At 74.1% G+C, this 44,279-nt stretch carries 49 protein-coding genes and 1 tRNA gene (1 of these 50 only partly in view); 29 read left to right on the top strand and 21 right to left on the bottom strand.

What is annotated here, in order from left to right; all coding sequences use genetic code 11:
* The coding region (locus ACI79A_RS11015) for an alpha/beta fold hydrolase (RefSeq protein ID WP_457082967.1) at window positions 1-182 on the bottom strand (182 nt) is incomplete at its 3' end.
* A 296-nt stretch (window positions 183-478) separates the two neighbouring features.
* Between ACI79A_RS11015 and ACI79A_RS11010 the strand changes: the two genes are divergently transcribed.
* On the top strand, window positions 479-667 hold the full coding sequence (locus ACI79A_RS11010) for a hypothetical protein (RefSeq protein ID WP_457082965.1): 189 nt from the start codon (window positions 479-481) through the stop codon (window positions 665-667).
* Window positions 668-915: 248 nt separating this feature from the next.
* Window positions 916-3,663, top strand: coding sequence for an AAA family ATPase (locus tag ACI79A_RS11005; RefSeq protein ID WP_457082963.1), 2,748 nt, complete (start codon window positions 916-918; stop codon window positions 3,661-3,663).
* A 48-nt stretch (window positions 3,664-3,711) separates the two neighbouring features.
* On the opposite strand, the gene ACI79A_RS11000 is transcribed toward ACI79A_RS11005, so the two are convergent.
* The 4 genes from ACI79A_RS11000 to ACI79A_RS10985 form a co-directional block, all read right to left on the bottom strand.
* On the bottom strand, window positions 3,712-4,824 hold the full coding sequence (locus ACI79A_RS11000) for an ABC transporter permease (RefSeq protein WP_457082961.1): 1,113 nt from the start codon (window positions 4,822-4,824) through the stop codon (window positions 3,712-3,714).
* A 107-nt stretch (window positions 4,825-4,931) separates the two neighbouring features.
* Window positions 4,932-5,645, bottom strand: coding sequence for an ABC transporter ATP-binding protein (locus ACI79A_RS10995; protein WP_457082959.1), 714 nt, complete (start codon window positions 5,643-5,645; stop codon window positions 4,932-4,934).
* Entirely contained in the window at window positions 5,642-6,694 is a 1,053-nt protein-coding gene (locus tag ACI79A_RS10990) for a peptidoglycan-binding protein (protein WP_457082957.1), read from the bottom strand. Before ACI79A_RS10990 ends, ACI79A_RS10995 begins: the two co-directional genes overlap by 4 nt.
* Before the next feature lie 146 nt (window positions 6,695-6,840).
* Window positions 6,841-7,347, bottom strand: coding sequence for a hypothetical protein (locus tag ACI79A_RS10985; RefSeq protein ID WP_457082955.1), 507 nt, complete (start codon window positions 7,345-7,347; stop codon window positions 6,841-6,843).
* A gap of 237 nt (window positions 7,348-7,584) precedes the next feature.
* Here ACI79A_RS10985 and ACI79A_RS10980 point away from each other — a divergent pair, with 237 nt between their 5' ends.
* From ACI79A_RS10980 to ACI79A_RS10970, 3 genes are all read left to right on the top strand, one after another.
* The gene (locus ACI79A_RS10980; RefSeq protein ID WP_457082953.1) at window positions 7,585-8,646 is read left to right on the top strand and encodes a VanZ family protein; all 1,062 of its coding nucleotides are present in this window, start codon (window positions 7,585-7,587) and stop codon (window positions 8,644-8,646) included.
* Window positions 8,647-8,806: 160 nt separating this feature from the next.
* Window positions 8,807-9,517 (top strand): response regulator transcription factor, encoded by a 711-nt coding sequence (locus ACI79A_RS10975; protein ID WP_457082951.1) that lies wholly within the window; start codon window positions 8,807-8,809, stop codon window positions 9,515-9,517.
* Entirely contained in the window at window positions 9,514-10,599 is a 1,086-nt protein-coding gene (locus tag ACI79A_RS10970; protein WP_457082949.1) for a sensor histidine kinase, read from the top strand. The genes ACI79A_RS10975 and ACI79A_RS10970 overlap by 4 nt, the downstream gene beginning before the upstream one ends.
* Before the next feature lie 149 nt (window positions 10,600-10,748).
* Here ACI79A_RS10970 and ACI79A_RS10965 read toward each other — a convergent pair whose 3' ends face one another.
* Window positions 10,749-11,375 (bottom strand): GntR family transcriptional regulator, encoded by a 627-nt coding sequence (locus ACI79A_RS10965; RefSeq protein ID WP_457082947.1) that lies wholly within the window; start codon window positions 11,373-11,375, stop codon window positions 10,749-10,751.
* A 269-nt stretch (window positions 11,376-11,644) separates the two neighbouring features.
* On the opposite strand from ACI79A_RS10965, the gene ACI79A_RS10960 reads away from it, so the two are divergent.
* The 5 genes from ACI79A_RS10960 to ACI79A_RS10940 all read left to right on the top strand — a co-directional run bounded on the left by ACI79A_RS10960 (window position 11,645) and on the right by ACI79A_RS10940 (window position 15,558).
* Window positions 11,645-12,394 (top strand): alpha/beta fold hydrolase, encoded by a 750-nt coding sequence (locus ACI79A_RS10960; RefSeq protein WP_457082945.1) that lies wholly within the window; start codon window positions 11,645-11,647, stop codon window positions 12,392-12,394.
* Between the two features lie 108 nt (window positions 12,395-12,502).
* The gene (locus ACI79A_RS10955) at window positions 12,503-13,153 is read left to right on the top strand and encodes a trimeric intracellular cation channel family protein (protein WP_457082943.1); all 651 of its coding nucleotides are present in this window, start codon (window positions 12,503-12,505) and stop codon (window positions 13,151-13,153) included.
* A 137-nt stretch (window positions 13,154-13,290) separates the two neighbouring features.
* On the top strand, window positions 13,291-14,076 hold the full coding sequence (locus tag ACI79A_RS10950) for an SDR family oxidoreductase (protein WP_457082941.1): 786 nt from the start codon (window positions 13,291-13,293) through the stop codon (window positions 14,074-14,076).
* Between the two features lie 187 nt (window positions 14,077-14,263).
* Window positions 14,264-15,247 (top strand): DNA alkylation repair protein, encoded by a 984-nt coding sequence (locus ACI79A_RS10945; protein WP_457082939.1) that lies wholly within the window; start codon window positions 14,264-14,266, stop codon window positions 15,245-15,247.
* Window positions 15,244-15,558 carry an MGMT family protein gene (locus ACI79A_RS10940; RefSeq protein ID WP_457082937.1) on the top strand — a complete coding sequence of 105 codons (315 nt, stop codon included), beginning with the start codon at window positions 15,244-15,246 and terminating at the stop codon, window positions 15,556-15,558. The genes ACI79A_RS10945 and ACI79A_RS10940 overlap by 4 nt, the downstream gene beginning before the upstream one ends.
* 360 nt (window positions 15,559-15,918) lie before the next feature.
* Here the strand turns inward: ACI79A_RS10940 and ACI79A_RS10935 are convergent, their stop codons facing one another.
* Window positions 15,919-16,416 carry a hypothetical protein gene (locus ACI79A_RS10935; RefSeq protein WP_457082935.1) on the bottom strand — a complete coding sequence of 166 codons (498 nt, stop codon included), beginning with the start codon at window positions 16,414-16,416 and terminating at the stop codon, window positions 15,919-15,921.
* A 194-nt stretch (window positions 16,417-16,610) separates the two neighbouring features.
* Between ACI79A_RS10935 and ACI79A_RS10930 the strand changes: the two genes are divergently transcribed.
* On the top strand, window positions 16,611-16,775 hold the full coding sequence (locus ACI79A_RS10930; RefSeq protein WP_457082933.1) for a hypothetical protein: 165 nt from the start codon (window positions 16,611-16,613) through the stop codon (window positions 16,773-16,775).
* A gap of 38 nt (window positions 16,776-16,813) precedes the next feature.
* On the opposite strand, the gene ACI79A_RS10925 is transcribed toward ACI79A_RS10930, so the two are convergent.
* The 3 genes from ACI79A_RS10925 to ACI79A_RS10915 are packed head-to-tail and all read right to left on the bottom strand — an operon-like array spanning window position 16,814 to window position 19,114.
* Window positions 16,814-16,990 (bottom strand): hypothetical protein, encoded by a 177-nt coding sequence (locus ACI79A_RS10925; protein ID WP_457082931.1) that lies wholly within the window; start codon window positions 16,988-16,990, stop codon window positions 16,814-16,816.
* Window positions 16,987-18,276 carry a glycerophosphodiester phosphodiesterase gene (locus ACI79A_RS10920; RefSeq protein ID WP_457082929.1) on the bottom strand — a complete coding sequence of 430 codons (1,290 nt, stop codon included), beginning with the start codon at window positions 18,274-18,276 and terminating at the stop codon, window positions 16,987-16,989. The genes ACI79A_RS10925 and ACI79A_RS10920 overlap by 4 nt, the downstream gene beginning before the upstream one ends.
* 55 nt (window positions 18,277-18,331) lie before the next feature.
* A complete protein-coding gene (locus ACI79A_RS10915) occupies window positions 18,332-19,114 on the bottom strand; it encodes an NADPH-dependent F420 reductase (protein WP_457082927.1) in 783 nt (260 codons plus the stop codon).
* Window positions 19,115-19,209: 95 nt separating this feature from the next.
* Between ACI79A_RS10915 and ACI79A_RS10910 the strand changes: the two genes are divergently transcribed.
* Window positions 19,210-19,518 carry a hypothetical protein gene (locus ACI79A_RS10910; protein ID WP_457082925.1) on the top strand — a complete coding sequence of 103 codons (309 nt, stop codon included), beginning with the start codon at window positions 19,210-19,212 and terminating at the stop codon, window positions 19,516-19,518.
* 43 nt (window positions 19,519-19,561) lie between these two features.
* Here the strand turns inward: ACI79A_RS10910 and ACI79A_RS10905 are convergent, their stop codons facing one another.
* Together ACI79A_RS10905 and ACI79A_RS10900 are read right to left on the bottom strand one after the other, a co-directional pair.
* A complete protein-coding gene (locus ACI79A_RS10905; RefSeq protein ID WP_457082923.1) occupies window positions 19,562-20,845 on the bottom strand; it encodes a glutaminase in 1,284 nt (427 codons plus the stop codon).
* Window positions 20,846-21,213: 368 nt separating this feature from the next.
* Window positions 21,214-21,858, bottom strand: coding sequence for a TetR/AcrR family transcriptional regulator (locus ACI79A_RS10900; protein ID WP_457082921.1), 645 nt, complete (start codon window positions 21,856-21,858; stop codon window positions 21,214-21,216).
* A 65-nt stretch (window positions 21,859-21,923) separates the two neighbouring features.
* Between ACI79A_RS10900 and ACI79A_RS10895 the strand changes: the two genes are divergently transcribed.
* Together ACI79A_RS10895 and ACI79A_RS10890 are read left to right on the top strand one after the other, a co-directional pair.
* Complete coding sequence (locus ACI79A_RS10895) at window positions 21,924-22,466, top strand: anthrone oxygenase family protein (protein WP_457082919.1); 543 nt, start codon at window positions 21,924-21,926, stop codon at window positions 22,464-22,466.
* Between the two features lie 376 nt (window positions 22,467-22,842).
* Window positions 22,843-23,697: a GIY-YIG nuclease family protein gene (locus tag ACI79A_RS10890; RefSeq protein ID WP_457082917.1), complete on the top strand. Its 855-nt coding sequence runs from the start codon at window positions 22,843-22,845 to the stop codon at window positions 23,695-23,697.
* Between the two features lie 214 nt (window positions 23,698-23,911).
* Here ACI79A_RS10890 and ACI79A_RS10885 read toward each other — a convergent pair.
* Window positions 23,912-23,996: transfer RNA gene (locus tag ACI79A_RS10885), tRNA-Leu, on the bottom strand.
* A gap of 87 nt (window positions 23,997-24,083) precedes the next feature.
* Here ACI79A_RS10885 and ACI79A_RS10880 point away from each other — a divergent pair.
* Together ACI79A_RS10880 and ACI79A_RS10875 are read left to right on the top strand one after the other, a co-directional pair.
* Window positions 24,084-25,412: a M20/M25/M40 family metallo-hydrolase gene (locus ACI79A_RS10880; RefSeq protein WP_457082915.1), complete on the top strand. Its 1,329-nt coding sequence runs from the start codon at window positions 24,084-24,086 to the stop codon at window positions 25,410-25,412.
* Window positions 25,413-25,434: 22 nt separating this feature from the next.
* Window positions 25,435-26,229: an SDR family oxidoreductase gene (locus tag ACI79A_RS10875; protein WP_457082913.1), complete on the top strand. Its 795-nt coding sequence runs from the start codon at window positions 25,435-25,437 to the stop codon at window positions 26,227-26,229.
* A gap of 6 nt (window positions 26,230-26,235) precedes the next feature.
* On the opposite strand, the gene ACI79A_RS10870 is transcribed toward ACI79A_RS10875, so the two are convergent.
* Window positions 26,236-27,333: a PP2C family protein-serine/threonine phosphatase gene (locus ACI79A_RS10870; protein ID WP_457082911.1), complete on the bottom strand. Its 1,098-nt coding sequence runs from the start codon at window positions 27,331-27,333 to the stop codon at window positions 26,236-26,238.
* 120 nt (window positions 27,334-27,453) lie between these two features.
* Between ACI79A_RS10870 and ACI79A_RS10865 the strand changes: the two genes are divergently transcribed.
* The gene (locus tag ACI79A_RS10865; RefSeq protein ID WP_457082909.1) at window positions 27,454-28,410 is read left to right on the top strand and encodes an NADPH:quinone oxidoreductase family protein; all 957 of its coding nucleotides are present in this window, start codon (window positions 27,454-27,456) and stop codon (window positions 28,408-28,410) included.
* A 61-nt stretch (window positions 28,411-28,471) separates the two neighbouring features.
* Here the strand turns inward: ACI79A_RS10865 and ACI79A_RS10860 are convergent, their stop codons facing one another.
* Entirely contained in the window at window positions 28,472-28,675 is a 204-nt protein-coding gene (locus ACI79A_RS10860) for a DUF5703 family protein (protein WP_457082907.1), read from the bottom strand.
* 147 nt (window positions 28,676-28,822) lie between these two features.
* On the opposite strand from ACI79A_RS10860, the gene ACI79A_RS10855 reads away from it, so the two are divergent.
* From ACI79A_RS10855 to ACI79A_RS10845, 3 genes are all read left to right on the top strand, one after another.
* Window positions 28,823-29,077, top strand: coding sequence for a hypothetical protein (locus ACI79A_RS10855; RefSeq protein ID WP_457082905.1), 255 nt, complete (start codon window positions 28,823-28,825; stop codon window positions 29,075-29,077).
* Window positions 29,078-29,155: 78 nt separating this feature from the next.
* On the top strand, window positions 29,156-29,626 hold the full coding sequence (locus ACI79A_RS10850; protein ID WP_457082903.1) for a hypothetical protein: 471 nt from the start codon (window positions 29,156-29,158) through the stop codon (window positions 29,624-29,626).
* Complete coding sequence (locus ACI79A_RS10845; RefSeq protein WP_457082901.1) at window positions 29,623-30,021, top strand: hypothetical protein; 399 nt, start codon at window positions 29,623-29,625, stop codon at window positions 30,019-30,021. The genes ACI79A_RS10850 and ACI79A_RS10845 overlap by 4 nt, the downstream gene beginning before the upstream one ends.
* A gap of 106 nt (window positions 30,022-30,127) precedes the next feature.
* Here ACI79A_RS10845 and rpsD read toward each other — a convergent pair whose 3' ends face one another.
* Entirely contained in the window at window positions 30,128-30,730 is a 603-nt protein-coding gene (rpsD, locus tag ACI79A_RS10840) for a 30S ribosomal protein S4 (RefSeq protein WP_457076934.1), read from the bottom strand.
* 68 nt (window positions 30,731-30,798) lie between these two features.
* Between rpsD and ACI79A_RS10835 the strand changes: the two genes are divergently transcribed.
* Window positions 30,799-31,596 carry a DUF2470 domain-containing protein gene (locus ACI79A_RS10835; RefSeq protein WP_457082899.1) on the top strand — a complete coding sequence of 266 codons (798 nt, stop codon included), beginning with the start codon at window positions 30,799-30,801 and terminating at the stop codon, window positions 31,594-31,596.
* Window positions 31,597-31,622: 26 nt separating this feature from the next.
* On the opposite strand, the gene ACI79A_RS10830 is transcribed toward ACI79A_RS10835, so the two are convergent.
* The 3 genes from ACI79A_RS10830 to ACI79A_RS10820 are packed head-to-tail and all read right to left on the bottom strand — an operon-like array spanning window position 31,623 to window position 34,903.
* Window positions 31,623-31,922 carry a GlsB/YeaQ/YmgE family stress response membrane protein gene (locus ACI79A_RS10830; RefSeq protein ID WP_457082897.1) on the bottom strand — a complete coding sequence of 100 codons (300 nt, stop codon included), beginning with the start codon at window positions 31,920-31,922 and terminating at the stop codon, window positions 31,623-31,625.
* Between the two features lie 16 nt (window positions 31,923-31,938).
* On the bottom strand, window positions 31,939-33,900 hold the full coding sequence (locus tag ACI79A_RS10825; RefSeq protein WP_457082895.1) for an AAA family ATPase: 1,962 nt from the start codon (window positions 33,898-33,900) through the stop codon (window positions 31,939-31,941).
* Window positions 33,901-33,922: 22 nt separating this feature from the next.
* Window positions 33,923-34,903, bottom strand: coding sequence for an aldo/keto reductase (locus ACI79A_RS10820; protein WP_457082893.1), 981 nt, complete (start codon window positions 34,901-34,903; stop codon window positions 33,923-33,925).
* A gap of 154 nt (window positions 34,904-35,057) precedes the next feature.
* Here ACI79A_RS10820 and ACI79A_RS10815 point away from each other — a divergent pair, with 154 nt between their 5' ends.
* From ACI79A_RS10815 to ACI79A_RS10785, 7 genes are all read left to right on the top strand, one after another.
* Window positions 35,058-35,891: an undecaprenyl-diphosphate phosphatase gene (locus ACI79A_RS10815; protein ID WP_457082891.1), complete on the top strand. Its 834-nt coding sequence runs from the start codon at window positions 35,058-35,060 to the stop codon at window positions 35,889-35,891.
* 78 nt (window positions 35,892-35,969) lie between these two features.
* Window positions 35,970-36,671 carry a histidine phosphatase family protein gene (locus ACI79A_RS10810; protein WP_457082889.1) on the top strand — a complete coding sequence of 234 codons (702 nt, stop codon included), beginning with the start codon at window positions 35,970-35,972 and terminating at the stop codon, window positions 36,669-36,671.
* A 23-nt stretch (window positions 36,672-36,694) separates the two neighbouring features.
* Window positions 36,695-37,246, top strand: coding sequence for a DUF3090 family protein (locus ACI79A_RS10805; protein WP_457082887.1), 552 nt, complete (start codon window positions 36,695-36,697; stop codon window positions 37,244-37,246).
* 19 nt (window positions 37,247-37,265) lie between these two features.
* Entirely contained in the window at window positions 37,266-38,132 is an 867-nt protein-coding gene (locus ACI79A_RS10800) for an SCO1664 family protein (RefSeq protein WP_457082885.1), read from the top strand.
* Window positions 38,133-38,270: 138 nt separating this feature from the next.
* Window positions 38,271-38,657, top strand: coding sequence for a VOC family protein (locus ACI79A_RS10795; RefSeq protein ID WP_457082883.1), 387 nt, complete (start codon window positions 38,271-38,273; stop codon window positions 38,655-38,657).
* 78 nt (window positions 38,658-38,735) lie between these two features.
* The gene (gene mshC, locus ACI79A_RS10790; RefSeq protein WP_457082881.1) at window positions 38,736-39,980 is read left to right on the top strand and encodes a cysteine--1-D-myo-inosityl 2-amino-2-deoxy-alpha-D-glucopyranoside ligase; all 1,245 of its coding nucleotides are present in this window, start codon (window positions 38,736-38,738) and stop codon (window positions 39,978-39,980) included.
* Window positions 39,981-39,982: 2 nt separating this feature from the next.
* Window positions 39,983-41,044, top strand: a complete 1,062-nt coding sequence (locus tag ACI79A_RS10785) for an HD domain-containing protein (RefSeq protein WP_457082879.1) — start codon at window positions 39,983-39,985, stop codon at window positions 41,042-41,044.
* A gap of 55 nt (window positions 41,045-41,099) precedes the next feature.
* Here the strand turns inward: ACI79A_RS10785 and ACI79A_RS10780 are convergent, their stop codons facing one another.
* Window positions 41,100-41,915, bottom strand: coding sequence for an ABC transporter permease (locus ACI79A_RS10780; protein WP_457082877.1), 816 nt, complete (start codon window positions 41,913-41,915; stop codon window positions 41,100-41,102).
* A complete protein-coding gene (locus ACI79A_RS10775; RefSeq protein ID WP_457082875.1) occupies window positions 41,912-43,918 on the bottom strand; it encodes an ABC transporter substrate-binding protein in 2,007 nt (668 codons plus the stop codon). The genes ACI79A_RS10780 and ACI79A_RS10775 overlap by 4 nt, the downstream gene beginning before the upstream one ends.
* A 63-nt stretch (window positions 43,919-43,981) precedes the next feature.
* On the opposite strand from ACI79A_RS10775, the gene ACI79A_RS10770 reads away from it, so the two are divergent.
* Window positions 43,982-44,279: the start of a hypothetical protein gene (locus ACI79A_RS10770; protein ID WP_457082873.1), read on the top strand. Its footprint extends 749 nt past the window's final position; only the first 298 of its 1,047 coding nucleotides appear in the window; it begins with the start codon at window positions 43,982-43,984; its stop codon lies off the right edge, out of view.

Genomic DNA, 44,279 nt, shown 5'->3' with positions numbered 1-44,279 from the left:
GAGCGGCCGTGGCCCCGGCGGTCGTGGGCGATCACCCGGTAGCCGTGCTGCAGGAAGAACATCAGCTGGGCGTCCCAGTCGTCGGCCGACAGCGGCCAGCCGTGGCTGAACACGATCGGCTGACCGGCCCCCCAGTCCTTGTAGAAGATCTCGGTTCCATCGTCGGCGGTGATCGTGCCCATGGCGGGAGGCTCCTCGGATGCGTCGGGTCCGCCGGACGGGATGACTCAGGCGGACGAGGTGAGGGGTACGACGCTCGACGACGGCGGGCAGCTCCGCATCCGTCATGTGACCGGGGCCGGTGCCTTCCCTGGTCGCGGGGAACGACGAAACGCACCGGGGGGAGGGGCCCTGCCGCCGACGCCTGCCGGGCGACCGAAACGGTTCGCCAGCAGAGCCCCGTCGTCCTCGGGCGAGGCGTCGACGACCGGTCATCTGACGGATGTGCGCGCCCCGACCTGCGGCGAGCGTCCCCGACATGACCTCAGACCAGGACGACCCGGCCACGACGTCGCCGAGCAGTGAACCCGCTTCGCTGATCGCCGTCCGCCAGCTGGCTGCGGAGCGACGGCAGTTCCGCGCCGGCGACGACCGCCTCCTCTCGGCCGCCCGGATCAGGGCTGCCCGACGGCGAGACGCGCTCGGGCGGGACGACGCCGGGCGGTGACCCACGCGCTGGGGAGCGACCGGCACTCGACCGCGCGGAGGGGCTGGGACGGCGTGCGGCGCCCGGCCCGGTCGTGCGCTTCTCCGGACCGGTCAGTGTGGCCGCGAGGGCTTCGCGGTGTCGAAGGTGGAGACCCCGTGCGGGGCCTTTACCCCAGCGTCCCGATCCCGATATATTGCCCCGGTCCCAAGGACATCGCGGATCGCCCGGGCAGGATCCGCGCAGCAGCCGGACGGTGGTGGGCGCTGATGGGCACGGACGTGATGGCGGCCGGCCTGGTGGGCCGGGACGCGGAGATCGACGCGCTCGATCGGCTGCTCCGCGACGTGCGGCACCGGGGTGCCGCCGTCCTCGTCCGTGGCGAGGCCGGGATCGGCAAGTCCGCCCTCCTGCGCCACGTGTGCGAGGCCGCGGCCGAGCGGGGGCTGCGGGTGCTGGGCACGACCGGCGTCGAGTCCGAGATGACCCTCCCGTTCGCCGGCCTGCACCAGTTGGTCCGGTCGCTGCTCGGTCGCCTTCCCGCGTTGCCCGCCCCGCAGCGGCGGGCGCTGAAGACGGCGTTCGGCATGACCGACGACGCCGCACCGGAGCTGTTCCTGATCGGCCTGGCGGCCCTGACGTTGATCAGCGACAGCGCCGCGGACCAGCCCCTGGTGCTGGTGATCGACGACGCGCACTGGCTCGACCGGCCCAGCGCCGACGTCCTCGGCTTCGTCGCCCGGCGGCTGGAGTCCGAGGCGGTGGTGATGGTGGCGGCCCAGCGCGACGGCTTCCCGTCCGTCCTCTCCGGTCCGGCGCTGGACGAGCGCCGGCTGGAGCGCCTGGACCGTCGCTCCGCCGAGGACGTGCTGGCGCGCCGGGCGCCGCAGCTCGATCCGGCCGACCGCGGGCGCCTGCTGGTCGTGGCCGCGGGGAATCCGCTCGCGCTGGTGGAGCTGCCTCTGGAGGGCGCGGGGGACGGCTGGGCACCCCTGACGCTGACCGCGAGACTGGAGCACGCGTTCGCGGCGCGGCTCCCCGGGCTGCCCGAGGTGACCCGGGACCTGCTGCTCGTCGCGGCGCTGGAGGACGAGGGCGACCTGGGGGAGGCACTGGCCGCAGCGTCCGCACTCCGCGGCGCCGAGGTCACCGCGGACGCACTGACCTCGGCCGTCGAGGTCGGGCTGGTCGCCGCCGACGGCGGGAAGCTGACCTTCCGCCATCCGCTGGTCCGCCACGCGATCCGGCAGCGGGCCACCCTGGCCCAGCGGCAGCGCGCGCACATCGCGCTGGCCGGGACGCTGCGCGGCAGCGACCGGCAGATCTGGCATCGGGCGGCGGCCGCCGATGCGCCGGACGACGCGGTCGCCGCCGAACTGGAGGACGCCGCGGCGCGCGCCCAGCGCCGAGGTGGCGTGGCAGCGGCGCAGGCGGCGCTCGAGCGAGCCGCCCGACTGACCGCTGACCCGGCAGAGCGAGCACGGCGCTACCTGCGAGCAGCCGAACTGGCCTTCGAATGGGGGCGCCCCGACGTCGTCGACCGCCTCCTGCGCGAGACCGCGGCCCTCGACGTCCCGGCTCGGGAGCGGACCCGCATGACGGTGATCCGGGAGGGGTTCGAGGAGGGCATCCACGACGTCCGAGCGGGCACCCGGATGCTCACCGAGGTCGCCGCTGCGGCCGCCGCCGACGGCCGGGCCGACCAGGCGCTGAGGTTCCTCCAGGCCGCGTCGCTGCGGTGCTGGTGGGCCGACCCTGGGGCGGAGGCGCGCGCCCGCCTGCTCGAGGTCGTCGAGCAGGCACTCGACCCGGACGACGTGCTCGCCGTCGAGGTGCTCGGCTACGTGGCGCCGTTCGACCGCGGGGCGATGCTCCACGAGCGGTTGCGCGCCCTGTCCGACGGTCCGCTCGACCCGGCGCGGGCTCAGGCCGCCGGCTTCGCGGCGAGCGTCGTGGGTGACTTCCCGCTGGCCGTGGAGTTCCTGACGTCGGCGCTCGCGGGCCTCCGGGCCGACGGCCGGCTCGGGCTCTTGGGCCGAGTCCTGACGGTGCAGGCCTGGAGCGCGCTCAACGCCGGGCGGTTCGACCTGGCCGCCACGGCCGCGGACGAGGCCGCCCGGCTGGCCGCCGACTCCGCCCAGCCGCTGATGGGGGCCGTCGCCCTGGTGGTCCAGTCGGTGGTCCCCGCGGTCCGCGGCGCCGAGGACGTGGAGGAGCGCCTCGCCGAGGCGGCCCGGCTGGGGCTGCAGGTCGACTCGAACGCCGTCCTGGCGGTCGTGCAGTTGGCCCGCGGCATGGTCGCGCTCAACCTGGGGCTGCACCAGGCGGCCTGGGACCAGCTGGTCCGCCTCTCCGACCCCTCCGACCCCGCCCACCACCCCGTGGTGCACAGCTTCGCGATCGGCGACCTGGTGGAGGCCGCCGTCCACAGCGGGCACCGGGCGGAGGTCGCGCCGATCGTGGCGGACCTCGAGGCGGTCGCGACGCGGACGCCGGCGCCGTTGCTGCACATCGGGCTGCGATACGGCCGAGCGCTGCTGGCCTCCGAGGACGACGCCGAGGAGCTCTTCTCGGCGGCCCTGGCGGCCGACCTGGGTGCCTGGCCCTTCGCCCGTGCCCGGCTGCAGCTGTCCCACGGGGCCTGGCTACGCCGCCGCCGGCGGGCGGCGGAAGCCCGGGCTCCACTGCGGGCCGCGCGGGACACCTTCGACGCCCTGGGTGCCGCTGCGTGGGGCGATCGGGCGCGGCACGAGCTGCGGGCCTCGGGGGAGCAGAGCAGGCCGCGCACCCCGGAGGCGCGCGAGCAGCTGAGTCCGCAGGAACTGCTGATCGCGCAGCTGGCCGCCGACGGCCTGACCAACAGGGAGATCGGTGCGCGGCTGTACCTGTCGCACCGGACGGTCGGCACCCACCTGCACCGGATCTTCCCGAAGCTCGGCATCACCTCCCGCGTGTCCCTGAGGGCCGCGATCGGTCCGGCACCGGCCCGATCCACCGTCGGCGCGACGGGCATCTGACGTACGCGAGCGCCCGTGGGCCTCGCGGTCCGGCCGAGGCGCAGGTCGTCATGGCCCAGCGGACAGGGCCACCGTCGGTGGTGTGCGGGCAGCGCGCAGGGCCGGGTAGAGCCCGGCGACGGCGCCGATGCCCAGGGTCGCGGCCACGCCGACGAGGGGGACGCCGGGCGGCACCACGGGGAGCCATCCGTTGGCCACGGCCACCACCGCGGTGACCGCGCTCCCGATCGCCGCTCCGGCGCCGCCGCCCAGCGCCGACAGCAGGAGCGCCTCGCTGAAGAACTGGGCGGCGATGTGCCGCCGGGTGGCGCCGAGCGCACGGCGCAGACCGATCTCCCGTCGCCGCTCGATGACCGAGATGATCATGGTGTTGGCCACCCCGATCCCGCCCACGACGAGCGCGATCGCGCCCAGGCCCAGCAGCAGCCCGGTGAACGCCTCGTCGGCGGCAGCACGCGCGGCGAGGGCATCCGAGGGGCGGGAGACCGCGACCGCGCCGGGCCGCGCGGGCTGCAGGGACGGGGGGATGAGACGGGCGACTGCGGCGACCGTTGCGTCCGTGGAACGCTCGTACAACCGGGTCGGCGTCCCGGTGTAGCCGAGTTCGGACGTCGCGACCGGGATTCCGACCAGGGCGGCGACGTCGAGCTCAGGGGCCAGCTGCACCGGATCGAGGATGCCGAGCACGGTCGTGTTCCGGCCGCCCAGCCACACCTGCCGCCCCACCTCGGTGATCCCCAGCCGCCGTGCTGCCGTGGCGCCCAGGACCGTCGTGGGGAAGCGGGCGGAGGCCTCGTCCAGCCAGCGACCGGTCCGCACGTGCCCCCCGACGACGTCCAGCAGGTCCAGCTCGGTGGCGGTGACCGTCAGGCCGCCGGTCAGCCCGGCGTCGATTGCCTTGCTGCGGTAGACGGCGACGTCGGCGAGGTCGGCGGTGGTCGTGGCCGCGGTGACCCCGGCGATCCGCTCGACCCGGGCTGCCGCGTCGGCCGGGAGCGACGGGAACTCGACCCCGCCGGGGGAGTCGGCCACGCCGGCGGTGAGCAGATTGGTGCCCAGCGCCGCCAGTTGCCGGTCCAGGCGTGCCTGGCTGGAGGCGGACAAGCCCACCACGGCGACCATGGCGCCGATCCCGATGGCGATGCCGAGCGCGGAGAGCACGGCGCGCACCGGACGGGCACGAAGGCCTGCCGAGCCCAGGTGCACGAGATCCCCCGCGCGCAGCCGGGACGCAGGGGAGCCAGGTCGCCTGCCCCCGTAGGCGGGGGTCACCGGGTCCCCCGTCCGTCGCCACCGGCGGCGATCGGGGACCCGGAGTCGGCCACGACCCGGCCGTCGGCGATGGACACCTGCCGGGGCAGGCGGGCCGCGAGTCGCTGGTCGTGGGTGATGACGACGACCGTCGTCCCGGTCCGGTGCAGCTCGTGCAGCAGTTCCACGATGCTGCCCCCGGAGCGGCTGTCGAGGTTCCCGGTCGGCTCGTCGGCCAGCAGCAGCGGTGGCCTCCCGACGACGGCGCGAGCGATCGCGACGCGCTGCCGCTCGCCCCCGGAGAGCTGGGAGGGCAGGTGGTCGAGTCGGTGCCCGAGCCCCACTCCGTCCAGCGCGGCACGGGCCCGCTCCCGGCGGACGCGGCGAGGCACGCCGGTGTAGAGCAGCCCATCCGCGACGGCGTCCACGGCGCTCACCCCCTCGGCGAGGTGGAACTGCTGGAACACGAACCCGATCCGGAAGGCCCGCAGGGCCGAGAGGCCGGCGTCGGACAGCCCGCCGATGTCGACGCCGTCGACGAACACCCGACCGGAGGTGGGCTGATCGAGGGTGCCCATGACGTTGAGCAGGGTGGACTTGCCCGACCCGCTGGGGCCGACCACGGCGACGAACTCGCCCGCCTCCACGGCGAGGGTGATCCCGGCCAGCGCTCGCGCGGGGGGTGTTCCGTAGCTCCGGGTGACGTCGTCGAGGCGGAGGACGACGCTCATCGGGTCGGCACCACGACGTGGAGACCCTCGCGGATGCCGTCGCCGGAGATCTCGACGCGTCCGGAGGCGAATGCGCCGACGGTGACCGGGACGACGGTCGTCGGGTCGCCGGCCCGCCGGCCGGGCACCTCGACGCCGAAGGTGGTCTCGTCCACGGCGACGAGCGCCTCGACCGGGACGGTCAGGACGTCCTCGCCGAGGGTGCTGGTGAACCGGACGCGCACGGTCGCCAGGGAGAAGGCCGCCGCGCCGGTCTGGTCGTCCAGGTCCAGGGTGACCGGCACCACGATCCTCGTGCTCGTCCCGTCGGTCGAGGGCCGCTCCACGGCCTCACCCACGCTGCGCACGGTGGCGGGGAGCTCGGTCCCGTCGGGCAGCACCACCGTGACCGCGGCGCCGACGACGGCGAGGCGCTGGTCGTCCAGCCCGAGGTCGGCCTCGACGACCTTGTCGGTGCCCGATGTGGTGAACAGCTCCGTGCCGGGGGCCACCTCGGCGCCGAGCCGGCTGGTGAGCGCCGCCACGCGGACGGGCCGGTCGGAGACCAGCATCGCCGATCGCTCGACGACGCCGGTGCGCTCCACGCCCAGGGCCTTCTGCCAGGCCCGGACCGCGGAGGCCGTGGCATCGGTGAAGCGCGCGTCGGGTGCACCGGTGAAGTGGCCGAACGCCACCAGGTTCTGCTCCAGCTGCCGAACGTCCTCGCCGTCGGTCACGCCGGCCCGCAAGGTCCGCCAGGCCGGTACCTGCCCGCTGAGGAGGACGACCGGCCGGGTGTCGACGGTGTAGAGCGGATCGCCGGCGGAGATCGTCGTGCCGACGGCCGGGAGCATCGTGACCACGCCGGGCGACCCGGAGGTGACGGGCCCTCCGACCGGGAAGCGCAGGGTTCCGCGCACGTCGGTCTCGGCCACCATCGTCCCGATGGTCACCGGGACGGTCGCCGGTCGGGTGGAGGGCGCCACCGCGGCGTCCTCCCGCACTCCCTGCTGGGCCCAGACGCCGGCGCCGGCGAGCGCGGCGGCCAGCAGCCCGACGGCCGCGACCACCCGCCACCGCCGACGCGCGGGGCCAGGCGGATCGGCCACCGCTCCGGAGCGCGGCGTCGCAGCGGGCTCGACCGACCCCGGCCGTTGCACCTCCCCGGACGCTGACTGCGCGGCCTCACCCGTCGGGCACGCCGCTGTCCGGGGCGTCATTCGGCCGGCGTCGTGCAGTCGGCGAAGTCGGCGTCGGGCACGCCGTCCACGGCCAGCGGAGCCCCGACCTCGGGATCGGACACGTCGTGGCCGAGTTCGCGCAGGCACTCGGCCAGGGTGAGCCCGCCCTCGTGCATCGCGCGCAACTCCTCGTCGCTGAAGTCGCGCGTCGGTGGTTCGCCGATCTCGGCCCTGCAGGCGGCAGCCGCGGCCTGGACCTCCGGGCCGCTCTCCTGGATCCCGGCACCCGGGGCCGGGTCCTCCACGTCCAGTCCGCGGCTGCGCAGGCACTGGGCCAGCTCCAGGTCGTAGGCATCCCGCTCGGCGGACGCGCCGCCGGTGGACGATCCGCTGCCTCCCCCCGCCGATGCCGACGATGCGGTGGGGGAGCCGGTCGGTGAGGCAGTGGTGCCGCAGGCGGTCAACGCCAAGGCCAGCGCCGGTGCGGCGAGCAACGCCGCCGACGTCCGGCGACGGAACGGGGTGGAGCGGAGAGCGAGCACGGTGGTCCTCCTGGGTCAGCGGCAGGTTGCCGCGGTGGCGACCCCATCGACCCAACCGGCCGGCCCGTTGCGCGTGCGTTCGCGGAAACGGATACGCCCACGACAGGTGGGCGCGCGGGCATGTCGTGCGCGTATGCGCAATCGGAGACGCCCTGGCAACCGCCGCCGGACTGCACTGGACCCGTCCACCAGTTCGCACGTCCGCGCCGGCACCGTCCGGCGGGGAGGAGCTCCACCATGAAGATCACCCGCCGACCACCTGACATCGCGACGAGACGGGCCGCCCGAGCGTCCGTCGCCGGCCGGTCGGCACCGCGGCGACCGGGCCTGCCGGTGCTCTCCGCGGTCGCCGTCGTGCTCGCCGTCGCCGCCATCACGCTCGGCCCGGCCGAGGTCGTCGCCGACGCCCGCCGGACCGTGACGGCCGGGCTCGAGGCCCTGCTCGCCCCGTGGGTGGGCACCGTGCCCCGGCGTCCGGTCGAGGTGGTGGCGAACGTGCTGCTCTTCGTCCCGGTGGGTGCGCTGGCCGCCCTGGTCCTCCGGCGCTCGGGTCCGGTGCTGCCGCTCGCGCTCGGAGCCGCGACGTCGGTGCTGATCGAACTGGCGCAGGGGGTGCTCCCCGGCCGCGTGCCCGACCTGGTCGACGTGGCCGCCAACACCGCCGGCGCGTCCGTGGGCGTCGTGCTCGTCACCGTGCGCCTGGCCGTCTCCCGCCGGGCCGGGCGCCGTCGGCGTCGCGGACTGCGCGTCGCCCTGCTCACCACCCCCGCCCTGATCGCGGCCCTGGCCGGGTGCTCGCAGACCGCACCGGCGGGGGTCGCCGACGCGCCGGCACCACGCACGTCGGACGAGGGGCCACTGACCGTGGAGCACGGCTACGTCGCCGACGGCGACGAGCTGTCACCCTTCGCCGACGTCCCGGCCATCACCGGTCTGGACAGCGCGCTGCGCACGGCGGTGCAGGACGCGGCCCGGGACGCGACGGCCGACGGGGTGGACTTCCACGTGTCCAGCGGGTGGCGCAGCGCCGCCTATCAGCAGGCGCTCTTCGACGCCGCGGTGGCCGAGCACGGCAGCCCCGCCGCGGCCCGGGAGTGGGTGCTCGGTCCCGACGAGTCATCCCACGTCACGGGCGATGCGGTCGACATCGGTCCCACGGACGCGATGAGCTGGCTGGCTCAGCACGGGTCGGACTACGGCCTGTGCCAGACCTACGGCAACGAGATGTGGCACTTCGAGCTGGCCGTCGAGCGCGGTGGCCGGTGTCCGGCGCCGTCCGACGACCCCAGCACCGGCTGACCGCGTGACGTCTGCCCGCGAACCGGCCAGCGTCGTCGCGGCCCGGCAGTTGGCCGCCGAGGCCCACGAGCGTCGCTGGGCGGCCTGCCGTCCCGGTCGCCCCCGTCCCGCAGGGCGCGCAGATACGCCGCCGATACAGCGGGCTCCCTACCCTCGTCCCATGCGGGTGCTGATCGCCGAGGACGAGCCCTACCTGGCCGATGCCATCCGGGACGGCCTGCGCCTGGAGGCGATCGCCGCCGACGTGGTCCACGACGGGGACAGCGCGCTGGAGAACCTGGCCGTCAACAGCTACGACGTCGTCGTCCTCGACCGCGACCTGCCGGGTACATCCGGGGACGACGTCGCCCGGCGGATGGTCGCCGACGGCCGACCGAGCCGCATCCTCATGCTGACCGCGGCCGACCGGCTGGAGGAGAAGGTCGCCGGCTTCGAGCTCGGCGCCGACGACTACCTCACCAAGCCCTTCGCGATGCGGGAGCTGGTGGTGCGGTTGCGCGCGCTCGGCCGCCGGCCGGTGGACGGCGCGCCCCCGGTGGTGGAGTTCGCCGGCCTGACCCTCGACCCCTTCCGCCGGGAGGTCTACCGGGACGGCCGGTACGTGGGGCTGACCCGCAAGCAGTTCGCGGTGCTCGAGGTGCTCATGGCCGCCCGCGGAGGTGTGGTCAGCGCGGAGTCGCTGCTCGAGCAGGCATGGGACGAGAACGCGGATCCGTTCACCAACGCCGTCCGCATCACCATCTCCTCGCTGCGCAAGCGCCTCGGCGACCCGTGGCTCATCCACACCGTTCCCGGCAGCGGCTATCGGGTGGGACCACCGACGGACGGAGTCGACGGCACGAGCGGTGCCAGCGGTGCCGACCGACGGTGAGCGCCCGGCTGCGCCTGACGCTCAGCTACGCAGGCTTCCTGCTCGTCGCCGGACTGGCCCTGGTGGCGGTGCTGGTCTCGGTCATCTGGTTCGTCCCCGAGGGCAACCTCACCGGCGCGGCCGGGTTCATCCCGGACCGGAACGACCTGCTGACCGCGCTGTGGCCGCGGGCCACGGCAGGACTCGGCGTGCTGGTCGTCGTCGGTCTGATCGGCGGCTGGTTCCTGGCCGGTCGGATGCTCCGTCCGCTGCACCTGATCCACGCCGTCGCACGGCAGGTCGCGGCCGGCTCGCTGGAGCACCGGGTGCGCCTGCAGGGCACTCGCGACGAGTTCCGGGAGCTCGCCGACACCTTCGACACCATGCTCGACCGGCTCCAGGCCTCCCTCGACGAGCACCGCCGGTTCGCCGCCAACGCCTCCCACGAGCTGCGCACCCCGTACGCCGTCGAACGCGCCATGCTCGACGTCGCGCTGGCCGACCCGGCCGGCGTGGACGTCGAACGGCTGCTGCGCCGGCTGGACGAGACCAACCGGCGGGGCACCGAGACGGTGGAGGCGCTGCTGGCCCTGGCTGCCCTCGACCAGGGCCGCACCCCGTCACGTACCCCCGTCGACCTCGCCGAGCTCACCGCCGACGTCGTCTCGGAGCTGACGACGGTCGCCGATCAGGCCGGGATCGTCGTCGAGGCGCACCTGGGCGAGGGCGACCTCGACGGGGCCCCGCCCCTGGTCCGGCAGCTGGTGGCCAACGTGGTGCTCAACGGGATCCGCCACAACACCGGCCCCGGCGGGTGCGTCCAGGTCACGACCGGCACGACCGCCGAGGGCCGGGCCGAGCTGCGCGTGCTCAACACCGGCCCGGTGGTTCCACCGCACCTGCTGGCGAAGCTGACCGAACCCTTCGTGCGGGGAGAAGGCCGGACGTCGGCCGGTGGGGGCGGCCCCGTCCCGCCCGGCAGCGGACTCGGGCTGGCGATCGTGGCCAGGGTGGCGGAGGCCCACGGTGCGGCGCTGGAGCTCTCCGCGCCGCCGCAGGGCGGCCTGTCCGTGCGGGTGTCCTTTCCCGCGCCGGGGACCTGAGGGTCGGTGGCCGGACCGCCGTTCGCCGGAGCAGGCGCTTCCCCGACGCACGATGCTCAGCGGCTGGTGGCCGCCGGTGGTGGAGGTCGCCCGCGAGCCGGGGCGAGCTCCGCGCGGCCGGTCACACCGCGATGGCCGCCGCCCGGCAGTCAACCGTCCGCGTCCGGGGAGTCGGCGGTCGACCCCGCACCGGTCTGCAGGCTGTGCCAGGTGCCGAAGGCGACGGCGGCCGCGCCCGCCACGTCGCCGGCGGCGCAGAGCCGGATGAGCTCGTCGTGCTGCGCGACGGATGCGTGACCCTGGGTGGAGCCGAACCGGAGCCGCTCCGCCCGGCGCAGCATGGGGGTGAACTGCTCGAGGACCGCGGCCAGCGCGCGGTTGCCGCAGATGGTCACGGGCACGCCGTGCAGTTCGTCGTCGGCCCGCACGGCCGACTCGACGTCGCCGCTCTCGACGGCGGCGGCGAACCGGCGGTTGGCGTCGCGCATGGTGGCCACGTCCGCCTCGGTGAGGGCGGGGACGGCCTCGCGGACGGCCACCTGGTGCATCGCGGCGACGACGTCCCGGGCGTCTCGGACCTCCCGGACGTCGAGCGGGCTGACGATGGTCGAACGGCCGGGCTGAGCCAGGACGAGCCCGCTCTGCGCCAGGCGCAGCAGTGCCTCGCGGACGGGGGTCCGGCTGACGCCGAGCCACGCGGCGAGTTCCTTGTCCTTGAGCTGCTCACCGGGCTCGAACGTGCCGTTCTCGATGGCATCGCGGAGTCGGCGGTACACGTCGTCGCGGAGCAGGCTGCGATCGGAACTCGGGGCAGTCGCGGGAATGGGCACGCAATATATTGCGCCGCCCCCCGACCTCGCGGCAACCCGCACAGCTGAGAGCGAGCGTGGTGACCGACACCGAGCCCCTCGCCTGGCCGACGGGCAGTCGGATGGGACGTCATCTGACGTACGCGAGGAGGGAGATCCGCTTCCTACGGTCGATATATCAGCGCTGCGGCGGCCACTCCGGCCGTTCCGGACGCTGGGGATCGGGAGGAACGACGATGACCATCACCAACGACGAGCGCCCGGCGGCCCAGGAGAAGCCCACCGTGGTGCTCGTGCACGGCGCCTTCGCCGAGTCCGCGAGCTGGAACGGGGTGATCGAGCAGCTCAGGGGCGACGGCTACCCGGTCATCGCCGCGGCCAACCCGCTCCGGGGCCTGCGCTACGACGCCGACCAGCTGCGCAGCATCCTGGACCAGGTGCGCGGCCCGATCGTGCTGGCCGGCCACTCCTACGGCGGCTCGGTGATGAGCGTGGCGGCCGACGGGCACCCCGGCGTCCGGGCACTCGTCTACGTGGGGAGCTTCCTGCTGGAGGAAGGGGAGAGCACCGGTGAGCTGGCCGGGAAGTTCCCCGGCAACGAGCTGGGGTCCGCGCTGGACCCCGTTCCCGTCCCCGACGGGAACGGGGGCACGGTGACCGACCTGTACATCCAGCCGGAGAAGTTCCGGCAGGTGTTCGCCGCAGACGTTCCCGCGGAGGTCGCCGAGCTGATGGTCGCGACGCAGCGGCCCATCACCAGCGAGGCGCTGGAGGAGAAGGCCACGGCGGCGGCCTGGCGGACGATCCCGTCCTGGACCCTGGTCACCCGGCAGGACCTCGCGGTCCCCGCCGAGGCGCAGGTCTTCATGGCCGAGCGCGCGCAGTCCACGGCCGTCGAGGTCGACGCCTCCCACGCCGTGGCGGTGTCCCGGCCCGGCGCGGTCGCCGACCTGATCCGCCAGGCCGCCCGCGCGACGGCCGGCTGAGCCGCTGCCTCACGACCGTCCCGCCCCCTCCGGCAGCCGGACTGCCGGAGGGGGCTCGGGACGGTGGGCACGGCTCCGCCACCCAGCCACCTGGAGGTCGGTGACGACATGCAGGTCCTCGATCTGATCGGCATCTTCGCCTTCGCGGTCTCCGGCGCCCTGATGGCGATCGGACGCGACTACGACGTGGTGGGGATCGCGATCCTGGCGGTGGTGACCGCGCTGGGCGGCGGCATCGTCCGGGACCTGGTGCTCGGCGACACGCCGCCTCCGGCGTTCACCGGGTGGCAGTACCTGGTCGTGGCCCTGGCGGCGGCCGCGGTCACGTCCGTCGCCCACCCCTGGTTCGGGCGGCTGAGCAGGCCCCTGCTCGTCTTCGACGCGGCCGGCCTGGGGCTCTTCTGCGTCGCGGGGACGGAAAAGGCCCTCGACCACGGCCTCGCGCCCGTGGCAGCCGCCCTGCTCGGCGTCACGACCGCCGTGGGCGGAGGCGTCCTCCGCGACGTCCTCGCGCGCGAGACCCCGGCGCTGTTCCGGTCGGACTCCGAGCTCTACGCGGTGCCGGCGCTGGTCGGCGCCTCCGTCATCGGCATCGCCTCGACCTTCGACGCCGACGGCCCGGCGCTGGGCACGGGAGTCGCCGCCGCGATCTTCGTCGTCCGGGTGCTCGCCCTGCAGCGCCACTGGCGCGGTCCGCGGGCGCGCCGGCGGCGATCCCCGGTCGGCCCGTCGCCGGTGGGCGGACCGCCACCTTCCTGAGGCAACGAGCGAACAGCGCGACATGACACCGGGCGAGCGGTACGACGTGGTGGTCGTCGGCGAGCACCGGCGGAGCACGTGCACAACACAGGCGTCCGAGGAGCCCGGGCGTGGATGACGACGACGAAGGAGCAGAGATGGGAAGCGTGGACCGCGGACGGCTGGACGGGCGTCGAGCGCTCGTCACCGGCGGGTCGAAGGGATCGGGTGGCGCCGTGGCATCGCGGCTTCGCGAGCTCGGCGCGGACGTGCACGTGACGGCCCGGACGATGCCCGACGGGTACGAGTTCCCGGACCGCTTCATCGCGGCCGACACCTCGACCGTCGAGGGCACCGCGCTCGTCGCGTCGCGGATCGAGCAGGCAGGTGGTGTCGACGTCCTCGTGCACGTCGTGGGAGGAGCGTCCACGCCGTCCGGGGGGTTCGCGGTGATCACGGACGAGCAGTGGATGACCGAGCTGCAGCTCAACTTCCTCGGCGCCGTGCGGCTGGATCGAGCGCTGCTGCCCGCGATGATCCGGGCCGGGCACGGTGTGGTCCTCCACTTCACGTCCATCCAGCGGCAGCTGCCGCAGTACGACGCGTCTCTCGCGTACGCGGCGGCGAAGGCCGCGTTGCGCACGTACAGCAAGGGCCTGGCCAACGAGCTCGCGCCGCAGGGTGTGCGGGTCAACGCGATCAGTCCGGGTGGGATCGAGACCGAGGCCTACGAGAGGTTCGTGGACCGGATCGCGGAGGGGAACGGGCTGAGCCGGGAGGGGGCGAAGGAGAGGATCTTCGACGACCTCGGCGGAGTGCCGCTCGGCCGTTTCGCGAGGACGGAGGAGATCGCCGATCTCGTGGCCTTCCTGGTGTCCGACCAGGCGTCGGCGATCGTCGGCGCGGAGTACGTGATCGACGGCGGGACCGTCCCCACGGTCTAGCACCACCCGGACGCAGGAGACGTGCTCCAGGAGAGGAGGAGTCGCCGTGGGCGCCATGGACGAGCTGATCAGCCCCGTCGTCGTCGGCCGGCTGCGGGCTGCGTTGGAAGCGGTCGCGCCCACCGGCGACTTCCCCGCTCTGGTCCAGGCGGAGGGTGCCGTCCGGGGTGTCCGCCTCCGGGAGCGGGTGGACGTCGTCCGCGATGCGCTCCTCGACGACGTCCCGGCGGGGTTCACCGCCGCCGAGCGCGTGGTGCTCGACCTGCTGGACGAGCCTCGCTTCGAGGGCTGGATGATCTGGCCCACCACGGAGTTCATCGCCTCGAGAGCGCTCGAGACCGGGTCTGCGCGGGACTTCGACGCCGCCATGGATCTCCTGGCCCGGCTCACCGTCGGGCTGACGGGCGAGTTCGCCGTCCGCGAGCTGCTGAACGCGCGGCCCGAGCGCGGCCTCCGCATCATGCAGACCTGGACGCGACACGACAGCGAGCACGTGCGGCGGCTCGCCACCGAAGGCTCGCGCGCGTACCTGCCCTGGGCCAAACGGGTCCCGTGGCTGCTGGCCCATCCCCGTGCGACACGGGGCATCCTCGACGCCACCTACCGCGACCCGGCCGAGTACGTGCGGCGCTCGGTCGCCAACCACCTCAACGACCTCAGTCGCGTCGATCCCTCCGTCGTCACGGAAACCGCCGCCGCGTGGGCCGCCGAGCCGGACGCCGACACACCCTGGGTGCTCCGGCACGGCCTGAGGACGCTCATCAAGCGGGCCGATCCCACCGCGCTGGCACTCGTGGGGTTCACCGGGAACGACCTGCACGTGGACCGGCCGCGCCTCGCCGGTGAGGTCGTTCCCTGGGGAGGTGATCTGACGTTCACGGCCGTCGTCACCAACGACGGGGAGACGGACGCGACCGTGGCGATCGACTACTCCATCGGGTTCCGACGCGCCAACGGGTCCGTGCGCGCGAAGACCTTCAAGCTCGGGTCACGGCGCATCGCCGCCGGCGGCAGCACCGTCGTCACGAAGACCCACTCGTTCCGCCCCATCACCACCCGGACGTACCACCCGGGGTCACACTCCGTCACCGTGCAGGCGAACGGGGTTCTCTCTCCACCCGAGTGGTTCGTCCTGGGGAGCGCGGACGCGGCAGTGCGGGGAGCATCGTGAACGACGTGGCCGAGCGGGTGCTGCGCACCGTGTCCTCGATTCCCAGCGGGCGCGTGATGACCTACGGCGACGTCGCCGAGGCGGCGGGAACGGGTGCGCGCGCCGTCGGTCAGGTCATGCGCAACGGCGGTCACGACGTGCCGTGGTGGCGGGTGGTGGACGCCATGGGGCGGCCGGTCAGGGGCGCGGCCCATGAGGCGCGCGCACGGTTCCTCGCGGAAGCGACCCCGTTGCTGCACCGCGGCGACGACGTGCGGGTGGACCTCGCGCGAGCATCGTGGAGCAGCCACGACGCTGTGAACGGCACGTGACCTGGCTCCGGCGAGCGCGCGGGTGACCACCGGCCGACGGCACCCCGGCGAGGTCAGCACCGGCACGAGGCGTGCACCGGACAGCTGGTCACCGCGGCCCTCGGACGTTGGTGTGTCAGAGCCGGTCGAGCCAGGGGGTGGCCGGGATGCGCGAGCCGAAGAGCGTCCGCCAGGCACGCCCGGTGCGCACCGTCGAGCAGCGGCAGGCAGGCGTCGAGGTCCTGCTCGTCCTTCGGGCGCAGTCCCGGCGCCTTGTGCAGCAGCTGCACCTCCGGCCGCAGGTAGTCGATGCCGTCCGCCGGGAACGTCGGTGACGACAGAGCGGTCGCGGTCGGCCACGGGCGGCGGTGGATCGGGGGTTCAGCCGTACCAGGCGACGACGCGGTCCCCGAAGAAGCCGAAGGCGATGCCCCAGACGGTGATCGCGATGCCCATCCACGCGTAGACGGCACCTCTGCGCGCGCCGAGCGCGATCAGGGTCGGTGCGGTGATCTGCGTGGGCAGGAGGGTCGCTCCGAGCAGTGAGACACCAGGAACACCCAGCCGCTCGAGGTACTTGGCGACCTTCCGCTTGCGCTTGGACGTGTCCCTGCCCGGCCGACCCCGGGTGGCGGCGTCTCGGACACCGCTGGCGAGGGCGATGGTCAGGAAGGTGGCCATGATGTTGCCGATGACGGCGGCGGGCACGGCCAGGAGCGGGTCGAGGCCGACGACGGTGCCGATGAAGCTGCCCAGGTAGGACTCGACGAACGGGATCATGCCGAAGAGCAGGAGCGCGCCGAGCTGTTGCCACTGCTCCAGTCCGGCGGCGAACTCGGTGAGCTGGGTGAGGAGGTCTTCGACGAACTCGGAGTTCATGAACCCATCCCACCGGGCCGCGGGGCTCCGGCTGAGTGCGTGCTGTCACGCCTTTGGCATGACGATGTCATCACGGCACCGGGCTCCTGGTCGATGCCCGCAGTGGATGCCTGGTGCCACGGTGGTCGGCGGGTGCCGACCGATACGGTCGGAGGGTGACCAGGTTCCGGGGCGCGCTCCGCACTCTCGTGACCGTGCTCGTCGCCCTGGCCGGCAACGCCGTCCTGGATCTCGCGTTCGACCTGCCCATGCTGGTTCGCTGGGCCGTCGTCGTGTCGGTGGTGCTCCTCGCCAGTGTGCTGATCGAGGTCCGCCGCCGGCGGGTAGACGCATCGCGGGCCGATCAGGACGCTGTGTGACGCCGCCGCCAGGCGCTCGCCCACCAGACCTCCGCGGATCACCCGGCGGTCTGATCCGCCTCGGCTGAGGCGACGGCGTCCTCGCGACTGCCGAACGGACCTGCGGTGCGGCCGTCGGCGCGGCAGGTCCACCGGTAGCCGTCCGGGGCGAGCTCGATGAGGTAGCCGTCCGGGTCGGCGGGGCCGTGGCCCGGGCGTTCCTGCGGGTCGGTCATGTGAACACCACGTTCCTGAACCGGACCCCGGCGAACGCGCTGGCGAGGTGGACGACGGGCGCGGGTCGGCAGGTGGTGTCCGCCACCGTCAGCACCTCTGCGTCGGTGTCCGTGCGCGTGACGGCGAGGTCCGCGCCGGTGACGGTGATCCGCAGCTGAACGTAGCTGCCCGGCTGTGGGGCCGTTCCCCGCGTCGAGGACGCCAGGGTGGCGGCGACACCATCGACGACCCGTCTGATGTCCAGGGTGCCGTCTGCCCGCACGAGGAAGCGGTAGCCGTCGGCGCCGGGCGACGAGCCGGATGACGGCCGGTACCGGTGGTCGTCGGTGCTCAGGAAGACGAACGCACCGCTCCCGCGGCTGCCTGCCCCGAGCTGGTCGACCCGGACGTCGAGGTCCAGCGTGAACGCCTCGGGGTCCGGCGGTGCGAGGAAGCCCATGAGCGTCGAGTGGACGGTGTCGGAGACGTCGAAGCCCCAGGACCGGTCGTCCGGGAAGAACCGGCCGCGGCTGGTGTCCGGCAGCATCCCGGGCAGCCAGGTCTGATCGGCGAACAGGTCCGAGGTGCGACGGCACCCGTCGTCGGCGAGGTAGCTGGGGTCGTCGGAGAAGATCGCGTCCACACCGGCAGCGAGGACGGCGTCCCGCTGGTGTCGGCGGTTCACCGTGTAGCAGGCCACTTCGATCCCCGCCGCATGTGCCGCCGTGCAGACCGCCGGGGTCACGCGGTCCGCCGGCGGACCGATCCAGCCGATGCCCTCGGCGGCGGCCCGGGCGACGTCGGTGCTGCCGAGCCAGATCACCTCCCACCCCCGCGAGCGCGCCAGCCGGCAGTCGGCGAGGGCGAACGACTGGAGCAGCACGGACGCCGGGCTGACCCCGTGGCGGTCGAGCGCGTCGATCATCGGCCCCATCGCATCGCCGCTCTTGGCCTCCGCGCAGAGGAGGACCACGTTGCCGAACTCGGTGAGCACCTCCTCGAACAGCGGAGGGCGCAGCCCGTCGGGCCAGCCTCCGCCGAGGATGGCCGAGGCGTCGATGTCGAGCTGCTTCCAGGACGCCGACGTGTGATCGGCGACGTTGCCGGCGGAGGTGGTCATGCGGTCCACGGTGCCGTCGTGCATGACGCCGAGACCGCCGTCGGCGAGGGTCGACACGTCCTGCTCGATGACCACCGAGCCCTGGGCCACGGCGAACCGGTAGCCCTCCATCGTGTGCTCGGGCACCTGCAGGGACCCGCCGCGGTGGGCGATGACGAACGGCCGGTCGAGCTCGGCGAAGGACACGCGCGACCCTAACGGGACCCGCCGTCCGACTCTCTGCCGTGCTCGGAGGAGGCCGTCACCGCCGGGCGGCGATGACCTCCAGGCCGCGGTCGGAGGTGGCGAAGCGGTCGATCATCGCGCGCAGCTCCTCGGCGTCGACGTCGGCGCCGAAGGGCTCGGTACCCGGTTCGAGGCGCACGCCGTGCGCGAGAGGGCCGGCGACGACCGGGTCGAAGCCCAGGTCGGAGACGATCCGGGCAACCACGCTGAGGTCGGTCGCGTCGTCTCCGGCGATGGCGATCGCCTTCCGGCCGGGGGCGCCGGCGGGGAGAGCTCCGCCCTCGAGGTCGTGGTAGCCCATGTGGTTGAACCCCTTCACCACCCGGGCCTTCGGCAGGAACGCCTGCACGACCTCACTGGTCGAGGTCCGCGGATCGGTGAGGTCGTCGCGGATCCCGTCGACCTCCCACCAGTAGTTCATCGCGTCGATGACCAGCTTCCCGTCCAGGGCATCGACGGGCAGCGTGCGGTGCTTGCCCAGCGGCAGGGCGAGGACGACGACATCGGCCTCGCGCGCGGCGGCAGCCGCCGTCGTGGCGGTCGCTCCCGGCACGAGCACTTCGACGGTCAAGGCGATCTTGGCCGGGTCGCCCGAGCCGGCGATCAGCACGTCGTACCCGGCCCCGACCGCAAGGCGGGCCAGCACGGTGCCCACCTTGCCGGCGCCGAGGATGCCCAGCGTGGCCATGCCCCCACCCCGCGCGTGGCGACGGCGGAGTGGGGACGGCGGTCCGCGCCCCGGTCGGTGTGCGTGGTCATGGGTGAGCCTCTTCCTGGCGGCATGAAGTTGAGCATTCATCTTCTCCCAACGGCTCGACGCTCCCGGTGTTCCAGCCGGCCGGGTGGCGGCACCCGGAAGGCCGGGGCGCTCCCCGGCGACTAGCGTCGCGTGGCATGGCGGAGAACGCGGGAGGACCGGGGCCGGGGTCGGTCGGCCGCCGCCCGTCGGTCCCCTCGGACGACGAGGAGTCGTCGTCCGCGCCGGCCATCCCGTCCTTCGCCTCACTGCGGGCCACGCGGCAGCGGTCCGCGGCCGACATCCTGGTGTCCGGGCCGGACGAGGCCGTCGAGCCGTCGCCCCGGTCATCCCCGGTGGGGGCCACCCGGCCGCCCGAGTGGCCCGACCTCTGGCACCTCGGCCTCCGGGTCGCCCGGTGGTGCGTGCGGCAGCCGCTCGTGACGGCCCGCCGCCTGCTCGGCTGACGCAGGCGCCCGTCGCCCGGCCCGGACTCCGGGCCGGACGACGTCAGACCCGCTCGTAGCCCTCCAGCAGCGCCAGCGAGCTCCATCGTCCCGGGAGCTGCACGACCTCCTGCTCGGACAGGTCCAGACAGTGGTCCGGATCCAGCAGCGCCACCTCGGCGCCGTCCAGCTGCAGGCGGCGGAGCATCTCGGCGAGCATGCGTCGAGCGACGTCGTCCACCGACGACACCCGCCGGAGGTCCAGGACGAACACCGCGACGGGGACGCCGTCGGTCACCGTCCGCAGCACCCGTTCCACGCTGCTGAACTGCATCGAGCCCTGCAGGCTGCACACGCGGGCGAGGGAGCCATCCGGCCCGCGGAGGGTCCGGTCCCGTCGCACCGTCGACCGTGCCGGCTCCGGGGCCTGCATGATGTGCAGCCCCATGTCGGTCGACATGCGGGTGCACAACGTGACCCCCCGCGTGCTGTTGCCGTGGCGGTCCAGCCTCGGGGAGAAGGTGGCCATCCCGAGCTGCCCGGGCATCACCCCGAGGATGCCTCCGGAGACACCGCTCTTCGCCGGGAACCCGACCGTGGTCATCCAGTCCCCGGCCGCGTCGTACATGCCGCAGCTCATCATCACGCTCAGCACCTGTCGGGCCACCTCCACCGGCACGACCTGCTTGCCGGTCATCGGCTGCACACCACCCGCAGCCAGCGTGGCCGCCATGGTCGCCAGATCAGCCGTGGTCACCGAGATCGCGCACTGCTGGGTGTAGCCGCAGACCACGTCCCACGGATCCTGGGTGATCACGCCGTAGCTGCGGAGCATGTTGGCGATGGCCAGATTGCGGTAGGCCTGCGACATCTCCGACTCGTAGATCGTCCGGTCCACGTGCAGTTCACGGCCGGCGAAGTCCGACATCAGCCGCCGGGCCCGCTCCACCCGGGTGTCGACGTCGTCACCGGGGTCGCCGATCAAGGCGTGTGCGGTGAGCGCCCCAGCGTTGATCATGGGGTTCCGGGGCCGCCTCGACTCCCGTTCCAACGACAGCTCGTTGAACGCCTCGCCGCTGGGTTCCACGCCGATCCACTCCAGGACGTCGTCCAGCCCGCGCTCGGCCAGGGCCAGGGCGTAGACGAACGGCTTCGAGATCGACTGGATGGAGAACTCGGTGTTGCTGTCGCCGGCGCGGTAGAGCGTCCCGTCGATCGTCGACAGGCACACGGCGAGCCGCTCCGGGTCGGCCGACGACAGCTCGGGGATGTAGTCGGCCAGGGCGCCCGCGTCGTCGCCGCAGGCGTCCAGGATCTCCGCCAGGTAGTCGGGCACCGGTGATCTCACCGGAGTGACCATTCCACGAGATGCTCTGCTGACACGGGGGCGTGACCGGGGACGGGGCGGTGGCCCGCGCAGCGTCAGCCGCCCGGCGAGCGCTGCGACGCCGGGTGCCTCCGTCGGCGTGTCGCAGGTCGGCTCGATGGGCGGCGCGAAGGCCCGTGAGTGGTGGTCGCCCGCACGCCCGCGAGCGGAGCGCAACTGCCCGGGTCGTCAGCCAGTGATCTTGTGTCCGAGGGGCGACACGGTACATACGCACACGTCTGCGAGGCGCCCGCTGACGGATCCGCCGTGGTCGCCACGGACTGCCCCGGCACGTCGGTCAGCCCCCGACCCTGCGCCCCGGTCAGGCGCCCCCCGGAGCGTGTCCGTCCTCAGCCCGACCGGGGGCGCCGGGAGGCCTGGGTGAGGCGCAGGAACGCATCGACTGCCACCTGGGCCCGCCGCTGCCGGTCCGGGCCGCTCGGCGGCGCCTCACCCAGCAGGGCGCGGATCTGCACGTCCTGGATGACCAGCCCGTAGAAGAGAGCGAAGGCGCTGCCTGGGTTCTCGATCTCGAGCACACCGTCGTCGGCGAGCCTGGACAGGTAGGCCTCGACCAGCGGACCGGTGGTGTGCCGGCCGTGGCGCAGGAGCACGACAGCCAGCGTCGACGAGGTCATGGCCGCACGGTTCAGGGCCAGCGACGTCTCGCTGGTCAGCAGGTCCAGCAGCCCGCGGGCGATGCCGAGCAGGACGTCCGACGGGGCTCCACCGCGGTTGACCGCCTGCTCAACCAGTGCGTTCGTGGCAGCCGACTGGCGCCGGATGAGTGCGGTGACCATGCCCTCCTTGCTGGCGAACCACGAGTAGAGGCTCTCCTTCGACGAGCCCGCGCGGGCGGCGACGGCGCTCATGGTCATCCGCTCGTAGCCGGCCCGGAGGATCTCGGCGAGGGCAGCGTCGAGCGCCTGATCGCGTCGTTGCGCACGCTCGGCCTCGGGGGGTCGGCCGCGTCGTCGTTCGCCGGGAATGGGCACTTGACAACCGTACCGGACAGTTCGAATCTATCCGAACCAGTCGGTACGATTCCAAGGAGCAGCTCATGCTCGGCACATCCACGTACCCCGCGACCGACGCCAGCAGCGGCGGCGCACGACGCTCCCGGATCGAGTCGGCACTGCTCGCTGCGTCGACGGTGGCCACCGGGCTGATGGCGGGTTTCTTTTTCGCCTACGCCTGCTCGGTCATGGTGGGCCTCGCCAGGACGGAGGACCGGACGTTCATCGAGGCGATGCAGTGGATCAACGCCACGGTGCGCAACGCGGCCTTCGGGCCGGTCTTCTTCGGCGCTCTCGCGCTGACCGTCGCGGCCGCCGCGCTCGTCCTGGCGCGTCGGCGCCCCGCTCGGTTGTGGGTGGTCGCGGCCGCCGTCCTCTACGCCGGCGCATTCCTCGTCACCATGGGCTTCTCGGTTCCGCTCAACGAGCAGCTGGCCTCAGCCGGTCCGGTCGAGGCGATCGCCGACCCGTCCGCGGTCCGGGCAGCCTACGAAGGACCGTGGGTCGCCTGGAACCTGGTGCGCACCGCGCTGAGCATCGCCGCCGTCGCCGCCCTCGTCGCAGCCCTGGTCCGGCGCCGGCGCTGACCTCGCGGCAGCTCGGCGCCGGCTACGCGCGCCTTCTGCGCCCGATTCCCATCTGATCTCGGTGGTTCTCGACCGAACGCTCGACTGCCGCGCCTGCCGCATAGCCGGTTCGCGTACGCGACCGCCAGCCAGCGAAGGGTCGAAGGCGTCGGCGAACGTGCCGAGTGCGAAACAGCAGAACCCCCGCCGGTCTGAAGACCGTGGGGGTTCAACTCGGTGTTCGAGGGGCGACACAGCACTTCCGCACACGCCTGCGGTCCCGGTGAGGACCATCGCGCGGTGTGCCGGACGCCTCAGGCGACGCGTCCTTGGTCTTGCAGGGGTACGCAGTCATGCCGGGCCTCTCCCATGCTGGCGCCGCCCGTAGGTTTCGATCATGCAGCTACCCCAGGCGTCCTCGTTGCGCGGTGACCTGAGCCTCGCGGACCTGCTGAGCGTGGCGGGCGTCGCGACGGACGACGTGCTCCTCGTCCGGCACACCTACAGCGCCGACGGCCTCACCGGCCCGCAGGACGCCACGGTTGAGAACGTCCTCACCTACTCCCGAGTCCAGGCGCTCCGGCAGAGCAAGATCCCTAGAGATCCGCCTGCCTTGTGGCTCAACTTCGTGGCGGACGGCAAGCGGCGGTCCCGTTTCCTCGCGGCGTACGAGAACAGGGGAGAAGTCCTCGCTGAGCGGACCGACGTCCAGCGGTACTTCGATCTCCACCCGTCCGACGTTCTCGTGTCGCTTCGGAACCGGCTCGTCATCGAGTGGTCGAACGACACGATCAACTGGGCCAAGGCAGGCGGGAAGGCCGATCAGATGCCCGTGGTCGAGATCGCCGACCCTGCCCGAGTGCCGTTCCCGGGCTTCGACGAAGTCCTCATCACGTACGACGAGCTGTTGGCCATCGCTGAGGACTCGCGATACGCGGAGTGGAGGACAGCGCTCACCGCCGTCCAGGGCGTCTACCTCGTCGCAGACACCAGCAGCGGCGAGCTGTACGTCGGGAAAGCGGACGGCACGGAGCGCCTCCTGGGTCGGTGGAGCGCCTACGCCCGCGACGGCCACGGCGGCAACGTTGCGCTTCGCGAACTTGCGGATGTCGACGTGGCCCACCGTCGGCACTTCGTCTTCAGCATCTTGCGTGTGTTCGGCCCGACTGCGACCACCGCTGAGGTCGACGCCGCAGAGGCTCATTACAAGCGGGCGCTCCTCACCCGGCAGTACGGCCTCAACCGGAATTAGCAGGCGGGTGCTCCGGTGCATCGTCGCGGTGGGTCGGAGCTTGGCCCACCGCGACAACCGCCCGACGCGGGCAACTGCCCGACAGTCGCACGGCACGGCACGGCCCGATGTCGGGCCGGCCTGTCAAGAGGTGTGGAGCGCTGTGGCGCGCCTGCATCCGATCGTGAACGACAGGGCGGGCCACCACGGTCAGTGACCATGGGACCCTCTGCTGTGTCCGAGGGGGGACTTGAACCCCCACGCCCCGCAAAGGGCACTAGCACCTCAAGCTAGCGCGTCTGCCATTCCGCCACCCGGACAGGTGGGCCACCCTCGCGGGCGCCGTGAGCAAGCATAACGGAGCCCGACGGCGACCCGGGACAGGCCCCGGTGGCACCATCGTCGGCATGTCCGAGACCACGCCGCAGCCCCTCGTCACCGCCCAGGCCGAGGTCGCGGACCTGCTGTCCGACCTCATCCGGATCGACACCACCAACACCGGCTCCACCGCCACCAGCGCGGGGGAGCGGGCCGCCGCGGAGTGGGTGGCCGGCAAGCTCGACGAGGTCGGGATCAGCAGCGTCATCCACGAGTCCGAGCCCGGCCGCGCCAGCCTGGTCGCCCGGATCGAGGGCACCAACCGCGACCGGCCGGCGCTGCTGGTGCACGGCCACCTCGACGTCGTCCCGGCCGATCCGTCGGAGTGGAGCGTGCACCCGTTCAGCGGCGAGCAGCGCGACGGCTACGTGTGGGGCCGCGGCGCGGTCGACATGAAGGACATGGACGCGATGACCCTCGCGCTGGTGCGCGACTGGGCCCGCACCGGCGTCAAGCCCGACCGCGACATCGTGCTGGCCTTCGTCGCCGACGAGGAGGCGGGCGGCCGGCACGGCGCGCACTACATGGTCGACCACCACGCCGACCTGTTCGAGGGCTGCACCGAGGCGATCAGCGAGGTCGGCGGCTTCAGCATCACCGTCCGCGACGACCTCCGCCTGTACCTCGTCCAGACCGCCGAGAAGGGGCTGGCCTGGATGAAGCTCACCGCGCAGGGCCGCCCCGGCCACGGCTCGTTCGTGCACGATGACAACGCGGTCACCCGGCTGGCCCAGACGGTGAGCCGCATCGGCTCCAGCCGGCTGCCCACCGTGGTGACCCCGCCGATGAAGCAGTTCCTCGCCGAGGTGGGCGACGCCTACGGCATCCAGATCGACCCGGACAACCCGGACGAGGCGCTGGCCCGGCTGGGCAGCATCAGCCGGATGATCGGCGCGGCGCTGCGCAACACCGCCAACCCGACCATGCTCGACGCCGGCTACAAGACCAACGTCATCCCCGGCACCGCCAGCGCCACCATCGACGGCCGCTTCCTCTACGGCCAGGAGGCGGAGTTCGAGGCCCAGCTCGACGAGCTGATCGGCGAGGGCGTCACCCGCGAGTGGATCACCTACGACCAGGCGGTCGAGACCACCTTCGACGGGCCGAGCGTCGACCTGATGATCCAGGCGCTGCAGGCCGAGGACCCCGGCGCCCGCGCCGTTCCGTTCACCATGAGCGGCGGCACCGACGCCAAGAGCTTCGAGACCCTGGGCATGCGGTGCTTCGGCTTCTCCCCGCTGAAGCTCCCCGCCGACCTGGACTTCGCCGCCCTCTTCCACGGCATCGACGAGCGGATCTCCATCGACTCGATGCAGTTCGGCATCCGGGTGCTCGACCGGTTCCTGCGCGGGGCCTGACCGGCGCAGGCATGATGCCGGGATGACCGCGACCACCCCGGGCAGCGTCGCCCTGATCACCGGCGGCACCGGCGGCCTCGGCCGTGCCCTGGCCGCGCTGCTGCGCCGGCAGGGCGTCACCGTCGTGCTCGCCGACCTCGACGGCCTGCGCTCCCGGCAGACCGCCGCGGACCTCGGCGCCGCCTTCCTGCCGCTCGACGTCACCGACCGGGCGGCCAACGCCGACGTCGTCGCCCAGGTCGAGGCCGACCACGGCCGGTTGGACGCCGTCTTCCTCAACGCCGGCATCGCCGGCTCCGGTCAGCAGCCGCTGGACGTCGACGACCTGCTGCGCGTGGTCGACGTCGACCTGCTCGGCGTCGTCTACGGCACGGAGGCCGCGTTGCCGGCGCTGCGTCGCGCCGGCGGGGGCGCGATCGTGGTCACCGCCTCGCTGGCGGGTCTGGCGCCGCAGGCCACCGACCCCGGCTACAGCATCGCCAAGGCCGGCGCGGTGGCGTTCGTCCGGTCGCTGGCCCCCCGGCTGGTGGGCGACGGCATCACCCTGTCCGCGGTCTGCCCCGGGTTCGCCGACACCGCGATCATCGACCCGCTGCGGGAGGCGTTCGCGGCGGCCGACTTCCCGGTGCTCAGCGCCGAGGAGGTCGCCGGTGCGCTGCTCGGCGCGTGGACGGCCGACCGGCCGGGAGCCGCGTACGTCGTCCAGCCCGGCGTCGGCGCGGTCCCGTTCCGGTTCCCGGGGGTGCCCAGCGCGAAGACCGCCGACGGGCAGACCGCGACGCTGCCCATCGGGCTGGTGCCGCCCGGCCGGTCCTGAGGTCGGTCAGCCGCGCACGCGCACGGCCAGCACCGCGACGTCGTCGTCCAGCCGGCCGGACATCCCGGTGACCAGTGCGTCGCAGAGCTGCTCGAGCGGCTGGTCGGCGAGGCGGCCGAGTTCCGCGACCAGCCAGTCGGTGCCGGCGTCGAGCGGAGCGTCGCGCCGCTCGACCAGGCCGTCGGTGTACAGGACGACGGTGTCCCCGGCCGACAGCACGGCCCGGTGATCGGTGCGGGGAACGTCGACGGTCAGCCCGAGCAGCAGTTCGGCCGGCCGGTCGAGCAGCTCGACGTGCCCGGCCGCGGTCACCCGCACCGGCGGTGGGTGCCCGGCGTTCGACCACCGCAGCAGCGTCCCGGTCGATCCCGGCGACGGGCTGGCCGTGGCGGTCACCGCGGTGACCAGGGTGTCCAGCTCCAGCCGGTCGAGCGCGCCGTCCAGCGCCCCGAGCACCGCTGCCGGTGACGTGCCGTCCGGCCCGCCGGAGACGGTCAGCGCGATGCCCCGCAGCACGCCGCGGGCCTGGGCCATGGTCGCGGCGGCCGCGACGTCGTGCCCGGCCACGTCCCCGATCACCAGCATCGTCGCACCGTCGGGGAGCGTGAAGGCGTCGTACCAGTCGCCGCCGACCTGGGCGTTCTTCACCGCGGGCAGGTAGCGGACGGCGATCTGCAGGCCCGGCACGGCAGGTGGGTCGGTCAGCAGGGCTCGTTGCAGGGACTCGGCGAGCTCGACGGCGACGCGGGACTCGGCTGCCTCGGCGCTGAGCCGGGTGAGGAGCGCTTCCCGGCGCAGCCGCAGCGTCACGGTGCCCATCGCGAGCACGCCACCCCCCAGGATCGCCGCCAGCCGGACGAGCATGGCCGGCAGGGCGTCCGGCTGGTACTGGTCCTCGTGCAGGCCCAGCAGCAGGCCGACGACGAGGGCGGCCACCCCGTAGCCGGCCGTGGCGCGCCGGCCCAGGATGGTGGCCGTGGTGAGCGGGGCGACGCACACCAGCCCGAGGATGATCTGCCCCTGGCTCAGCGCCAGCTGGGCCACGGCGAACACCACCAGGATGCCCAGGGGCAGTACGTGCCGGCGGGTCGTTCCCCGATCCACCTGCGTCCGCCTCTCGTCCTGGGGTCCGCAGCTACGGATCGTGACCGTTGGTGGACTGTGCGCACTCTAGCCAGCCGACCCGGGTGACCCGGGTCACTGTGCACCTGGCAGGGTCGGGGGATGCGTGCCTGGCGAGTCCATGCCCTCGGTGACCCGGCCGGGGTCCTCACCCTCGACGACGTCGAGCCACCGGTCCCCGGGAACGGACAGCTGCTGGTGCGGGTACGCGCCGCCGGCCTCAACTTCCCCGACGTGCTGATGGTCCGGGGGGAGTACCAGGAGCGGCCCCCGCTGCCGTTCGTCCCCGGGGTCGAGCTGTGCGGGGAGGTGGTCGGCAGCGGGCAGCGGGTGCTCGGCTCACCGGCCGACGGGCCGGGGGCCTTCGCCGAGTACGCGCTGATGGACGCCGCCGCTGCCTGGCCGGTGCCCGACGCCATGCCCGACGAGCAGGCCGCCGCCCTGCACCTGACGTACCAGACCGGGCACGTCGGGCTGCACCGCCGGGCGCACCTGCAGGCGGGGGAGTGGCTGCTCGTGCACGCCGGAGCGGGCGGGGTGGGGTCGGCCGCGATCCAGCTCGGCAAGGCCGCCGGCGCCCGGGTGATCGCCACCGCCGGCGGACCGCGCAAGACCGAGGTGTGCACCCGGCTGGGCGCCGACCACATCATCGACTACACCGACGAGGACGTCGTCGCCCGGGTCAAGGAGATCACCGGTGGCCACGGCGCCGACGTCGTCTACGACCCGGTGGGCGGCGACGTCTTCGACGCGTCCCGGAAGTGCGTGGCCTTCGAGGGACGGATCGTCGTCGTGGGGTTCACCAGTGGCCGCATCCCGCAGGCGCCGGCCAACCACCTGCTGGTGAAGAACTACAGCGTGGTCGGGCTCCACTGGGGGCTCTACCGGCGGCACGACCCGGCGTTGATCGGGACCGTGCACGAGGAGCTGTGCCGGCTCTTCACCGCCGGTGCGATCTCGCCGCTGGTCGGTGACGTCCGCCCGCTCGACGAGCTGCCGCAGGCCATGGCCGCGATCGCCGACCGCGCCACCGTCGGCAAGGTAGTGCTGACGCCCTGACGGCCCCGTCGCAGGGGCCCGCCGCGAGCCTGCGAGTGGTGGGGGGCGACGGGGTCCTTCCTCAGATCATCGGGCGGGGGAGGTACGACAGCCGCATCCGCCGGCGCATGATGATCTTCCGGCTGCCGTCGGCGTGCAGCTGCAGCCGCGCCAGCTCCCACCCGCCGGTGTCGGACTGGAGGCTCATCAGCTGCGCGGCGGCCGAGCGTGAGGTGCCCGGCGGGATGCGCAGCGGGGCGTACTCGTACTCGGCGGCTGCTGACACCCGCCCGATTGTGCCCGTCGTTGGGCCCGTGGTCATGTGGGCGTCACCACCGGTCCACCGGCCGGGGTGTGAGCCCGCGTGGGGCCGGGCAGGGGAGACGGCGGGTCCGGCACCGCGCCGGGCCCCCTGAACGGGAAGGAGACGGCCGTGACCGAGCCGAACGCGACCGAGGCCGACCGCCAGGAGCAGGAGCAGACCGTGGGATCCGGCGGACCCGAGCTCGCCGACGAGGTGGGCCCTGTCGGCGACGGCGTCCCGGAGGCCGACGTCATCGAACAGCGCCTGACCGCGGTGCCCGGCGGTGGGTCCAGCTACCGGGGCACGGCGGTCGAGGCCGACGAGTACGACGTCCTCGAGCAGCAGGCGGTCGTCCCCGACGACGAGGACGACCTGCGCACCTGACGGCCGCCGGGGCGACGAGCGGCTCCTGGCACCGCGCTGACCTGCGAAGTCGATCACCGTCGGTCATGATCATGGATCGTGACCGTCGCCGTGATCATCGCGCTGCTGCTGATCGGGCTGCCGCTGCTCGCCTGGTGGCTGGGCAGCCGCGACTTCTGGAGCCGGCTCCGCCCTCGCCGGGACGACGACGCGTGGGGCGACGTGGTCCGCGCCCACCGGCTCGGCGCGGCCGAGATCGTGCAGGTGCAACGTGCGGTCACCTGGGGTCGTGAGCTGTCCGACCAGCGGTTGCGGGCCGCCGCCGTCGACTGGGCGACCCGGGCGCGGCAATGGCGGGTCCCGCCGAGCCGGACCGCCCGGGTCGCCCTGCTGCTGGTCCTGCTCTGGCTGATCGGCCAGCTCGTGGGGCTGGCGGTCGCGCTCGCGCAGAGCCGCTGGTCCGACGCGCTCCCCCCGGCGGTCCTGCTGGGGGTCGGGGTGGTGCCCGCGCTGTGGTTTCGGCGCAGGACCGGGCGCGCGATCGAGCTGAACAGCCGGCCGGCGCCGTGACCGCCTGGGTGGCCGTGGTCGCGATCCTGGTCGGGCTGCCCCTGCTGGCCTGGTGGGCGGGCCGACGGGGGCTCTGGGACCGGCTGCGCCCCTCGGGGCTGGACGACGGCCCGGGCGCGGAGTGGCGGCTGCGCCGCGAGCTCGCCCGCCGACATGGTCTGGACCAGGCCGAGCTGCGCACGGTGGAGGACGCGGTGACCTGGGGCCGCGAGCTGACCGACCCGAGGCTGCGCGCCGCGACCGCCCGAGTGGGCCGAGCAGCAGATCGAGCTGCGCGCCTCCCGCCCGCACTGGATCGACGGCCGGTGGCTGCCGGTGCTCCTCGTCGCCTGGGGGCAGCGGGATCGCCGCCTACGTCGTCTTCGCCGTCGTCCAGGGCAACGCGGGCGACGTGAACTGGTTCTCCGGGCTCGGCTGGCTCGCCTGGGGTGTCATCGGGTGGCGCAGACGCGGCGGGCCGCAGCGCGCTCTGCAGCGCAACAGCGGCCCGCCGTCGCCGGATCAGCGGGAGTAGTACTCCACGACCAGCTGCTCCTCGCAGATCACCGGCACCTCGGAGCGCTGGGGCCGGCGGGCGACCACGCACCGCAGCTGGCTCAGCGACACCTCGAGGTACTTCGGGGCCTCCGCGTGCGCACCGGAGGCGGCCACCTGGAACGGCGCCTTCTCCCGGCTGCGCTCGGCGATCTCCACGACGTCGTAGGGCTGCACCTGGTAGCTGGGCCGGTCGACCCGGCGGCCGTTGACCGTGACGTGCTGGTGGCTGACCACCTGGCGCGCCTGGTAGATGGTCCGGGCGAAGCCGGCCCGGAGCACCGTGGCGTCCAGCCGCGACTCCAGGTCGATGATCAGCTCCTCACCGGTCTTGCCGCCGGTGCGCTTGGCCCGGTCGAAGGCGCGGCGCAGCTGCGTCTCGCTGATGTCGTACTGGGCGCGCAGCCGCTGCTTCTCCAGCAGCCGCGTCTTGTAGTCGCTGGTGTTCTTGCGCTTCCGCCCGTGCTCGCCCGGCGGGTAGGGGCGCCGCTCGAAGTAGCGCACGTCCTTCGGGGTGAGGGGGATGCCCAGCGCACGGCTGCGCCGGACCTTGGGGCGAGACTGGTTCACACGGACCTCCGGGTTCGGTTAGGCTCACCTTACCCCGACGATGGATCGGGTCGAGCCCGGAGTGACCAATGACGCGATCGACCCGCCCTGGCGCCCAGGTTCCCCCCGCGGAGCCGGTCCGGCCCTCCGCCGCCGAGCGCGCCCGCACGGTCGCCGCCCGCCCCGCGGCCGCGGTCTGCGCCGCCGGCATCGACGGCAGCCGGGTGCTCGCCCACACCGTCACGTCCGACGGACGGGTGCTGCTCGTCGTGCCGACCGGCGGCGAGGTGTGCACCGCGGTCACGCACTGCGCCGACGGCGACCTGGCCGCGCTGCTGCTGGTCACCGACCACGCGCCGGTCCCGCTGCGCGACCCGGTCCGAGGGCAGGTCTGGCTCTCCGGCTGGCTGACCGCGCTGACGGGGGAGTCAGCCCTCGAGGCGGCGCTCGCCTTCGCCGAGGTGGCGCCGGTCGCGGCGCTGCTGGACGTCGGCCGGGGGGCCACGCTGCTCGCGCTGGAGCTGGCCGAGGTCGTGCTGGGGGAGAGCGGCGCCGTCCTGGAGATCGACCCGGCGGACTTCCTGGCGGCCGAGCCCGACCCGCTGGTGGAGCTGGAGGAGGACGCGCTGCGGCACCTGGCGGAGTCGCACCCCGAGGAGCTGGCGCTGCTCAGCTCGCGGATCCCGGCCGCGTGGCTGGGCCGGGGCGCCGTCGTCCGGCCGCTGGGGCTGGACCGGTGGGGGTTCCGGCTGCGCATCGAGCGGTCCCGCGGCTGCTGCCGGGACGTGCGCATCCCGTTCGCCCGGCCGGTCACCTCGGCCGAGGACCTCGCCCCGGCGATGCACCGGCTGATGTGTGCCGCACGGGGCGGCTGCCCGGGGCACTGACCGCGGTCAGCACCCCGGGCCGGGGGTCAGTGCCGCGCCGAGCTGCGGCCGCCGGTGATGCTCTCGGCGACGCCGATCAGCAGCACCGCGGCGATGATCGCGACGATCGAGCCGATGATGTTCAGCTCGCCGAAGTCACCGGTGCCGAGCGCCACGGCGACGACGCCGCCGATCAGCGAGCCGACGACGCCGAGGCCCAGGGTGGCCAGGACGCTGAGGTTCTGCTTGCCGGGCTTGATCAGGCGAGCCAGGGCGCCGACGACCAGACCGAACACGAGGAAGCTGATGATGCCCATGGTCTCGTGGTTGCCCGACGTGACCGCCACGGTAAACGGACAGTGATCAACCTTCCAGTTCCGTCAGCAACCGGGCCAGCCGGGTGCGCCGCGGCCGGACGTCGACCTCCCGCACCGCCCGGGCCAGCGCCGCTCCGCTCGCGTGCACGATCGACAGGTGCTTCTGCGCCCGGGTGAGCGCGGTGTAGACCAGCGGCCGGGAGAGCATTCCGCCCGCCTCCGGCGGCAGCACGACCACCACCCCCGGCCACTCCGAGCCCTGGGCGCGGTGCACGGTGATCGCCCAGCCGTGCCGCAGGTCGGGGAGCGCGTTGCCGGTGACGGTGACCGGCCCCGAGCTGAAGTCGACGGTCAGCGACCCCTCGCCGGTGCCGGTGACCACGCCGACCTCGCCGTTGGCGAACCCGATGGGCTCCAGGTCCAGGTGGTTGGCGGTGGCCACCACCCGATCGCCGACGTCGAAGCCCCACACCGTGCCGTCGCCGGGGTTGAGCTGCGCCTTCAGCGCCTTGTTCAGCTCGATCGTGCCGGCCGGGCCGCGGTGCACCGGGGTGACCACCTGCACCGTCGCCGGGTCGATCCCCAGCGCCCGGGGGATGGAGTCGGTGACCAGCTGCACCACCCGTTTGGCCGCCTCGGCACTGCCCACGGCCGGGACGATGACGACCTCCCGGTCGGGGGACTCGACCTGGGTGAGCTCGCCGGCCCGCACGCCGGTGGCCAGCCGGGCGATCGCGCCACCGGCGGCCTGCCGGTGCAGCGTGGTCAGCTCGGTCACCGGGACGGCCCCGGAGTCGATCAGGTCGCCCAGCACGTGCCCCGGGCCGATGGAGGGCAGCTGCGCGGGGTCACCGACCAGCAGCAGGTGCGTGCCGTCGGCGCAGGCCTCCAGCAGCGAGGCGGTCAGCTCGACGTCGAGCATGGAGGCCTCGTCGACCACCACCACGTCGGCGTCCAGTGGCCACTCCTCGTTGCGGGCGAACCCGCCGGTCATGCCCTGCGCGCCGAGCAACCGGTGCACCGTGACCGCGGGGTGGTCGGTGAGCTCCTCCAGCCGCTTGGCCGCCCGCCCGGTGGGTGCGGCGAGCGCCACCTCGGTGCCCTTGCTCTGCAGCAGTTGCACCAGCGAGGCGACCGTGCGGCTCTTGCCGGTGCCCGGCCCGCCGGTCAGCAGCGAGAACCCGGCCCCGAGCACCTGGGCGACCGCCGCCTGCTGCGCCGGGTCCAGCCCCTTGGCCACCGCGCGCACCGACGCCGGGTCGGCGATCCGCTCGGCGGTGGCCATCAGCCGGTGCACGTTCTCCGCCACCGCCTCCTCGGCCATCCCGAAGCGGGCCAGGGACAGGGTGCGCAGCGCCGGGTCCGGCTCCGGCAGCTCGTCGTCCGGGCCGAGCGTGTCCTCGTCGAACTCCGGTTCCGGCGGTTCGTGCTCGAGCACCTCACCGGACTCCACCGCCGCGACGATCGCCGCGGCGGGGTCACCGATGCCCTCGGCGCGCAGTGCGGCGACCACCAGGTCGGCCGGCAGCACGGTGTGCCCGTCGCGCGTCGCTGTGCGCAGGGTGAGCCCGACGATCGCCCTGCCGCGGCGCGCGTCCTGACGGTCGGCGCCCTTGAGCACCGCGATGGCCAGCCGGTCGGCGTCGCCCAGGGACACCCCGGACAGGCCCAGCAGTGCCCACGGGTCGTCGCGGAGCCGGCGGGCGGCGTCCGGCCCGAGCGCGTCGGCCACGCCGGCGGCGAGCTTGGCCTCCAGGCCGGCGCCGACCAGCAGCCCCACCACCTCGTAGGTGGGCGCGGAGGCGAGGAAGGAGGAGAACAGCCGCTCGGCGCGCTGGCGCCCCACGCGGGGGAGCTTCAGCAGCCGGTCGGCGGTGACGTCGTCGGGCCGGGTGATGCCGGCGGCGGGCAGGTCGGCGGCGGTCCGCTTGCCCAGCCCGGGCCACAGGCCGGCGGCGCAGAAGGCGGCGAAGACCGGGTCGCCACCGGCGGGGGGAGGGGTGCTCACGTCGGTCAGTGCTCCACGTCGGTCAATGCTCCAGGCGGCGCTCGGGATAGGAGAAGTGCGGCGAGGAGACGTCGTCCAGCGCCGTGACGATCGCCGGGGGCAGCCGCACTCCGTCGGTGTCCAGCACCTCCTGCAGCTGCTGGGCGGTGCGCGCGCCCACGACCGGGGCGACGACGCCGGGGCGGTCGCGCAGCCAGGCCAGCGCCACGCCCACGGGGGTGGTGCCCAGGCCCTCGGCCGCGGTGATCACCGCCTGCACCACGCGGTCGGCGTGCGCCGAGCGCAGCTGGTCGATGAAGCCCTGCCACTGCGGGGACGCCCCGCGGGAGTCCTCCGGCGTGGCGTGCCGGTACTTGCCGGTGAGCAGTCCCCGGCCCAGCGGGGACCAGGGCAGGATGCCCAGCCCCAACGCCTCGGCCGCCGGGGCGACCTCGCGCTCGATGCCGCGCTGCAGCAGCGAGTACTCGACCTGGGTGCTCACGACCGGGGTGCGGCCGGGCCAGGCGCGCTGCCAGGTGGCGGCCTGCGCGGTCTGCCAGCCGGTGTAGTTGCTGATCCCGACGTAGCGGGCCCGCCCGGAGGCGACCGCCGCGTCACAGGCGGCCAGCGTCTCCTCCAGCGGCGTGGCGTCGTCCCAGTCGTGCAGCTGCCAGAGGTCGACGTGGTCGAGCCCGAGCCGCCCCAGCGAGGCGTCCAGCGCGGCCAGCAGGTGCCCGCGGGAACCCCCGCGGCCCATCGGGCCGGTGCCGGTGCGGCCGACGGCCTTGGTCGCGACCAGCACGTCACCCCGGGGGACGACGTCGGCCAGCAGCCGGCCGAGGGTGCGCTCGCTGTCGCCCTGCCCGTAGACGTCGGCGGTGTCGACCAGCGTGCCGCCGGCGTCGACGAAGGCGGTCAGCTGCATCGCCGCCTCGTCCTCGTCGGTGTCCCGGCCCCACGTCATGGTGCCCAGGCCCAGCCGGGAGACGACCAGCCCGCTTCGTCCGAGCGCGCGCTGTTCCACGACCGGTCAACCTACCGTCGACCCGGGCGCCGGCCCCGGATCGCCGGGACACCGGGAGGTCGCCCCGGTCGGCACAGCCACGGGCCCTAAGGTGTGCTGCCGTGCCCACGACCGTCCCGCCCCGTCCCGCCCGCCCGGCCCGGGGGATCTGACCGTGGGGTGGATCGAGGCCGTCGTCCTCGGGGTGGTGCAGGGGCTCACCGAGTTCATCCCCGTCTCCTCCAGTGCGCACCTGCGCGTGGTCGGGGAGGCCTTCGGATGGGACGACCCGGGAGCGGCCTTCACCGCGATCACCCAGATCGGCACCGAGGTGGCGGTACTGCTCTACTTCCGCCACGACATCTGGCGGATCACGAAGGCCTGGGTGCGCGCGCTGCACGACCGGGAGGCGCGGGGTGACCACGACGCCCGGATGGGCTGGCTGATCATCGTCGGCAGCATCCCGATCGTCGTCCTCGGCCTGCTGTTCCAGGACTCGATCGAGACGACCTTCCGCGACCTGCGGATCGTCGCGATCGCCCTCGTCGCCTTCTCCCTCGTGCTGTACGCGGCCGACCGGCTGGGCAGCACCGTGCGGGAGCTGCCCGACCTCACCGTCAAGCACGGTCTGATCTACGGGCTGGCCCAGTCCATGGCGCTCATCCCCGGCGTCTCCCGGTCCGGCGGCACGATCAGCGCAGGCCGCTTCCTGGGGTACTCCCGGCCCGCAGCGGCGCGCTACTCGTTCCTGCTGGCCGTGCCGGCCGTGCTGGGCGCCGGCTTCTACCAGACCTACGAGGCGCTCACCGGCGGCACGGAAGGCGGGCCGATCGCCTGGGGGCCGACCATCCTGGCCACGGTGATCGCCTTCGGCGTCGGCCTGGCGGTCATCGCCTGGCTGCTGCGCTACCTGGCCCGGGGCAGCTTCACCCCGTTCGTCGTCTACCGCATCGTGCTCGGCCTGCTGGTGCTCGCGCTGGTCGGCGCCGGGGTGCTCGACCCGATCTGATGAAGGTCGGAGGGCCCCGTGCCCCCCACCACTCGCGAGCTCCCGGCGGGGCCCTGCACGGGGCCATACGCTGGGCCAGTGACGACGCTGATCCTGCTGCGGCACGGACGCACGACGGCCAACACCTCGGGCGTGCTGGCCGGCTGGACCCCCGGCGTGCGGCTGGACGAGTCCGGCGAGGCGCAGGTCCGGGCGGTCGCCCGGCGGCTCGCCGGGGTGCCGCTGGCCGCCGTCGTCAGCAGCCCGCTGGAGCGCTGCCAGCAGACCGCCGGCGCCGTCGTCGAGGGGCGCGAGCTGGAGGTGCAGACCGACGACCGGCTCGGTGAGGCCCGCTACGGCGACTGGACCGGCCGGCCGATCAAGGAGCTGGCCAAGGACCCGCTGTGGAAGGTCGTGCAGCAGCACCCCTCCGCCGCGGTCTTCCCCGGCCCCGAGGGGGAGGGGCTGGCGCAGACCCAGGCCCGCGCGGTCGCCGCCGTCCGGGAGTGGAACGCGAAGCTCGGTCCCGACGCGGTGTGGCTGGCCTGCAGCCACGGCGACGTGATCAAGGCGGTGCTCGCCGACGCGTTCGGCATGCACCTGGACTCCTTCCAGCGGATCGTCGTCGACCCGGCGTCGATCTCGGTGGTCACCTACACCGACACCCGGCCGTTCGTCGCCCGGGTCAACGACACCGGCGGCGACGTCTCGGCCCTGATCCCCCCGAAGAAGCGGCGCGGCCGGCGGAAGGCCTCCTCCGACGCGGTCGTCGGCGGCGGCGCGGGCGCGGGCCACCCCTGATCGAGCCGCGTAACCTGATCCGCGTGCCACGTCAGGTCTTCCTCTTCGACCGTCCCACCCGGTTCGTCGCCGGCACGGTGGGCCAGCCCGGTGACCGCACCTTCTACCTGCAGGCCTCCGACGAGGCCGGCCGCACCGTCAGCGTGGCGCTGGAGAAGACGCAGGTCCAGGTGCTCGCCGACCGGATGAGCGAGCTGCTCGACGAGATCGCCACCCGGGCCACCGTCGTCGTCCCACCCGAGGTCGACCCCGACGACCTGGAACCGCTCACCGCGCCGGTCGACGAGGAGTTCCGGGTCGCCGCGATGGGCCTGGCCTGGGACGGCGAGGCCGCAGCGGTCGTCGTCGAGGCCGTCGCCGCCGGCGACGAGCCGGTCGAGGAGGACGTCATCCTCTCCGACAGCGACGAGGGGCCCGACGCGCTGCGGGTCACCATCACCCCCGCCGCCGCCCGGGCGTTCGTCGCCCGCGCCCGCCGGGTGGTCGCCGCCGGCCGGCCCTCCTGCCCGCTGTGCTCGCTGCCGCTGGACCCGGCCGGGCACGTGTGCCCCCGCCAGAACGGCTACCGCCGCTGACCGGCGGCCGGCCGCCCCGATGACCGACCCCGGCCCGCGCCCCGAGCAGGAGCGCGACGAGGACGTCGTCCTGGAGTGGATCCCCGACGACGAGCTAGACGACGAGGATGCCGAGGACGACGACGTCCGCACCCTGGACCCCGCCGCCTTCGACCACGGCGACCGCCGCGCCCCCCAGGGCCGGGCCGAGATCGACGCGCTGCTGCGCGACGGCGAGCTCGACATGGAGGGCCGGCTGCTCGACGCCAGCAACGTCACCCTCGTCGGGGCCATCCGCACCGACACCCTGGCCGCCACCTGCGTCTACAAGCCGGTGGCGGGGGAGCGGCCGCTGTGGGACTTCCCCGACGGCACGCTGGCCGGGCGGGAGATCAGCGCGCACCTGATCAGCGAGGCGACCGGCTGGTCGATCGTGCCGCCCACCGTGCTGCGCGACGGCCCGTTCGGCACCGGCATGGTGCAGCTGTGGATGGACGGCGACCCGACGGTCGACCTGGCCGAGTTCGTCCGCCGCGACGACCCCGCGCTGCGGCGGATGGCCGTCTTCGACGCGGTGGTGAACAACGCCGACCGCAAGGGCGGCCACATCATCCCGATGCGCGACGGCCACGTGTACGGCGTCGACCACGGCATCTGCTTCTCCGTCGACCCGAAGCTGCGCACCCTGCTGTGGCAGTGGGCCGGCCGGCCGATCCCGGTCGCCCACCTCGAGGTGCTGGAGCGGCTGGCCGAGCAGCTGCGCGGGGACCTGGGTGAGCAGCTGCACGAGCACCTCACCCGGCGCGAGGTGCACCGCACCCAGCAGCGGGTGGCCCAGCTGCTGCGCACCGGGCTGCACCCGCAGCCCTCCGGAGACTGGCCCGCCCTGCCCTGGCCGCCCTTCTGACGGTCGCCCCACGGGATCAGCTGAGCTGATCGTCGTTGCTCCTGGCTCACGGTGTGCGGTGAGCCAGGAGCACGCCCGGTGAGCCAGGACGGGCCAGCGGGCGTTGTCCGCGGCGACGGCCCCTGCCAAGGTGACCGCGTGCCGCATCGCAGCCGTCTGGCGATCCTCCTCATCGACCTGCCCCCGGAGCTGCACGCCCGGGGCCAGCAGTTCTGGTCCGCGGCCACCGGCCACCCGATCGAGCCCGATGCCATCGACGACGTCTGGTCCTCCCTCGGCTCCTTCGCCGACGGGTTCCACCTCGAGGTACAGCGCACCGGCCCCGGCACCGCGCCGCGCTGGCACGTGGACATCGAGACCGACGACGTCCCCGCCGAGGTCCGCCGGCTGGAGGCCCTCGGCGCGGTGCGGATCGCCGACATGGGCGGCTTCTGGCAGATGAAGGACCCCGCCGGGCTGCTGTTCTGCGTCGTCGGCATCCAGACCGGCGAGGAGTTCGAGCGGCACGCCACCACGTGGCCCTGACCCGGCCGACCCCCGTGGAGGGTGACCGGGCACCGGGCGGCCTGCGGTGGTGTCGGCGGTCGGTCTTAGGCTCCTGACGTGCTCTCCTGGCCCGCCCCGCTCCTCCCCACCCTGCCCGGGTCCGGTCCCGCCCTGCGGCTGTTCGACACCGCCCGCGGCACCGTCGTCGACACCCGGCCGGGCCGGATCGCGCGGATGTACGTCTGCGGCATCACGCCCTACGACGCCACGCACCTCGGTCACGCCGCCACCTACCTCGCCTTCGACCTGGTCAACCGGGTCTGGCGGGACGCCCGGCACGGGGTCCACTACGTGCAGAACGTCACCGACGTCGACGACCCGCTGTTCGAGCGGGCCAACCGCGACGGCGAGGACTGGATCGTGCTCGGCATGCGCGAGACCGCGCTGTTCCGGGAGGACATGACCGCCCTGCGCGTGCTCCCGCCGGAGGACTACCTCGGCGCGGTCGAGTCGATCCCGCGGATCGTCGGCAAGGTGGAGGAGCTCTGGGACGCCGGGCTGGCCTACCAGCTCGACGACGGCACCGGCGACGTCTACCACGACGTCTCGCAGGCCCCCGGCTTCGGCGGGGAGTCCCACTACGACGAGGCGACGATGCTGCGGCTGTCCGCCGAGCGCGGCGGCGACCCCGAGCGCCCGGGCAAGCGTTCGCCGCTGGACCCGCTGCTGTGGCGCGGCGCCCGCGAGGGCGAGCCGTCCTGGCCCGGCCCGCGCGGTGTCGTCGGACGTCCCGGCTGGCACGTCGAGTGCGCCGCCATCGCGCTGGACACCCTCGGCATGGGCTTCGACGTCCAGGGCGGCGGCAGCGACCTGGTGTTCCCGCACCACGAATACTCCGCGGTGCACGCCGAGGCGCTCACCGGCACCAAGCCCTTCGCCCAGGCGTACGTGCACGCGGCGATGATCGGCCTGGACGGCGAGAAGATGAGCAAGAGCCGGGGCAACCTGGTGTTCGTCTCCCGGCTGCGCGGCGACGGCGTCGACCCGATGGCGATCCGGCTGGCGCTGCTGTCCGGGCACTACCGCACCGACCGCACCTGGACGGCGGAGCTGCTGACCCGGGCGGAGGAGCGGCTGGACACCTGGCGCCGGGCCGCGGCCCAGCCCACCGGCGCTCCCGCCGGTCCGGTGCTGCGGGCGGTGCGCGAGCGCCTGGCCGACGACCTGGACAGTCCCGGTGCGATCGCCGTCGTCGACCGGTGGGCCGCCGCCACGCTCGACACCGACCGCGCCGCCGGGGAGGACGGGGCGCCGGCCGTCGTCGCCGACCTCGTCGACGCGCTGCTGGGCATCGAGCTCTGACCGTGGGCCAGCCGCTGCCGGACGCCGGGCGAGCACCGTTCCGGCTGGCCGACCGGGCGGCGCGGGAGCGCGCCGAGGAGCAGCTCGCCCCGGCCGCCGCCCGCGCGGCGGCGACCCGCGGGCGCGCCCGCCCCGAGCCGGAGGATGCGCTGCGCACCGCCTACGAGCGCGACCGCGACCGGATCCTGCACGCCAAGGCGTTCCGCCGGCTCAAGCACAAGACCCAGGTGTTCCTCCACCCTGACGGCGACCACTTCGTCACCCGCCTGACGCACACCCTGCAGGTGACCCAGGTGGCCCGCTCGCTGGCCGCGGCGCTGTCGCTGAACGAGACGCTGGCCGAGGCGATCGCACTGGCGCACGACGTCGGGCACTCACCGTTCGGGCACATCGGCGAGGACGCGCTGGACCCCTACGTCGCCGGCGGTTGGCACCACGCCGCCCAGGGGGTGCGCATCGTCGAGGTGCTCGAGGACCTCAACCTGACCTGGGAGGTCCGCGACGGCGTCCGGGCGCACAGCTGGAAGATCAGCCCGCCGCCGGCCACCCGTGAGGGCGAGTGCGTGCGCTACGCCGACCGGATCGGCTACCTCTCCCACGACGCGCTGGACGCCGTCCGCGCCGGGGTGCTGCGGGTCACCGACCTGCCTGCCCGCGCCCGGGCCGTCTTCGGCGACCCGGGCAGCGCCATGGTGGGCTCGATGATCGAGGCCGTGGTCGAGGGGAGCCTGTCCCCGGCGAACACCGCCGGGGCGGTGGTGATGGCGCCCGACGCGCTCGAGGCGATGCACGAGCTGCGGGTCTTCATGTTCGAGCGGGTGTACGAGTCCGACACCGCGGCCGGCCAGAAGCACCTGGCGGTCGACGTCATCCGGCGGCTGGTCGACCACCACCTGGCCCACCCGGAGCTCATCCCGGCCAGCTACCGGGACACCGAGGCCGACGTGCTCACCCAGGTCGTCGACTACGTCACCGGGATGACCGACCGGTACGCCCTGGCCACGCACGACCGGCTCTTCGACGACACCGCCGCCCTGCGGATGCGCCCGCTGCTGACCAGCTGACCGGTCGCGGAACCACCGGGCCGGCCCCGGGTCCGGCTCGGGCGTCGTCCTCAGGTCAGGGCGCGGTCTGCCGGTTCCGCCGCCCGGCGGACTGGAGCAACCGGTCGAGCAGGAAGCCCACCGCGCCGATGAGCACGATCGTCGCGGCCAGCCGCCCGTAGTCCAGTTGGTCCCGGGCGTTGAGAACGGCGTAGCCCAGCCCCGAGTCGACGCCGAGCATCTCCGCCGGCACGAGCACCACCCAGCCGATGCCGAGCGCGAGCCTGAGCGCGGCGAGCAGGTGGGGACGCAGCGCGGGCAGCACCACGGTCCCGAAGACCTCCAGCCGGCTGCCGCCGAGTGACTCCGCGATCCGGATCGACGCAGGATCCAGGGTGCGCACGGCGTGCGCCGTCGTCAGCGTCATCGGCCAGACGGCCGCCAGCGCGACCAGCGCGACCACCGGGGCGTCGCCCACGCCCAGCAGCACGACGGCCAGCGGCGCCCAGGCCAGCGGCGAGGTCATCCGCAGGACGGCGAGAACGGGTGCGGCGGCGTGCTCCAGCGTGCGGCGGCCGCCCAGCAGCAGGCCCAGCGGGATGCCGACCCCGGCAGCGAGCAGCAGGCCCCCGATCAGCCGGCGCAGACTCGCCGCGGTGTCGACGGCGGTGGCGCGGTGACCGAGCAGGTCCCACAGCGCGACCGCCGTCGATCCCGGGCCCATGTGCCCGAGCACCGGGTTGCCCCGGGCCAGGACGTCGCACAGCAGCCACCACCCGGCGAGGACCGCGGCGAGGAGAGCCGGCCGGGCCCACCAGGTGCCGGCGCGGACCGGACGGCCCCCCGACAGGCCTTGCGTGGACCGGTCCGGCCGGGTGCTCGTGGTCGTCACGGTGCGAGCTCCTCGGTGCGCTCCAGCCCGGCGAGCCCGAACGCCGCCGGCCCGCCGGCGGACCGGATGGCCTGCCGCGCCAGGTCGTCGTGGACGAGGTCCGCGTGCACCCTCGCCGGGTCGAGCCCGGCCAGCCAGCCGGTGTCGCCCACCACGGCGGTGCGGGACATCGCCCGAACCAGCTCCGCGGTGTACGTGGGGAAGGGGAAGGGGGTGAAATCGATTCGGCGCTGGTCCCACTCCGGGTGCTGGACCGCCCCGTCGGTGCGGTAGGCGGCGTCCTGCTCGGTGGCCAGGGTCCGCTGCAGAGCCGGCAGCGGCTGGGGGAGGTAGCCGCCGGCGGACAGGGTCCGCGCCGCGCGGTCGCCGTCGACGCGCAGCCGTTGCTGCGCGGTGACCAGCGCCTGCACCGCTGCGGCAGCGGCGTCGGGCCGGTCGTCGAGCAGCTGCTGGCGCACGACGGTGACGCAGCAGGCGTGGTCCCGCCAGACGTCGCCGGTGAACCGCAGCACCCGGCCGATCCCCTGCACCTCGGCGGCGGCGTTGAACGGCTCGGCGACGATGAACCCGGCGATCTGCCCGGCCGCGAGCGCCGGGGGCATGTCCGGCGGGGCCATGAGCACCAGCTTGACCGTGCCGGCCGGCGCGGAGGGCTCGCCCTCCAGGACCGGGGTGAGCCCGGCCGCGCGCAGCAGCTGCTGCACCACGATGTTGTGGACGGAGTACCAGAACGGCACGGCGACCGTGCGGCCCGCCAGGTCGGCCACCGACGCGATGCCCTGGTCGACCGTGAGCGCGGAGCCGTTGACGTGGTTCCACATCAGCACCCGCACGGGCACCTTCGCGCCGTATCGCAGCTGCACCGCCAGCGGCATGAGCAGGTGGACGACGTCCACGGTGCCGCCCTGCAGGGCCTCGACCAGGTCGGGCCACGACCGGAACATGACCGGCCGCGGGACCTCCAGACCGGCCGCGGCGAAGTCGCCCTCGGCGTGGGCCGTCAGCAGCGGAGCAGCGTCGGTGATCGGCAGGTAGCCGATGCGCAGCGGCCCCCCGCCGACCGCGGCCGCCGGTCGCGGGCGGACCGCCGCCGACCGGTCGCCGGGTGTCGCCGCCACGACGAAAGGCACCGCGAGCAGCGCCGCGGCCCCGCCGGCGGTCAGCAGTCGTCGCCGGCTGAGCCCGGCGGGGGCGGACGCCGAGGACGCCGTGGAACCGGTGGGTTCCCCGGCTCCGTCCGTGCTCAGGTCCCGCAGGTCGCGGTCGGCGGGGAAGCGGGCCAGCAGGGACCGGTGGGCGCGGCCGTCGGCGAGATCCGCCCGGTCGGTGACCGGGCTGGCGACGAGGTCCAGCGGTCCGGGGCGGGTGCTCAGCAGGCCGACCCGGTCGCCGAGGAGGAGCGCCTCGTCCAGATCGTGGGTGACCAGCACCGTGGCCAGGTCACGCCGCTGCCGGAGCGCGATCAACCAGTCCTGCAGGTCCCGCCGGGTGACCGGGTCGAGCGCACCGAACGGCTCGTCGAGCAGCAGCAGCCGCGGCTCGATCACGATCGCCCGGGCCAGGGCCACCCGCTGCGCCTGCCCGCCGGACAGCTGGCCGGGCAGCCGGTCGGCCAGGTCGGCGATGCCCAGCTCGTCCAGCAGCGTCGCGACCCGCTCGTCGGCACCGGGGCGCGAGCGGGGCCAGCGGCCGCCGTTGCGCCGGTAGCCGAGCCCGAGGGCCACGTTGCCGGTCACCGTGCGCCAGGGCAGCAGGTGCGACCGCTGGGCGACCAGCCCGGTCGTGCCGCCGTCACCCTCGGGGCGGCGCACCGTGCCCGTGTCGGGACGGCGCAGCCCGGCGAGCACCTGCAGCAGGGTCGACTTCCCGGCTCCCGAGGGCCCCACCACCGCCACCAGCTCACCGGGCTGCACGGCCAGGTCGACGTCGTGGAGCACCTGTCGATCACCGAACCGGACGCCCACCCCCTGCAGGCTGACAGCGGGCTGCCCGGGTTCGCTCACGGGGAGCATGCCTACCACGGGGCGGTCCCCGGGGGGCACCGCCCCGTGGGCCACGATGGGACGGTGACGCCGACCGCGCCCGTGAGCCCCGCAGCCCTGCTCGACCACTTCGCTGCCAGCGCGGCCGAGGTGGACGACGGCACCCGGGACGTGCGCGACGGGCTGCGCTGGCTGGGGCAACGGGGGCTCTTCGCTCCCGCTGCCGACCGCGCCACCCGGGTCGGGCGGGCGGTGGAGTCGCTGCGGGCGGTCGCCACCGCCAGCCTCGCCGACGCGTTCGCCGCCTGGTCGCAGACGATGGTCGTGGAGTACCTGACCTGCTGCCCTCCGGACCCCGCCTCCGCGGTCCTGGACGATCTGG

The sequence above is a fragment of the Modestobacter sp. SYSU DS0657 genome, assembly GCF_054050925.1.
The sequence above is the reverse complement of the archived record's forward strand: the minus strand, read 5'-3'. Positions and strand labels throughout refer to the sequence as shown.

Coding starts and splice junctions, on each gene's coding strand:
- ACI79A_RS10960 (WP_457082945.1), top strand. CDS start 11,645: ATGACCATCACCAACGACGAGCGCCCGGCGGCCCAGGAGAAGCCCACC.
- ACI79A_RS10835 (WP_457082899.1), top strand. CDS start 30,799: ATGACGCGATCGACCCGCCCTGGCGCCCAGGTTCCCCCCGCGGAGCCG.
- ACI79A_RS10980 (WP_457082953.1), top strand. CDS start 7,585: ATGAAGATCACCCGCCGACCACCTGACATCGCGACGAGACGGGCCGCC.
- ACI79A_RS11005 (WP_457082963.1), top strand. CDS start 916: ATGGGCACGGACGTGATGGCGGCCGGCCTGGTGGGCCGGGACGCGGAG.
- ACI79A_RS10910 (WP_457082925.1), top strand. CDS start 19,210: ATGGCGGAGAACGCGGGAGGACCGGGGCCGGGGTCGGTCGGCCGCCGC.
- ACI79A_RS10935 (WP_457082935.1), bottom strand. CDS start 16,416: ATGAACTCCGAGTTCGTCGAAGACCTCCTCACCCAGCTCACCGAGTTC.
- ACI79A_RS10865 (WP_457082909.1), top strand. CDS start 27,454: ATGCGTGCCTGGCGAGTCCATGCCCTCGGTGACCCGGCCGGGGTCCTC.
- ACI79A_RS10875 (WP_457082913.1), top strand. CDS start 25,435: ATGACCGCGACCACCCCGGGCAGCGTCGCCCTGATCACCGGCGGCACC.
- ACI79A_RS10890 (WP_457082917.1), top strand. CDS start 22,843: ATGCAGCTACCCCAGGCGTCCTCGTTGCGCGGTGACCTGAGCCTCGCG.
- ACI79A_RS10955 (WP_457082943.1), top strand. CDS start 12,503: ATGCAGGTCCTCGATCTGATCGGCATCTTCGCCTTCGCGGTCTCCGGC.
- ACI79A_RS10800 (WP_457082885.1), top strand. CDS start 37,266: ATGACCGACCCCGGCCCGCGCCCCGAGCAGGAGCGCGACGAGGACGTC.
- ACI79A_RS10975 (WP_457082951.1), top strand. CDS start 8,807: ATGCGGGTGCTGATCGCCGAGGACGAGCCCTACCTGGCCGATGCCATC.
- ACI79A_RS10995 (WP_457082959.1), bottom strand. CDS start 5,645: ATGAGCGTCGTCCTCCGCCTCGACGACGTCACCCGGAGCTACGGAACA.
- ACI79A_RS10950 (WP_457082941.1), top strand. CDS start 13,291: ATGGGAAGCGTGGACCGCGGACGGCTGGACGGGCGTCGAGCGCTCGTC.
- ACI79A_RS11010 (WP_457082965.1), top strand. CDS start 479: ATGACCTCAGACCAGGACGACCCGGCCACGACGTCGCCGAGCAGTGAA.
- ACI79A_RS10925 (WP_457082931.1), bottom strand. CDS start 16,990: ATGACCGACCCGCAGGAACGCCCGGGCCACGGCCCCGCCGACCCGGAC.
- ACI79A_RS10915 (WP_457082927.1), bottom strand. CDS start 19,114: ATGAATGCTCAACTTCATGCCGCCAGGAAGAGGCTCACCCATGACCAC.
- ACI79A_RS10880 (WP_457082915.1), top strand. CDS start 24,084: ATGTCCGAGACCACGCCGCAGCCCCTCGTCACCGCCCAGGCCGAGGTC.
- ACI79A_RS10895 (WP_457082919.1), top strand. CDS start 21,924: ATGCTCGGCACATCCACGTACCCCGCGACCGACGCCAGCAGCGGCGGC.